Genomic DNA, 55,768 nt, shown 5'->3' on the forward strand with positions numbered 1-55,768 from the left:
AGCTTCGGTGCTCGTCATGGACCGGGAGAAAGCGGAGAAAGAAGGACTGCAGCCGCTCGCCAAGTTCCACTCGTTCGCAGTGGCCGGCGTGGAACCGGAAATTATGGGAGTAGGACCGATTGAAGCGGTGCCGAAAGCTTTGAAAATGGCTGGCCTTTCCCTCGAAGACATCGGTCTGTTCGAACTGAACGAAGCCTTCGCTTCCCAGTCACTGCGTGTCATCCGTGAGCTCGGGCTTGATGAGGAGAAGGTGAACGTGAACGGAGGAGCGATCGCTCTTGGACATCCGCTCGGCTGTACAGGAACGAAGCTGACGCTGTCACTTATTCACGAGATGAAACGCCGCAACGAAAAATACGGCGTTGTGACGATGTGTATCGGTGGCGGAATGGGTGCTGCCGGAGTATTCGAACTATTATCCTGAGGAGGAATAAATATGAGCGAGGTTAAAAACATGATTAAAGGCGGAAGTTTTATTGTGGAGGATGTGGAAGCGGAAGATATCATCACTCCGGAGGATTTCACCGAAGAACATAAGATGATTGCCAAAACGACGGAAGACTTCATCACGGGAGACGTTCTTCCGAAAGTGGATAAAATCGAGAACCACGAATTCGAGCATTCCCTCGAGCTCATGAAGAAAGCGGGAGAACTTGGACTGCTCGGTGCGGACGTACCGGAGGAGTATGGCGGGGTACAGCTGGACAAGATCAGCTCTTCCCTTATTACGGAGAAATTTGCACGCGCCGGCGGTTTTTCTCTCACTCACGGAGCACACGTCGGAATCGGTTCTTTGCCGATCGTTTTCTTCGGAAACAGTGACCAGAAGAAGAAATATCTGCCGAAACTGGCAACGGGTGAACTGCTGGCTGCGTATGCCCTGACTGAACCGGGGTCGGGTTCGGATGCCCGCGGCGCCAAAACGACGGCCAAACTGAACGAAGCTGGTACTCACTACGTACTGAACGGGGAGAAACAGTGGATCACGAACTCCGCTTTCGCTGACGTATTCGTCGTTTACGCAAAAATCGACGGAGAGAAATTCACGGCTTTCATCGTGGAGAGGGAATACCCGGGCGTTTCCACCGGTCCGGAGGAGAAGAAGATGGGGATCAAAGGATCTTCTACCCGTACCCTTATCCTTGAAGATGCTGAAGTGCCTGTAGAGAACGTGCTCGGAGAAATCGGCAGAGGACACATTATCGCTTTCAATATCCTGAACGTCGGCCGTTACAAACTGGCAATCGGCAGTGTCGGAAGTGCGAAGAGAGCAATCGAACTGTCGGTCAACTACGCCCAGGAGCGGAAGCAGTTCGATACTCCGATTATGAGCTTCCCGCTTATCAAGGAAAAAGTGGCGTCTGTCGCAGCGAACACGTATGCGAACGAAAGTGCCGTCTACCGTACAGTCGGCCTGTTTGAACAGAGCATGGGACGACTTTCCGAGGAGGAGCTGAACGACGGCAAAGCTGTCGCCAATGTCATTGCCGAGTACGCGATCGAATGTTCCCTGACGAAAGTATTCGGAACGGAACTGCTCGATTTCGCAGTGGACGAAGCGGTACAGATCCACGGCGGGTACGGTTTCATGCAGGAATATGAAGTGGAGCGCATGTACCGTGATTCCCGTATCAACCGTATTTTCGAAGGAACGAACGAAATCAACCGTATGATCGTACCCGGTACCCTCGTCAAAAAAGCGATGAAAGGCGAACTGCCGATCTTCGAAAAAGCGAAGAAGCTTCAGGAAGAAATCATGACGATGATGCCTGAAGAACCGGGTGATGCTCCGCTTGAACAGGAATTCTACCTGCTGAAAAATGCTAAGAAGATCGCTCTGCTGGCTTCCGGACTTGCAGCTCAGAAATACGGGGAGAAACTGGATCAGGAACAGGAAGTGCTTGTGAACCTGGCAGACATTACGGGTGAAATTTTCAATATGGAATCCGCTATTCTCCGTACGAAGAAAGCCGTCGACAAAGACGGAGCCGAAAAACACAGCCAGAAACTTCTATATACGGAAGTGTACGTCCAGGAAGCGTTCAATCGTATCGAAGCGCACGCGAAAGAAACACTTATCGCAGCGGAAGAGGGCGACGATCTCCGCATGATGCTCGGAGCTCTCCGGAAACTGACGCGTCACAACCCGGTGAACGTTATCAAGAAAAAACGCGAAATTTCCGTCGGTCTCGAAAAAGCCGAAAAATACTTCGTATAATTACGGAAAGGCTGTCCTCTGCCGGGGGACAGCCTTTTGTTTTTCAACAAAGGGCGGTTGTGGTAGGATAAATGTGATATTGTTTTGTTAAGAATGGGGGAGAAGTCATGCTTACCTTTTACTGGTATCCGAAGTGTGGCACGTGCCGCAACGCGAAAAGATGGCTTGATGAGAACGATGTGGAGTATAAAGCTGTGAATCTCGTGGAAACCCCGCCTTCGAAGGAAGCGCTGATGCACATGATGAAACACAGCGATCTTCCTTCGAAACGTTTCTTCAATTCCAGCGGGAAGAAGTACCGTGAGCTTGGACTGAAAGACAAAGTAGGGGACATGACGCTTGAAGAACAGGCGGAGATACTGGCTTCCGACGGCATGCTGATCAAGCGGCCGCTCGCTACGGATGGAAGTCGCGTGACCGCCGGTTTCAAGGAAGCGGAGTACGAAGCCAACTGGCTGTAATTTTTGAAGGAGGGGTCAATAATGGAACTGCCAAAAGAATTTCGTTATTCAAAAGAACATGAATGGGTAAAAGAAGAAGGGGACAACCTTCGCATCGGTATTACCGAGTTCGCCCAGTCCGAACTCGGTGACGTCGTATTCGCCGAGCTTCCGGAAGTCGGTGATGAAGTGGAAGTGGATGAACCGTTCGGAAGCGTGGAATCAGTGAAGACGGTATCCGAACTTTACGCTCCTGTCAGCGGGAAAGTCGTTGAAGTGAACGATGAACTCGAGGACAGCCCGGAACTTGTGAACGAATCTCCTTACGACAAAGCGTGGATGATCGTAGTCGAGCCTTCCGGCAAGTCCGGACTGGATGACCTGATGAGTGCGGAAGAGTACGAAGCTATGATTTCTGAAGATGAATAGAATTTATTAACTTCGACAGACCATGGATTCGCATGGTCTGTTTCTGTATAAAGGGGTAAGCGGGATGAATGAACCTATTTTAATCGTTGAGGGGATTACGGACAAAAAGCATATTAAAAAGATGCTGGCGCAGCCTCTTGAAATCATCTGCACGTATGGAACACTCGGTCTGGAGCGTCTGGATGAGCTGATTTATGAGTACGATCTGGACCACCGCAACGTTTATATACTCGTCGATGAAGACTACTCGGGCTACAGACTCCGGGAACAGTTCAGAGAAGAGCTTCCTCACGCTGTACATCTGTACACAAGCAAAGCGTACCGGGAAGTAGCAGCCACGCCGGAACCGGAACTCGCACGGATGCTTGCGGGGTACAGGTTCCGGATCAAACCTGTCTACATGATGTAAGGAGGCAACAATGAAAGAAGTGAATGCAAGGGAAACACTGCCGGAAGTAGGAAGAGGATACGTATTCATTTACAGTCCCTTTTGCGGAACGTGCCACCTGGCAAGGGAGATGCTTGATATCATCGAAAAGATGAAAGAAGAAGATGTCTTCTATGAAATGAACGCGAGCCTTTTCCCGGACTTCATGCAGGAGAAACAGGTATCAAGCGTACCCTGCCTGCTCGTATGGAAAGACGGAAAAGTGGAAGAGAAAGTGTATGCGTTCGAATCGGTGACGAAAATTTTCAATCTGATGAAAGAAAAAGAGAAAATATAGCGAAGCACCAGCTCACGGGATGACGAGCTGGTGTTTTTGTGAACGCAGATGGGAGAATCGTTACTTTCGGAAGCGCTTGGAGGGCCTGAAGGGAACGATTTACGCAGAATCGTTCCCTTCAGAGAGGAGAGGATGTGCTGAAGGGAAGGAAACAGAGAAAAACGTGACCTTCGGGACCGGATATGGCGTCCGAAGGTCACGCAAAAGCATTTTCCACTATTCCACCGTTTCTCCGATGGCTTTCATAATGTCCATAAAGGAAGCGTCGTCGCCGAACTGGTGAACGATTTCCCCTTCGGATGAGATGATGACGGTCGTAGGAACGCCGGTGCAGCCATAGAGGTCATACACTTCCGTTCCATTATCCTCAAGCGTCGGCTGTGTCAGAAATTTCTCTTTATATTTTACGGCATCTTCCCGGGTGCCTTCACGTCCGGCGACGTTGATCGTGATCATCTCCACGTCGTCCGTATGGAGCGAATCGAAAAGCTGCTCTTTTTTCGGCATATCGGCGCCGGAATCCGGACACCAGGACGCCCAGAAGGTAAGGATGGTCACTTTCCCCGGAGTTTCCGGAAGTGTATAACTGCCTTCTCCGGTGAGGTATGGTAAGGTGAATACGGGAGCTTTCATGAGCATCGGATCCTTTCTGCAATAACGAGTTTGCAAAAATCGTAACATACACACGCTTTTTGTTGAAGTTTATTGACATCAGTCCGGTACAGTGCTAAAATCTTTCGTATCGCTCAATAAATTGAATAAACGAAATTCTCTTATCAAGAGAGGTGGAGGGACTGGCCCTATGAAGCCCGGCAACCGTTAAACATTCCGTTTAAAATGGTGCCAAATCCTACAGAACAATCGGTTCTGATAGATGAGAGAACAGAATTGATTTATTAAATACCAACCTTTCTGTTCTTTCAGGCAGAGGGGTTTTTTTATTTGCTAAAACCGTAAGAGACAGCGACTCTTACAGACGCAGGAGGAAAAACAATGATTTCGATTAAAGGTCTGTCAAAAGTGTTCCGAACGAAGGATCAGGACGTACACGCGGTCAGCGACCTCGAGGCGACGATCGACTCCGGTGAAATTTTCGGGGTCATCGGATACAGCGGCGCCGGTAAAAGTACATTTATCCGCCTGCTGAACCGCCTCGAAGACCCGAGTGGCGGAACGATCAACATAGACGACAGGGAGATTTCCTCTCTGTCAAAAGGGGATCTCCGTCTGGCCCGTCAGGACATGGGAATGATCTTCCAGCACTTTAACCTGCTGTGGTCCCGTACAGTGGAAGATAATATCGCTTTCCCCTTAGAAATTGCGGGAGTACCGAAGGAGGAAAGGAAGCACCGTGTGGACGAACTGGTGGAACTCGTCGGTCTCGGCGGCCGCGGGGCCTCTTACCCTTCCCAGTTGAGCGGTGGCCAGAAGCAGCGTGTCGGTATCGCCAGAGCGCTCGCCAATCGCCCGAAAGTGCTGTTGTGCGACGAGGCGACATCCGCTCTCGATCCGGAGACGACCGATTCCATTCTTGATCTGCTCGTCGATATCAATGCGAAACTCGGCCTTACCATCGTGCTCATTACCCACGAAATGCACGTCATCCGTAAAATCTGTCACCGTGTGGCTGTAATGGAAGACGGAAAAATTGTGGAAGAAGGCGACGTACTGGACGTATTTTTAAGACCGAAACAGAAAGTGACGAAACGTTTCGTCGACCAGGTGATGGGAGACCCCGACCGGGAATCTTCCCTTTCCCTTATTAAAGAAGAGTACCCTCTCGGGGAAGTGGCCCAGTTCCACTTCGTCGGGGAACGTACTCACCAGGCCCTGATCAGTGAAGTTTCCCGGAAGTTCCAGGTGGACGTGAACGTGCTCCACGGGAAGATCACCCAGACCCAGAAAGGGGCTTATGGTACGTTGATTGTGCACCTCGAAGGAGAAAAAGAAGAAATTGAACGGGCGCTGACATATGTGAGAGAAACGTCTGTAGAAGTGGAGGTGGCCTTTGATGTTTGAACAACTGTTTCCTAACGTTCAGATTGACGACATGATAACCGCGACGAACGAGACGCTGTTTATGACGTTCTTCTCCGTGCTCGGAACGTTCATATTCGGCCTGCTTCTCGGTCTGCTGCTTTATTTAACGGGACCGGGAGGCATCTGGCAGAATAAAGTAGCCAACTGGATCACTGCAGCTTTCGTCAACGTGTTCCGGGCCATCCCGTTCATTATTCTCATCCTGCTTCTGTTCCCGTTCACCGATTTTCTCGTCGGGACGATACGGGGACCTTCAGCGGCGCTGCCGGCGCTCATAATAGGGGGCGCACCTTTCTACGCCCGGCTTGTTGAAATAGCACTCAAAGAAGTGGACAAAGGTGTGATCGAGGCGGCCAAAGCGATGGGAGCCAAATACCGTACAATCATTTTCAAAGTTCTTCTGCCGGAATCGACACCGGCTCTGATATCCGGACTGACCGTGACGGCCATCGCCCTGATCAGCTATACAGCTGTAGCGGGAGTAATCGGTGCCGGAGGTCTCGGTGATTTCGCTTACTTTTACGGATTCCAGAGAAACAGTTTTGATGTCGTATTCGTATGTACCGTGCTTATCGTCATTATCGTGTTCATTTTCCAGTTCATCGGAGACTTCGCTTCCAGAAAACTGGACAAAAGATAAAACTACGTTTCAAAAAAAGGAGAGAGTATCATGAAAAAATTTCTATTTACATTAACCTTTATCGCCCTCGTGTCCCTGCTTGCAGCATGCGGATCGGGGAACTCGGACTCCGGAGAGTCGGGAAGTTCCGACTCGGGTGACTCAGGGAATTCGAGTGAAGAAACATCTGAAATATCTGTCGGCGCCACAAGTGTTCCGCACGCAGAAGTGCTGAAAGAAGCACAGCCGCTTATGGAAGAAAAGGGCATTACGCTGAATATCGAAGAATATCAGGACTACGTCCTCCCGAACCGCGATCTGGCTGAAGGGGAAATCGACGCAAACTATTTTCAGCATATTCCCTACCTGAATACTCAAATGGAAGAGAACGGTTATGATTTCGCCAACCTCGGAGGTATCCACATCGAGCCGATGGGCATCTATTCCAAAGGAATCGAAAGTATTGAAGATGTGGAGGAGGGAACGACGGTACTTATGAGCCGTTCCGTCGCAGACCATGGGCGTGTCCTTTCCCTTCTTGAAAAAGAAGGCCTTGTGAAAATCGACCCGGACGTGGATCCGGTGAACGCTAAGCTGGAAGACGTCGTCGAGAATCCTAAAAATCTCGAGTTCGACGCAGGGATCGATGCAGCCCTCCTTCCTGAAAACTACGAAAGAGAAGAAAATGCGCTTGTTGCCATCAACACGAACTATGCGATTCAGGCCGATCTTAACCCGAGTGAAGACGCCCTTCTTCTCGAAGGTTCCGAATCTCCTTACGTAAACGTAATCGCAGCGAAAAGCGAAGACAAGGACAGCGAAGCATTGAATACCCTGGTGGAAGTGCTTCGCTCCGATGAAATCCAGTCCTTTATGAAAGAGCAGTATGATGGTGCGGTCGTACCGGTAGACGGCAGCAACAGCGAAAAATAAAGAAGAAGCACTTCTCCTGACTGAGGGGGAGTGCTTCTTCTTTTATTTCAGGTATTGTCCGTTTTCAGTTTATCAACATAGCGTTTTCCTTCGATGAGAGAAAGTCCGAAAGTCTCCCGCGCTTTTTTGACAGCTTTTATTTCCTCTCCCTGCCGGAGTAATTCCAGCAGTTCCTCATCGACCGGGTAGCCGGAAACGTTCGTCTGCGCTCTGATTGCATCAAGTTTATAATGAAGTCCTTCCACCCGATTTTCTAAATTACCGATTTTAATTGAGAAATAGATGATGACCAGTATGATGATTCCGGAGAAGCAGAATACCATGTCGTTCCCTCCCGTTGTAAATTGCGTATAACGCATATACGGGAGAGGAAGGCGGGAAGTTTCAAGATTTCCGTATACCCATGCGAGAATCCGGAACGTGAGAAGGATATTCAAAAAAATGTGTTTAATTTTCCGAGTGCGGGGAATTACCCCCATATAACAACAAAAGAGTATAAAGAAGAGAAAAGGACGAATTTTAGGTATGATTTCCCTGATTTATCCTCACAGAGTATATATATACGAAAACGCTGAATAATCATAACATTTGCGCTTTTGTCTGATTTCTTCTTTGTGCTATTCTTATAGTTGTAAAAATTCTGAAAGGATTGATTAATTATCAGCGATTGTTTGGGTTTAACTTACACGAGTGAAATGGAAAAAGGAATGTTCCAGGCACACGATATTTGCTTTGCGGAATACGGCAGAAAGTTGGAAACCCAGATTCATGTAGAGAAGAAACGGAGCCGGGAGTATGAAGAAAGCAAGAAAATACACTCGGAAATGGAAAGACAACTGCACAGATAATGTATAAGTATAAAGGAACCGTCCGGAGAGAAGCTTCAGTCTTCTGCCCGGGCGGTTTTTTCCTGCGGGCATGCATGGCACTTTCAACCCTTCACTTTCGCAGATACCTCTGCTTCCAAATTGGATTGGTGTAGTAGATAACTTTAGCTATTCCGCAAGTTTTTGTTATAATAGGAGATGGTGCAAACGGGGAATGGAAAGGATGAAAAAAGTTGATATCAGCTTTGAAATGATTTAAGATTATAATGAGAATAAATTGAGAATGGTTTTAAATCAACCGACCATACACCCAATAATTGATTACAATACACAGGAGGTATTATACATGGCAGGCTCAACACTCGAAATCAAAGATCTTCATGTTGAAATTGAAGGTTTGGAAATTCTGAAAGGTCTAAACTTAACTCTTAAAGGTGGAGAATTCCACGCGGTAATGGGACCAAACGGAACCGGTAAATCTACACTGGCTTCAGCAGTGATGGGTCACCCTAAATACGAAGTTACCCAAGGTGAAATTCTGCTCGACGGGGAAAACGTTCTCGAGATGGAAGTGGACGAACGTGCCCAGGCGGGTCTGTTCCTTGCTATGCAGTACCCAAGTGAAATCAGCGGTGTGACGAACTCCGACTTCCTTCGTTCGGCGATCAACTCCCGCCGTGAAGAAGGCGACGAGATTTCCCTGATGAAATTCATCAAACAGATGGACGCGAAGATGGATACACTCGACATCGATAAGAATATGGCGCAGCGTTACCTTAACGAAGGTTTCTCCGGCGGAGAGAAGAAACGTAACGAAATCCTTCAACTTATGAACATCGAGCCGTCCATCGCCATTCTGGATGAAATCGACTCCGGTCTCGATATCGATGCTCTTAAAGTCGTAGCAAAAGGCATCAACGAGATGCGCGACGACTCCTTCGGCTGCCTGATCATCACGCACTATCAGCGTCTTCTTAACTACATCACTCCTGATAAAGTGCACGTAATGATGCAGGGACGCATCGTGAAAACCGGCGGACCTGAACTTGCTCAGCGTCTCGAGGAAGAAGGGTACGACTGGATCAAAGAAGAACTTGGAATCGAAGACGAAACAATCGGCTCTAAATAATCGAAGGTTAGGAGGGATCTCATGGCTGTAGAAGTATCAATGCCATACGACAAGCAATACGTCACAGAATATTCGAACAAGCATAACGAACCGGCATGGATGAAAGAGCTTCGTCTGGCGGCTCTTGAAAAATCGGAAAATCTTCCGATGCCAAAGCCCGATAAAACCAATATAGAGAAGTGGGACTTCACCGATTTCTCTCATGACGTGGAAGGAACGAACATCGATTCGCTCGAAAATCTTCCACCGGAAATCCAGAATTTCCTGGATCAGGAGAAAGAGACAGAAAACCTTCTCATTCAGCGCAACCACACGGCTGCGTACTCTTCTCTCAGCCAGGAACTGCAGGATAAAGGCGTGATTTTCACGGACATTTTCACTGCACTTCGCGACCATTCCGAACTCGTGAAAGAGTATTACATGACAGACGCGGTAGCTGTAGATGAACACCGACTCAGTGCTCTGCATGCAGCTCTTATGAACAGCGGTATCTTCCTCTATGTTCCAAAAAACGTGAACATCGAAGAGCCGCTTCAGGCGATCTTCTGGCAGGAGGATGAGCGTGCATCTCTCATCAACCACATCCTCGTGGTAGCTGAAGAGAACAGTTCCGTCACTTACGTGGAAAACTACATTTCCAATAACACGGAAGCTCAGACGTCAGCGAATATCATTACGGAAGTCTTCGCAAAAGACAATGCGAAAGTTTCTTTCGGTGCTGTCGACAACTTCGCAGCAGGTACGACCGTCTACTCGAACCGCCGCGGTATTGCAGGCAGAGATGCCCGTATCGAATGGGCGATCGGTCAGATGAACGAAGGGAACACCGCAGCCGAGAATATCACACATCTCGTCGGTGATAACTCGGAAGGCGATGCGAAGATGGTCGTCGTCGGACGCGGGGATCAGAAGCAGAACTTCACGACGAATATCCGTCACTTCGGTAAAGAATCGGACGGCTTCATTCTTCAGCACGGAGTTATGAAGGACAAATCCTCTGCTATTTTCAACGGCATCGGCAAAATCGACCACGGTGCAACGAAATCGAACGCAGAACAGGAGTCCCGTGTTCTTATGCTCAGTAAGGATGCCCGCGGGGATGCAAACCCGATTCTTCTTATCGATGAAGACGATGTAACAGCAGGTCACGCAGCTTCTGTCGGACGTGTGGACCCGGTTCAGCTTTACTACATGATGAGCCGTGGTATTCCGAAGAGAGAAGCGGAGCGCCTGATCATTCACGGATTCCTGGCACCGGTCGTTAATCAGCTTCCGGTAGAGGCTGTGAAAAATCAGCTCCGTCAGGTAATCGAAAGGAAAGTGAATTAATGGATGTATTGGCGGTACGTGAGGCATTTCCGATTCTTCATCAGGAGGTAAACGGTCATCCTCTTGTATACCTCGATTCGTCGGCGACGTCCCAGACTCCGAAGTCTGTCATTGATAAAATCGATGACTATTACAAGCGGTACAACTCGAACGTTCACCGCGGAGTGCATACACTGGGGGCTGTCGCTACGGATGAATATGAAGGAGCACGCGAGAAAGTACGCTCTTTCATAAATGCATCCAATACGAAAGAAATTGTTTTTAATCGTGGTACGACAACGGGGATCAATACGGTAGCCCAGAGCTACGGTATGGATAATGTGGCTCCTGGTGATGAGATTGTCATTACGGAAATGGAACACCACAGTAACCTGATACCATGGCAGCAGCTTGCGAAGCGCAAAAATGCAACACTTAAATATATTCCGATGCAGGAGGACGGCACGCTTTCCATGAGCGATGTGAGAGACACGATCAGCGACAGGACTAAAATCGTCGCAGTCTCCCACGTGTCAAACGTCCTCGGTACCATCAACCCGGTCAAAGAAATCGCAGCGGCAGCTCACGAGAAGGGTGCCGTAATAGTCGTGGACGGTGCGCAGAGTGCCCCTCACATCAAAATCGATGTGCAGGATCTCGACTGTGATTTCTACGCCTTCTCGGCCCACAAGATGTGTGGACCGACGGGAATAGGGGTATTGTATGGTAAGAAAGATTTGCTCGATAACATGGAACCGGTAGAATTCGGCGGAGAAATGATCGATTTCGTCAGCCTGTACGATTCCACGTGGAAAGAACTTCCGTGGAAGTTCGAAGGAGGTACGCCGATCATAGCCGGAGCGATTGGACTCGGTGCTGCCATCGATTATCTTGAAAGTGTCGGTATGGAAGAAATCGAGAAGCACGAAGAGGAGCTCATCAGCTATGCGCTTCAAAAGATGGACGACATGGACGGAGTGACTGTCTATGGTCCGAGAGAACGGGCAGGACTTGTCACTTTCAACGTCGACGGCGTCCACCCGCACGATTTGGCTACCGTTCTGGATACGGAAGGGATAGCCGTAAGGGCCGGACACCATTGTGCCCAGCCGCTTATGAAGTGGCTCGGTGTAAATGCAACAGCCAGAGCCAGTTTCTATTTGTATAACACGACGGATGAGATTGACCGCTTTGTGGAAGGACTTCAGAAAACAAAGGAGTATTTTGGCGATGTCATTTAATAACTTAGACACACTTTATCGCCAGGTTATCATGGATCACTACAAAAATCCCCGCAATAAAGGGTCTATCGAAGGCGAGCACATGGCCATCGATATGAACAATCCTACATGCGGAGACAGAATCCAGCTTCAGCTTCAGCTTGAAGATGGAGTGGTGAACGAAGCCAAATTCGACGGAGAAGGCTGTTCCATCAGCCTTTCCTCCGCCTCCATGATGACAGAGGCAGTAAAAGGAAAAACAGTCGAAGAAGCTCTTGAAATGTCGAAGCTTTTCTCCGCTATGATGCAGGGAGAAGACGTCGACCCGGAACAGTTCGCACTGGAAGATATCGAGGCGCTTCAGGGAGTTTCCCAGTTTCCGGCCCGTATCAAATGTGCCACCCTCTCCTGGAAAGCGATGGAGCAGGGGGTAGAGGAGTCCGAAGAAGCTTAGACGGATGAATCAATATATAAGGAGGTAATATCATGGCTAAGAAAGCTCCAGAAATGGAAGACTATAAATATGGCTTTCACGATAAAGACGTATCTGTTTACAGAACCGAAAGAGGTCTGACAGAACAGGTCGTAAGAGATATTTCCGCACGTAAGGAAGAGCCGGAGTGGATGCTTAACTATCGCCTGAAGTCTCTTGAACAGTTCTACAAGAAACCGATGCCTCAGTGGGGCGGCGACTTGTCAGAGCTTGACTTCGACGATATCACGTATTACGTAAAACCTTCCGAAAACACGGAGCGTTCCTGGGATGAAGTACCGCAGGAAATCAAAGACACCTTTGATCGTCTCGGTATTCCGGAAGCTGAACAGAAATATCTTGCCGGTGTATCTGCGCAGTATGAATCCGAAGTTGTGTATCACAACATGCAGGAGGATCTTGAGAACCTCGGCGTTATTTTCAAAGATACGGACACAGCGCTTAAAGAGAACGAAGATCTATTCCGGCAGTATTTCGCAAAAGCGATTCCGAACTCCGACAACAAGTTCGCAGCGCTGAACTCAGCCGTATGGTCCGGAGGTTCCTTTATCTACGTACCGAAGAATACGAAAGTGGATACGCCGCTTCAGGCCTATTTCCGTATCAACTCGGAAAACATGGGTCAGTTCGAACGTACGCTGATCATCGCAGATGAAGGCGCATCCGTGCACTACGTTGAAGGCTGTACAGCACCGACATACTCTTCAAGTTCCCTGCACAGTGCAGTCGTGGAAATCTTCGTTAAGAAAGATGCCTACTGCCGTTATACGACAATCCAGAACTGGGCGAACAACGTCTATAACCTGGTTACAAAACGTGCTGTAGCGGAAGAGAACGCTTCGATGGAATGGGTGGATGGCAACCTCGGTTCCAAACTTACAATGAAATATCCATCTGTTCTTCTTACAGGTGAAGGAGCACGCGGTAACACGCTTTCCATCGCTCTTGCCGGCGCAGGTCAGCACCAGGATGCCGGTGCGAAGATGCACCACCTGGCACCGAACACATCCTCAAGTATCGTTTCCAAATCCATCTCCAAAAACGGTGGTAAGGTAACGTACCGCGGAATCGTCCAATTCGGTAAAAAAGCGGAAGGCGCCCGCTCGAACATTGAGTGCGACACGCTTATCATGGATAATGAATCCACGTCCGATACGATTCCTTATAACGAAATCATGAACGAAAACATCTCTCTCGAGCACGAAGCGAAAGTTTCCAAAGTCTCCGAAGAGCAGTTGTTCTACCTCATGAGCCGTGGTCTTTCCGAAGAGGAAGCGACAGAAATGATCGTAATGGGCTTCATCGAGCCGTTTACGAAAGAACTTCCAATGGAATATGCGGTAGAAATGAACCGTCTCATCAAATTCGAGATGGAAGGTTCTATCGGTTAATAGCTGTAAGACCCCTGTCACGATTCAATTCGTGCAGGGGTTTTTTGTTTCATGATTTTAGTTAAATGTAAATTAGTGTAAGATGAAAGGAAGAGTAACTTACCTGAAGAAGGAGGGAGAAGATGAAGAAGTTGCTCACTGACACGTTCAAGGATTTTGCCGAAAAAGAATGCATTGGTTCCAGTCCGCTTTACCGGGAGCTGAGCCTTAAAATTGCAGAAGACGAAGACATACTGGACCTGTGTACCGAGGTAGAGAAAAGTCAGCCGATACCGAATCTGCTGTTCGGGGCTGTACACTATCTGCTGCTTAAAGGCACGGAACACGAACTGAAAGACTACTACCCCAGTCTCGTGGATTTCCCGAAAAGAGACTGTTATCTGTACCGGATATTCAAAGACTTCTGTTTGGAAAATAAGGAAGAAATAAAAGTAATTTTGAAAAATAACATCGTACAGACAAATGAAGTGAGACGCTGTGCCTACCTGTTTCCTGTCTTCTCTTACATATATGCCCAAACACAGAAACCGCTGTCGCTCATAGAGATAGGAACGAGTGCAGGGCTGCAATTACTGTGGGACCAGTATGCTTACAGCTATGGCACTGAGGAAACGTATGGAAAAAAAGATTCTGCTGTACATTTGGAGTCGAAAGTACGGGAGGGGAGAATATCGGAACACTTGCTGAACGATGTTCCTCCAGTTGCAGAACGGATAGGGGTGGATTTGAATATCGTGGATGTGACCGTAACAGAAGAGAAATTATGGCTGGAGGCACTTATCTGGCCCGAACACGCCGACAGACGACGCAACTTTTTACGTGCCGCCGGGAAACTGCAGCAGCATCCGCTCTCTCTTCTGGAAGGAGACGGGGTCTCTCTTCTCCCTGAAATTGCGGCTACCATGCCTGAGGACTCCACTCTCTGCATTTTTCACACTCATGTAGCCAACCAGCTCCCTGAAGAGAAAAAGAGTAGACTGGAAGAGTACGTAAAAGATATCAGTGAACGGAGACAGGTTTTCCACATTTATAACAATATGAATGATCGCCGTTTACACGTCGATCACGTTCTCAAAGGAAAAGCGACGACACATACGCTGGGCGATACGGACGTACACGGTCGATGGTTTGACTGGAAAATCGATTTGAAGGAAACACCGCCGACTGAATAATGAAGTCCATTTCAAATTTTGCATCTGCTTTGAACCGACGCTTATTTCTTGTAAAGATAAGCGTCGATTTTTATATTTTATGTAACATATATATTGAATTATGTAATGTATATGTTACTATATTGAGTGAAGGGGGTCTTACATAAGTGAAAAATAACGTAAAAATAGCCCGCGTGCAAATGGATATGACCCAGGCCCAATTAGCCGAACAGACAGGCGTTACCCGTCAAACGATCAGTTTAATAGAAAAAGGAAAATACAACCCTACGTTGAAACTGTGCCTTGCCATTTGCGACGCCGTGCACAAGTCTCTGGATGAATTGTTCTGGATAGATAAGGAGGAGCGGACCGATGATACAAAAAATAAATGACGAGCGGTTGAAACGGAAAAACCTGGAGAACACGCGAATTTTATTTATCGTTCAGACCGCTGGAATAATAGGCATATTAGGATATGAGCTGGTTACGAAAGGTATGGATGAAATGACCGGTAATCCACTTTGGTTTCTGCTTATTCTTACAGGTATTGTCTCTGCATATTTATCTATGAGTATAAGCGTGGATCATGAGTCAGATGAAAAATCCCCTAAGAAGGGATTACTTATTTCGCTAGCGGCAAGTAGTGTGATTGCCATAGGATTCGGCGCAGCAGTTACTCTTACTGCGGATTTGAATACGGGGATCCTCGTAGGAGCCATCGTGTTCATATGTTTCATAGTACCTTACTTTTATCTTTATTATTTACGGAGGAAACAGGAAGATTGAATCATTGGAACGCTTACAAAAGTATTTTGACAAATCACCGGGTTTTGTCTAACATAAATTGGAAAGAACATTATTTTCAATGAGGTGATCATTTTGGAATTAGTCAGTTTCGGAATCATTGTATTCGCAGGCTTAGTTATTTTCTTCACTTCCGGATGGTTTACCGGTACAGATGAATTCGGCGGGGTCAATACGAAAGATAGTGAACGCTTGAAAATTATTAAACAGAAAGCTATTGTAAGCAGTTGGATTTTGCTCGTAATGGTTTTTTTCTTAAGTTCCGTATTCGAATTCCTGCAATTGAACAACCGGGGGTGGAGCTTATTCGGGAGCGTTAAACCTGAATTGCTTTATTTGCTGGTCGCTGTTGTCAGCTATTTTGTCTATTACTGGATGTATAAACGTCGGATAACTAATAGTGAGAGATAACATTGCAGTGAATGACGGCAAGGTAACGCAGACAGGAGTTGATTTGCTATGGATGTTTTAGTTTTTATTGTCATTTGTTTAGTCATTCTTGCTCTTCCCGTTGCGGTGATATATTGGGGACTAAAACAAATGGCCGGTGCGCTGAAACCAAAAATAGATGAGTTTTCGGAACAAAAAGACCGAATGGAGTCTCTGGAAAAACGGATCGATGTACTCGAAAGGAAATTGGACGAAAAATAAATAAGACATTTCCAGGATTTGCGACATAGAAAAAATTCTTGAAAGAAAATCTGTCAGCAGTCTCAGGAGGAATTTTATGAAATTGAAAATTCTGACCGGTATTTTGATGGGTTTCACAATCGGGTTCCTGCTAGTAAGCTTTTGGAAAAACGACATAGACTGGAGTTTGTGGGGAGGGCTTATGATCGGAGGAATAGTCGCCCACTTTATCATGATAAATGTGAATGAACGTAAGAAGAACAAGCGATTATATTGATAAAAAACTTCTATCCCTATTCATTGTATTTCTCATCAGAGGAGTGAATCTCTTCTCCCGCAGTCGTACGTATGGTCAGCGGTTCCTCAATTTCATCGACTCCGATGTAGATGAAGGGAGACTTATCGGATGCGCCTTGCCCCTTTACCATATGTAAAACAACTTCCGTACCGTCCTTTTGATTGATCCCCTCAACTTCTATTTTCTGACCTGCATAGGTTTCCCCAAGTCTTATGAAAATTTCTCTATTCCCTTCTGAAATCGTGGAGACGCGGTAGTGGTTTTCCGTATTATTCTGAATGGTCATCTCTCCCTGTTCAATAATCCAGTAGTCTTTTCCGTTTAAAACAGGAATGAGTACGATGGTGAAGAAGATGACCGGCAGTACAATCAGACCAACTTTGTCGCCACGCGTGAATCTCATCAGTCTCGCCGATGTAGTCAGGGAAGGTATTGCTATCGCACCGAGTATACTGACCACCAGAATCCCCATAGCCAAAAATACATACCCCATTCCTTCAAATCCTCTTACAAAGAAATAACTGTAGAGAATAATAGTAATAGCTGTGAGGAATGTCATCAGTGGGGCCAGGTAGTACCGGTTATTACATTTCGCAATGATAAAGAAGAAACTGAAAATCAGCAGACCTAAAAATAACCCGACAGCCAGTATTGAATACACATGCTCACCTCCCGGAAGTCTTTAACGGAATGCAGCCTTTTTCTTGTTCCTTTCATTTTAACATGGAATATAAATCACCCTGATAGTGTACGCTATCAGAGTGTAGAATTTACTGCCTTATTAACTTTTGTTCCTCTCTGCATAAATGCTCATAGCTTGGGACATGAATGCAGCCAAACCTTCTCCGAACTGGTCTATATTTTCAGTGAAGCGCTCATCGTTTACGTACATATGGCCGAGCCCTTCGAAAGCCTGTGGAGAATAATTCCCCACCTCATTTAAATAGTGATACCATATACCAATTTTGTCCTGAGCTGTATCGGATTCAGGTGATACACCACGGATACGGGCCAATTCACGAAAGATTTCGTTGAATTTCTCCTGATCATACCCGTTCATATTCTTGACTTTTTCTTCGGATTCATCGACTGCTTCATCTCCCCATCTTTCTCTCGCTTCTTCCTCGTAGGGGTTATGACTGAAATCAAAACCTGTGAATTTATCACGGTTTGGCATTTTTCTCTCTCCTTTCGACTCCTGTATCGTTTTTTCAATGGTTCTGATTACTTCATTAAGCTGACTTCTTTTTCTGTAAAGCATGTCGCGTTGCCTGATCAGAGCCTGCTGACGATCGAACGATGGATTGTGCATAATCTCTTTGATTTTTTCCAATGGGAAGCCGAGCTCTTTAAAAAACAGAATCTGCTGGAGAGTATCGAGATTTTTGTCGGAATAAATCCGGTATCCGGCTTCCGTAACTTCGTCCGGGACCAGTAATCCTATTTCATCGTAATGATGCAACGTACGTACACTAACACCTGCTAACTCTGCTATTTCTTTTACTTTCATCGTCAGCACCCTCCTTTCACTATTAACTGTAAAGTATCCCGTAGCGGAAGGGTCAACAACAATTACCTGTAAAAAGTCTATCATCTCTGTTAAAATAGTTACAAAATTTAGAATTTTATCGATATATATGAAATTAAGGCAACGAAACGGGAATTCATAGGGATTTTAGCGAATGGACGGGCAGGTGAGTTTTTTGGCGTGGAAGTCATATCTGATGCATGAATGCATCAAACCATTGTTTTTAATAGTGGGCGTATTGCTGATAAGTGTTTCTCCTCTATTCATGTCGGTGGAGGGGTTCGTCTGGCCCGGACTTGAAAAAATCGCCGGTATTTTCGGGCAATTGATGAGCCCTGAATCGCTCGTCTACATTCACCCTGAATCCGGTGAGGAAAGAAGTCTGTTTCCTGTTATATTCAAAGCTTTTGCAAGTTCTGTAACCGTACTCGGAACAGCTCTCGTCGTTTCTTTATCTCTTGCTCTTCTCGGAACGCTTATGTTGTGGCGCGCTCCGAAGAGAATTTATCAGCTGAGCTTATCTTTTACTTCCATCCTGCAAAGCATTCCGGACGTCGTATTCGTCGTTGCTTCGCAGATGTTTCTCGTATGGCTGTATGTGGAGACAGGGACTACTTTCATAAAACTTGCGGGCGCGGGGGAAGGAGAAGCCGTGCTGGCACCGGCTCTGGTCCTGTCGATCCTTCCGACCATTTACTTTTTCCAGTCGATGCTCAGTCTTGTAGAGGAAGAGAAAGAGAAGCCATACTATGAAATGGCTGTAAGTAAAGGGTTACCGAAAACGTTCATACTGCTCACCCATATTATGAGGAATATGCTGGTGCGTCTGTCTTATCAGGCGAAGTTCCTGATCAGTATTATGGTCAGCAATCTGCTCATCGTTGAATATCTTTTCGAGAATTTCGGGATGGCGTCTTTCCTGCTCACTTATTCGCAGCCTCCCGTGTTTTTCGTTACAGCTCTATTGTTCTTTGGACCTGTTTATCTGGTTTTGAAAATCGTTGAATTGACCCTGTATTTCTTCACCAGACAGGAGGTCTCCCTATGATGAAAAGGTTGGGCAGACAGCCGTTATTCCTATGGGGATTCGGATTTATAGTAATGATGCTGGCAGGAAGCCTGATCCACGCTATTTTTTTCGATTCGTATGTACGCCACACGCCGTTTCTCACAAATGGACAGGGGGAAATGGTAGGACCGCCTTTTGCTCCCTTCGAACACTCGATTCTGGGCACGGATATGAACGGCAATCATATCGTTTATTACATCCTGAAAGGAGCTAAGTATACGATTCTGGGCGTGTTTTCTATAGGGACGCTCAGTTTCGCGCTTGCTTTCCTGGTCGGCATCCCTCTTGGATTCAAACAGAAAGGGAAGTCTAAAATTCTTGAAAACACGCTTTCCGCTTTATATTTCATCCCGGCTTCCGTCATTGCCTACAACTTTCTCAGACCGTTATTGCTGGAACCCATGTCCGGGTTCCCGACGACGCTCGGCTTCCGGTTAGGCACAGAGGTGCTGGTCATCGGTATTTTGTTGACACCTCCTGCAGCCATTTACATAGCGAATGAGACAAGCGTCCTTTTGAAGAAGGAGTACATCACGACGAGCAGGTCACTCGGAGCAGGATCGTTTCATCTATTTCGTTCCCACCTGCTTCCCCATCTGAAAGAAAGACTGGTCACACTTTTCATGAGACAGAACATCCAGGCTGTTCTCGTTATGAGCCACCTCGGTGTATTTGAACTCTTTTTCGGCGGGACGAAAGCAGAATTCGGGCTGGGGGCCGGGCGTCCGGTACCCGTCACTTATGAGTGGGCTTCCATGGTAGGTATGTACTTTCGTACGCTGCAAACGAACGTATACTGGCTGGTAGGTCTGCCGCTCATTTTTTTAGTCTTATTCGTTCTTGCTTTAACGGGTATGAGTCGTGCGCTCAGGAACGTTCTCACTGAAGAAGCGAGGGTTTACACGAGTGAAGTAGAAAGTGATCTGCAGCCGGATGAAGGACGGGATGATTTCGCGATGGTGAAAAAAACTTCGGAATAGCAATGGGGACACTTCTACGTAATTTAAAACAGAATTCTTCCGACTTTTCTTCCATTTGAAACTTTTCCGTGCTCAAACCGTAGAATATAGAAAGAAAGCGGGGAGAACTCATGAAAAAAATCATAGTGGCGCTGAGCTTACTGATGCTTATTTTTCCTCTGCATGCGTTTGCGGTCGAATACGACATTGAGAAAACTGCCATTACGGCAGAACTGCAGAAAGATGGAACCGTTCACGTCGAAGAGCGGCATACGTATCAATTCGAGGGAGAGTTCAATGGGATTTCGAGAACGCTCATACATAAAGACAATGCAGCTATCGAGGATGTGAAGGCTTCTGAACAGGGAAAAGAGCTTGAAGTGGAACAGGAAGATGAACTGTACAAGATCCATCGTCCCGGTGAAGATGAAACGGTATCGATCAACCTTACTTACGTTATCGAGGGCGGGGTGGACGTGTATTCCGACGTCGCCCAGTTCTACTGGCCTTTTTTCGACGGTAGCAACGAATCGGATTATGAAAATATGACGATTACGGTTGTACCACCGGAACCCTCCGAAGCAAAAGCGGCTTATGGTTATGATGCCGCTTATCATACCGCGGACAGCGGTTCCGACGGCACAGTGGTTTTCGATATGGGAAGCGTTCCGGAGGGGAAGAACGGGGACATACGCGTCGCTTATGACGCCGCCCTTTTTCCGCAGGCGGAGCCGACCAGTGACGAAGCCATGCTGAAGGAAATCCTTAATGAGGAAGCGGAATTGAATGAGAAGATGATTGCAAGGCAGGAACGTCACGAATTGTGGAGCGGGCTTGGTCCTTATATAACGGGGGCTTTTTTCCTTCTGGCGTTCGTACTGTTCCTCACCGGTTTCCGGAGAAGGAAGGAAACGTTGCGGGAAGCAGAACGGGCGAGAAGCGGTACCGGAAGATTTCCGGAGACTTCGATGAGCCTGCCCGCCATGCTTATGTTCAGCAACTATGGTCAGGTGACGATTCCTATGATGACCCCTGCCCTGCTTGAGCTCGTGAGGAAAGGGAACGTCGAGGAAGGACCGGAGGAGGAATTCCGGGTAGTGAACCGGGAAACCGATTACTCCCATGAAACGCTTCTTTTGAACTGGCTATTCGATGAAGTAGGAGAGAACGGGACGTTCAGAGTGGAAGATCTTGAGGAATATCTGGAGGATGAGGGTCACATTGAATCCTATCAGGAAAATTTCCGTCTGTGGAGCGAAGCAGTGAAGCAGGAAGTGAAGCAGTACCATCTGTATGAGGAGAACATGAAAGCCCGCTGGACGGCGGGAGTGGCGGGTCTTGCCATATTGCCTTTTGCGTTTCTGTTTCCTGTCTATGAAGTATTCATCTGGATGGCGGTCGCAATTGCTTTATTCTTTTACTTTCTCCTTTTCGCTATACTCTATCGCCCCCTTACGTTTGAAGGGCAGCGGATCAAGCAGGAACTCGAACCGCTTAAAACGGGTGAAGAATGGCAGCAGTGGGAAGAGAAAGATCAGATATCCGCCTATCTGTACCAGGTGGGCGCAGGGAAAAGAAAATCGGACATCGATCTGCCAACCAGCGCTGTAACTGCGAACGACCTCGCAATGTTTATGATACTTGCAGGGACGCTTGATCAGAGTTTCCGACAGGCCGATCAGACTGCCTCCGTTTCGGCTGCGACGACAGGCGCCGGAGCCGGCGGTGGTGGTGCCGGAGTAGGCGGGGGCGGTGGTGGTTCAGGTGCTTTCTGATACGCCGATCCTCAACACGTACACTTATAAACCGGTAAGTTTTCCATTTATGCACGAGTCTCTCCGGGGCCCGTGCTTTTTTCCATTCAGTGAAAACCTGTGTTATCATCGTTCTAATAAGGGTATAGTTGAATATAAAAGATAAAGAGGGTACATATTTATGATTTTTGTAATTATTTCACTGATTATCGGGTTCCTCACCGCTTTCATCGGAAGTATAGCAGGTCTTGGCGGCGGAGTGATCCTAATACCGTCCCTGCTGTTCCTGTCCGATTTCTTCGAAGCTTTTTCCTGGGTCACCCCGCAGAAGATCGTTGCGATATCTCTCATTGTCATGATTTTCACCGGGATGTCTTCCGCCCTTTCCTATATTCGGCATAAGAGGGTCGATTTTAAACTCGGGAGTCTGTTTCTTATCGGAAGTATCCCGGGCGGCATATTCGGGGCGTACATTAACGGCTTTCTCAATGCGGATGTATTTTCCCTTATTTTTGGAGGGGTTATGATTTTCGTATCCCTTCTTTTCTTCCTGCCGAGGCGCCAGGGCTCCACGCCTCTCTTCAAAAAGGGGATGAAGGGGGTCCGGATGGTAGCGGGGGAGGAGTATCACTATACAGTGCCGATTACTCTCGGTCTTGTCCTGGCTTTCACGGTCGGGACGTTATCCGGACTGCTCGGTATCGGAGGCGGGTCGCTCATGGTGCCGGCGATGATTCTGCTGTTCCAGCTGCCACCGCATATCGCTACAGCCACCTCGATGTTCATGATATTTTTTGCCGTAATCCCGAGTTCCGTGACGCACATCGGTCTCGGTCACGTGGACTGGTACCGGACGCTGTTCTTCATTCCGGGAGCGTATCTCGGCGGCACGGTCGGGGCGTACGTGAATCGTAAAATGAATGCGAAAAGTATAGAATGGGTGCTGCGCATTCTTCTGATTGTCGTAGGTGTCCGTCTGATTTCTCAGGGATTATGATAAGGAGAAGAGATTATGATAGAGAAAATATTTATTTACTATACGAGCGATCTGCACAGTTATTTCGAAAAATGGCCGAAACTCGCCGGTTATATCGAAGAGAAGCGACGGGAGCATAGAAACAGAGGAGAAGCTTCTTTCGTATTCGACAACGGGGACCACGTGGACCGCTTCCACCCCGTGGCAGAAGGACTGAAAGGCAAGGGGAACGTGGAATTACTGAATGCAAGCGAGTATGATGTAGTGAACTTCGGCAACAACGAAGGCATCACCCTTGCGGAACAGGAACTTTACCATCTGTACGACGAAGCGGACTTTCCGGTAGCCTGCGCGAATGCTTTCCCTATGTCAAAAGAAGACCCGGACTGGCTGAAGCCTTACGTCATCAGGGAGACTGCGAGCGGGGTGAAACTCGGCATCATCGGGCTCACCGCTCCCTTCCGCGTGTTCTATCAGCTGCTCGGGTGGAAAGTGGAGGCACCGGAGAGAATGATGGACAGGTATATGGAGGAAGTGAAGGCACAGAGTGATATCGTCGTTCTCCTTTCACACCTCGGGTACCACACGGACCGGCAGATGGCTGCCGATTATCCTGGACTGGACGTAATCATCGGAGGCCATACTCACCACCTTCTGCCGGAAGGGGAGAAGCACAATGGCGTGCTGCTTACGGCTGCTGGAAAGCACGGAACACATCTCGGTGAAATTTTTATAGACTGGGATCATTCGAAGCGGAAACTGGTGAATAAGGAAGCGTACACGGTCGCCTCCGATACGCTTGAAGAAAGTGCGGAAGTGAGAGAAAGGCTCGAGAATTTAAAGGAAAAAGCGCATCGGCGTCTTTATTCGACCGTGGCGGAACTGAAAACTCCTCTGACCGCGGACTGGTTCCATGAGACACCACTGATGAGAGAATTGACGAAGGAACTGCGCAGCTGGACAGAGGCGGATATAGCTATGCTGAATGCCGGTGTCATTCTTGAAGGACTGGATAAGGGGGCGGTGACGTACGCGGATCTGCACCGGATCTGTCCCCACCCGATGAACCCCTGTAAGGTCCATTTGAGCGGTAAGGAGATCGTTGAAGTCGTCCGCTCCGCCTACACGAAACAGGTGACGGAGTTTCCGCTGAAAGGGCTCGGGTTCCGCGGAGAAGTGATCGGTAAAATGATTTTTGAAGGTATTGAAATCGAAACGGCCACTTCTCCGGGCGGAGGCGAACACGTGCGAAAAGTATGGTTCGACGGTCAGCCGATCGAACGGGACCGCTGGTACAGCCTGGCTACAGCGGATACGTTCAGTTTCGGAAAGTTTTTTCCGGAAATCAGTCACAGTGCGACGAAAACGTATTACCTGCCGGAAATGCTCCGCGACCTGCTGCTTAAAGTCGTGCAGTCCGGAGAGTATTCTTAACGGTAACGGTATTCATGGCATGTATGTCTGTTTTTTCATAATAGACCGTACGAAAAGAATTGCTGGAGACGGCAATTCTTTTTTGGAGCTTAAGTCCCCTTGCAATAGGTAAGGGAAGCTGATAAAATTTAATCCGAATTGAATACGCGTGACCTTATCGCCACGATGAGGTAGAGGTGCAGGAAATATCAGTATCAGGAACGAGCGTGACAGCGAAGAGCTCCTGGGAAAGGATTCCCTGCCGAAGTATGGATGGACCGTCACACCTTCCATGCTGGTACATGTTTGAACAAAAGATGTACTGTCATGCATGTTACATGCATGGTGCGCTACTGATCGCATGGAGGATAATCATATTGCTGAAGCAATGATGGATTATTTTCTGTCATTGTTTTTTTATATGCAAAAAAACTTCGATTACTCCTATGTTCATGTAGTCGATCCATGCCAAAAAACTTTTGGAGGTACGACTTTATGGAAGGAACAATCTATTCTCTTATACCGGCCGTTCTTATGCTTATTCTCGTCATAGCGACCCGGCAGGTTCTGCTGTCTCTCGGTCTCGGAATTCTTATCGGAGCGTTTATGCTTACCGGATTCGACGTAACGGGGACTCTCAGTCTTCTGTGGCAGGAATTCTATACGATTTTCTATACGGAAGGGGCATTGAATATCGGGAACCTGTACCTGCTCTCTTTTCTGCTGCTGCTCGGCGTCATGACCGCGTTCATGACTGCCTCGGGCGGAAGCAGGGCTTTCGGGAAGTGGGCGATTTCCCGCGTGAAGACGAAGCGGAGTGCTTCTTTAGTGCCGGCAGTGCTCGGTATCATCATTTTCATTGATGATTATTTCAACGCTCTTGCCGTCGGTCAGGTAGCACGTCCGGTTACCGACAGACAGAAAGTGTCGAGAGCAAAACTCGCTTATTATATCGATTCCACTTCGGCTCCGGTGACGGTGATTTCTCCGATTTCGAGCTGGGGTGCCTATATCATCGGTACAATCGGTACGATTCTCGCTGCGAATGAAATAACGGATATCGGGGCGTTCGAAGCATTTATCCAGATGATTCCTTATAACTTCTACGTCTTTGCCGCGCTGCTTCTCGTCTTTCTCACTATCATGCTGAAGCTGGACCTCGGTTCCATGAAAAAGCACGAACGAAGAGCGGAGGAGACGGGGGAACTGACCGATCCGAAGCATACGGATATCCCCGGGGATCTTAATGAAGAATTTCACCCCCACGATAATGGTCATATCAGACACCTTCTCGTGCCGATTGCCGTACTCGTTGTTATGACAGTAGGTCTGATGATATTCACCGGTGTCCGCGCCAGTGAAGGTTCGGCGGATATTTTGAGTACGTTCGCCAACACGAACGTCAATTTCTCCCTGTTTTACGGAGGACTGACAGCGGCTGTCGTTTCGATTCTGATGTACACCGGTCTCCCTTCCGGCAAGTCTCCGCTCCGGAAAGTGCTTCTGGAAGGGGTCAAAGCGATGCTTCCGGCCATCTACATTCTTGTACTGGCATGGATGATCGGTTCAGTGATCGATCAGCTCAGTACGGGTGAGTATCTCGCCGGACTCGTGCAGGCGTCGAACCTGAACGTCGCCTATCTTCCCCTGCTTATCTTCTTTACGGCAGGGTTCATGGCTCTCGCAACAGGAACGTCCTGGGGCACGTTCGGAATCATGCTCCCGATTGCAGGGGAAATCGCTGCAGTCACGGATCCGTCCTTCATCGTACCGGCATTGTCCGCGGTCCTGGCAGGTTCCGTATTCGGGGACCACTGTTCCCCGATTTCCGATACGACGATTCTTTCGTCAACAGGAGCCGGGTCCCACCACATCGATCACGTGCTGACCCAGCTTCCTTATGCCATTATTGCAGCGGTCGCCGCTTCGACGGGATATTTCCTTTTTGCGCTGCTCGGAAGTGTGCTTGTACCGCTGCTTGTTACTCTTTTAGTAGTTGTTGCAGCCGGTTTCCTGTTCAGACCCAGAACGAATAGCTGAATGCCCCTAAAGACCGACGTGTGTCGGTCTTTTTGTTTATGTCGGATTGTCTAAAGTTTCTTTTGACATAGTTGAAATTTCCCATTATACTTTATACAAGATTACAGAATAATCTCATTTGTCCGAATTTTTAAATGTTTCAGTTCAGGGGGACAGGTGAAGTCTAAAGGGAGGTCTTTTCTATGGAAAATCGCTCACAATGGGGCACCCGGGTAGGGTTCCTGCTTGCAGCGATGGGGTCGGCTATCGGCCTTGGTAACATCTGGCGTTTCCCGGCTACAGCTTATGAAAGTGGTGGCGGTGCATTCATCGTTCCTTATCTATTCGCGCTACTCACTGCCGGGATTCCGCTGCTTATTATGGAGTACACTATCGGTCACAGGTACAGAGGATCTGCTCCGAAATCCTTTGCGACCATCAACAAAAAAATGGAATGGATCGGCTGGTGGCAGGTACTCGTCGCGTTTGTCATTTCGACGTACTATGCAGTCATCATCGCCTGGGCACTTATGTATGCTTATTATTCAATCGGCCTGACGTGGGGTAGTGATCCTACTGCTTTCTTCGTGGGAGATTTCCTTAAACTTGCGGACCCCGGGCAGCTTGGCGGTCTCGTACCTAAAGTTCTGATTCCTCTCGTTATCGTATGGGCAGTAGTGCTCGGCACGCTTTCCCGTGGGGTCAAGAAGGGGATTGAAGTTGCCAATAAGATATTCATCCCTTCTCTCGTCGTCCTGTTTCTTATCATTGTCGTTCGGGCTGTAACGCTTCCGGGCGCGATGAACGGTCTGAACAGCTTTTTCGAACCGGACTGGAGCAGGATAATGGATGCGGAAGTGTGGATCGCCGCTTACGGTCAGATTTTCTTCAGTTTATCCATCGCATTTGCAATTATGGTAACGTATGCTTCCTATCTTCCGAGAAAGTCCGATATTACGAACAACGCATTCATTACCGGTTTTGCGAACTCATCTTTTGAAATTTTAGCGGGTATCGGAGTATTCTCCGCTGTCGGCTTCATGGCGTTCCAGTACGATACGACTGTTGCAGGTCTGGCAGCTGAAAAAGGGGTCGGAGGAATAGGGCTCGCTTTCATGGTGTTTCCTGAAATCATCAGTCAGATTCCGGGGATACCGGGGCTTTTCGGTCTCCTGTTCTTCGCCTCTCTCGTTCTGGCAGGGTTCTCCTCTCTGATTTCGATTTCAGAGACGTATGTCGCTGCAGTATCCGAGAAATTCAATATTTCCCGTCAGAAATCAGTTGTGTTCGGCGGAGGGGTTGCAGCTATCCTTTCCCTTCTTTATGCAACAAGAGGCGGGCTGAACATACTCGATACCGTCGACCACTTCATCAACAGTTACGGCGTAGCTCTCGCGGGTCTTGTCGAGGTAGTGGCCGTTGCATGGTTCGCAAAAGAACTGAAGGCACTTCAGCAACATGCGAACTCAAGTTCCGACGTTATGCTTGCCGGCTGGTGGCGTTTCTGTCTCGGTGTCATTACACCGATCGTACTCGGTTTTCAGATGGTCCAGAACCTCACGAGTGAACTTGCGGAGCCATATGAAGGGTACCCGGCAGATTTCCTTATCTACTTCGGTTGGGTAGTGGCGCTGGCGGCAATCCTTATCGGGTTTGCGTTCTCCATGAAGAAATGGCCTCAGGGAACGGCATTTGAAGATCCGACGAAGCCTAACCACAAGGAGGGGTCACTCTGATGGCTATAGTTATGTTCATTCTTACCATCACGATCATTTGGGGCGGACTTGCTCTAAGTATTACGAATGCTGTACGAAAATCCAAAAAATCATAAGATACAGGCAGTCTGCACCCGGTGCAGGCTGCTTTTTTTAGATCAGGAAGACGGTCGTTTCCTTTTTCTTAGGAGTGCGGAAATGTGGTATACTGGCAGCAGTGTAAGAGGTGATAATATGTTGGAATTGTTAGGTAAACAATATGAAATTTTAGAGGATTACCGCAATGCGGTGGAAAAAGAATCTATTGAACAAAGAGCAAGCGAGATACTCGGGAAATACGATTTCATCGTAGGGGACTGGGGATATGGTCAGCTCAGGCTGAAAGGCTTTTATGATGATCAGAACCAGAAAGCGACGTTCGATACGAAGATAAGTACGCTCGAAGATTATTTGTACGAGTACTGTAATTTCGGCTGTGCCTATTTTGTGCTGAAACGGATTGATAAGTAAACAGAAACGGGGGAGGGGAATACGTGCTCCTCTTATTTCTTATGAAAAACCGGGAAAGGTGTGAACTGGAATGTATTTTGTGAATCGTGAAGAGATTGATAATCTCCTCATCTACGTGGAAGAACTGATTCCTGTACTGCAGCAGGCAGGGATGGAGACGACTACGGAACGGCTTGCACTGGAAAGAGCTACTCACATGAGTGTGGAAGTGATGATTGATGTGGGGAACAAAATGATCGACGGCTTCATCATGCGCGATCCGGGCAGCTATCATGATATTATTGATATCCTTATGGACGAAAAAGTTCTCCCTTATGAAGAGGAGAACCAGTACAAGAGGATCATCGATATGAGAAAAGCGGTCGTGCGCGAGTATACGACCGTATCCCATGAACATCTGTTGAGCGAGTGGAACGAATGCCTCGGGTCTTTAAGGCAGTTCCCGGAGCGCATCCGTCACTATTTGAATGCCGAACTGGGAAGCGTCTCAGCGTTTACGAAGGAGTGAGCAGTAATGAAAAAGTACAAAGGTCTGCTGCTTGACCTGGACGGTACGATGTATCGGGGGAACGAAGTGATACAGGAAGCGCCTTTCTTCGTCGAAGAGTGCCGAAAGCGGGGGATCCCTTACGTATTTCTTACCAATAACTCCTCAAAACAGCCTGTTCAGGTAGCAGATAAACTGAACGGGATGGGTATTCATGCACTGCCGGAGCAGGTATACACGTCCAGCATGGCGGCGGCCGCATACATACAGCGCAAGTTTTCTGAACCGAACGTCTTCATGATCGGGGAAGAAGGGCTCGAATCAGCCCTGCTTGCCGGCGGTGCGACACTTACCGAGGAGAACGCTGACGTGGTGGTCGTCGGTATCGACCGTGAGTTGTCGTACGATAAACTGAGGAAGGCAGCGCTGAATATCCAGAACGGAGCGGCGTTTGTAAGTACGAATAAAGACAGGGCGATTCCTACGGAAGAGGGGATGCTTCCCGGAAACGGAGCGGTGACGGAAGCGATCGCTCTCACTGCCGGAATCAGCCCCGTGTACGTCGGGAAACCGGAAGCGCTTATTGTGGAAGAGGCACTGGAAGTGCTCGGGGTGAGTAAAGAAGAGGCACTGCTTGTTGGGGATAACTATGAAACGGATATATCAGCCGGCATCTATGCGGGAGTGGACACACTGATGGTGGAAACAGGAGCGACCTCGTTCGAAGACTTGAACGAGGTCGAGAGTCAGCCCACTTATAAAGTGAAGAAACTGGATGAGTGGACGTTTTCCTGACGTCTTTTATTCATCGGTATCGCCTGCAGCACTGTGGGCCAGCCTGCTGGAAGCGGCTGCTGCGATAGCTCCTACGATGTCATCGAGGAAAGTGTGGCACTTGCCGGACGATTTATCGTCCAGGTCTTTCAAAATGCCGGGCTTTTGTTTGTCGATGTAACCGTAGTTGGTAAACCCGATGGAACCGTAGACGTTCACAATGGAAAAAGCGATGATTTCATCGATGCCGTACAGGCTTTCGTCGGTTTCGATTGTACTCTGAAGCGGTTCTTCGAGCTTATTCTCTTCCGCGAGCTTGTCCATCTGAATACCGGTGATGATGGCGTTCTGCACTTCTCTTTTGTGAAGGACTTTCTGGACGTTTTCGCGGCAGTCTTCCATCGTCAGACCTTCGTGATATTTCGCCTGAAGATAGTAGACGAGATCCGCAATGTCATCGATTGATACACCACGGTCTTTCAGCCACGCCCGTGCCGTCTGTTCCAGTTTGGTAATTTTATCACTCATTATAACTTCCTCCTAACGACTCAGTACGATTTTCTCTTTCCCTAGTTTATGTAGCCACAAACCCGTGAATAAAGTATAACAAAGAGACAGACCGGGTGTCTGTACCAAAGAATGGGGGATTCATACATGCGAAAGCCGAAAGTATTGATTACGAGACCGTTGCCGGAAGAAGTCGTCGCTCCTTATCGTGACCGGCTCGACATTGATATGTACGACATCGACCAGCCGATTCCGGAGGAGGAGCTGAAAGCGAAAAGAGGAAATATTGATGCCCTTATTCCGATGCTGAGTGAGAAATTGGATGATGACTTTTTCCGGAACACGTCCGCCAAAATCGTAGCTAACCTGGCCGTCGGTTTTGACAACATCGATGTGGCATCAGCGCGGAAACACGGGGTGACCGTGACGAATACGCCGGACGTTTTGACCGAAACGACAGCCGATCTTACGTTTGCTCTTCTGATGAACACCGCAAGAAGAATCAGTGAAGCTCAAAATTACATAAAAAAAGACAGGTGGAAGCAGTGGTCTCCACTGCAGCTGGCCGGCACGGATATCCACCATAAAACCGTCGGTATCGTCGGAATGGGACGTATCGGAGAGGCAGTGGCCAGAAGAGCCGTGGGTTTTTCGATGGAGGTGCTCTATCACAACCGTTCCCGTAAGACCGAAGCGGAAGAACGGACGGGAGCCCGGTACGTTTCTCTCGAGGAACTTCTTCAGACATCCGACTACGTCGTCTGCATGACTCCGTACACCGAAGAAACGCATCATATGTTCAGCGATGAAGCGTTCCGTACCATGAAAGATACCGCTTATTTCATCAATACCTCCCGCGGGAAAACGGTGGATGAAAAAGCTCTGCAGCATGCTCTTGAGAACGGGGAAATCAGCGGATGCGGTCTTGATGTGTTCGAAGAGGAGCCGATTTCTGCGGATCACCCGCTTCTCGGGTTGAAAAACGTGACGGCTACTCCTCACGTCGGTTCGTCAACCACGGAGACGAGATATCGCATGATGCAGCTCTGTCTCGACAACGTCGCGCGTGTCACTGCAGGAGAGAGTCCTCTCACACCGGTTACGTGAACATAAAAAAGAGAAGGGGGCGTCCCCTTCTCTTTTTACGTAATGTATGATCAGAATACCTGCTCGACTTCGTAGATGCCCGGAACTTCCTGGCTGAGAGCCCGTTCGATTCCGGCTTTCAATGTAATCGTTGAACTTGGGCAGTTACCACACGCTCCCATAAGGCGCAGGCGGACGATGCCGTCTTCTACGTCTACAAGTTCCACGTCCCCTCCGTCACGTAACAGAAATGGGCGCAGTTTATTCAGGACTTCCTGGACTTGTTCGTTCATATCCACTTGTTGTTGCATATCGACTTTCCCCTTTCGTGATGATGTTATCTATACTATATCACAAATGTAGCATCCATAGCTTTGGAAGATGAGAACTATTATCATTTTATCTTTTCTCAATAGTTTTGTAAAATGAAAGTAACCGATAAGGAGGAGATGCCGGTGAGTAAAGAAAATGTAACCGTCACTGTGTACGGGGCGGATCAGCGCTGTGCGAGCTGTGTGAATGCGCCGGGGTCGAAAGAGACATATGAGTGGCTCCAGGCAGCCATCGGTCGCAAGTACGGAAATGAAGAAATCACTTACCGATATATCGATATATTCAATACAGAAGAAGACGAGTACATCGAAAAGATTATGGAAGACGAGCTTTTTTATCCTCTGGTGCTGGTTGAAGGAGAAATAGCCGGGGAAGGGGACCCGCGCCTCAAATCCGTCTATCAGCATCTGGAAAAGCACGGTCTTACGGCACAGGAGGGATAGATTGAATCCTCTCATAGAATTTTGTGTAACGAACCTCGCTGACGGAACGCAGGAAGTGAAGGAGAAACTCGAAAAGGATCCGGACCTGGATGTACAGGAATGGGGATGTCTGAATCACTGCGGAATGTGTGCCATCAAACATTACGCTCTTGTGGAAGGGCAGCGGGTATTCGCGAATTCTCCGGATGAGCTGCTTGAGAAGATTTACGAATACCTGGAAGAAGAAGAGCTGATATGAATGGATTGAACATTTACTGATCAGCCTATATACTGATAGTAGAAAGGAGAGGTTCCGAATGGTTCTCAATCTTACGGAAGCTGCAATTTACAGAGTAAAAGAAATGCTGCAGGAAGAAGACTCTCAAGATAAATACTTACGCTTTGGCGTGCAGGGCGGAGGATGCAGTGGTCTTTCCTATAAGCTCGGTTTTGAAGATACAATGAATGAAGATCTTGATATAAAAGAAGAACATGACGGCCTTCAGGTCATCATCAACAACCAGGATGCTGCAATCATTGAAGGGACGGAAATCGATTTCAAACAGAACATGATGGGTGGCGGTTTCACTATCGATAATCCGAACGCCATCGTATCGTGCGGCTGTGGATCATCCTTTAAGACAGCGACAAATGCCGGGACACCGGACCCGAACTGCTGATTGCCGATTTCAAAATTCGTTTAAGGGAAACGACCCTTTCTCGTTACTTCACATAATATGCCTTCTTAGCGAAAGTGATTTTCGCCAGGAAGGCGTATTTTTTTGCATGTACATCTGAGTATTGCAAATGGACACAGGTATTGAAGTGATAAAAGTTTCAGTGAAAACAAATTAATTTTTTAAATTATTTGAAAACATTTTCGAGGAATGATACTCTAGTTCTGTTACATATATTTGTATAATTTGGAAAAGATGGAGAGCTCTGCAATTCACTGTTATTAGATGTCATAAAAGGTCTGCCTTTAAATTGTGAAATGGAAGGTAAAAGCTCATTGAGTATAAGAGAGGTAAAATACACTATAAGGAAGCGGGACTGCAAATGAATAAATCGATTTTGTTTTTCCTATTATTTTTATTGACAGTGTTTACCCTCGGGTGTAGTTCATCCTCAGGTGATAAGGGAAAAGAAAAAGCTGGTGCATCAGAAGAAACGGATTCCCAAAAAAACAAAGGCCTTGAATTCGAACATAACGACCAGACTTTTACTGTCATCCCTCTTTTTTCTCAGACGTTGAACTATACAGAGAAAGTCGGGGGCGATTCTTCAAAAGATAGGGAAAGGTTATATCAGGAATATGTGATTTCCTCTTTTGAAGATATAGCTGAAGAGAAAGACCTGGAAATATCGGAATTTTACGAGGATTATTTTGAATATAATACTAATATTGAAGAACTGGAGAACAGTACAAAAGAACTTATGAAACAGAAAGATGTGATTATGAAAAGTGTCCAAAGCGCTTTGAAGGAGTCCTCGAGTAAACTCTCCGGTACCGATAAGACTATCTTCGTCATGCCTCTGAACCCTACAAACCATTTTCCGATTTACAATCTTGGCGGTGTGACGGGAGTAACCCTTAGTGAAGATACAGTGATCATGAAATTGGATCCTTCCTATGAGGAAGAACAGTTGAAATATGCCGTAGCACATGAGTACGGTCATTTGATTGAAGGTGAAGGGAATGGTGGGAATTGGGGCAGTATTAATGAACTCGTAATCAGTGAAGGAAAAGCCGACACGTTTGCCAGAAAAGTATATCCTTCCGTAGAAACAAGTTGGAACACTCCGTTGGAAAAAAATGAGAAAAATGAAGTGCTCAGCGTTCTTGAAGAAGAGGGGAACGGATACAATGCAGATGCTTACTACACATTGGAACGGGGGAACTCCAATAGAAATATTCCCATAGCGTCCAATTATAAGATAGGAGCTGTAATCGTAGAAGATTATATAGAGAATAACAACCCTTCCTCTGTGAAGGAATGGATTGATTTATCACCCCAACAACTAATTGAAAAAACAAGTTATGAAGAGCTTCTTCAGTAAGATGAATCATAGGAATACTGACCCTCAATTGCATAGAAGCTCTCAAGGTTTCTTATATACTTATCGTTCAATATTATGAAACCGGCAGAATGGCGAGGAGTGAAAAGGTGAGGAATAAAGATGAAAACAATTTCAGAGATGATAAAGATCTCAGTAAAATCGAAATGGCTTCAGAAGGGGCTACAGGTTGCGGATTGGGGTGTTTAGGAGTAGCTTTCGTATTTATTAACTTTCCTGTTTTCTTTTACATATTGTAATGGTACCTTATTTCACACAGAGAGAAGGTGTTGAACCGGAGAACGGATAAACTATAGTGAAGTGAATGATACCTCGAAGGGGAAACTTAATTATGAATGAAAATAGTACATTGAAAAATCAAAATGATACAATTGCCGGTATAATTGCGATGTTTTTAATAATAGTTATGGCATTTACCGATGTGCCATTCCATTTGAGCGTGATTGTAGTTATAAGTATTTTTTTGATTAATTTTATATGGAGTATCTCGAAAAGAGAAAATAGGAAAAGTGGGGCTTATAAAGAATCATTCAAGATTTTATTAATAATGCTCCTGGTGTCAGTTGCTATTGGTCTATGGAGAACTATATTTAGTTCATTTTATTGAGAATACTTCATGTCTTTTCAATAATTTCTGAGTGATCCTGGGAAAGAAAAAGGATTAGGGAACTGTGCTGAAGAAATAATTAAAGAAGTGTAAAAGGTCCGGGTGGAGCTTATGTACTGTCACCAAGTAGAACTTTATAGGGGTACTAACTTATAATAGCAAGGACGGGGGACCATATGAACTGGCCATTAATAAAAGACAGAAGATGGGTATTATTGCAGTCAGCCTCGATTTTATTGGCAGTCATTACACTAATATTGGCAGTGAACAATAATAATTACTGGGTGTTATTTTCTGCTCTTTCTATGCTAATGATGATCATAAGTGCGAGTAGAGCAGCAAAAATAACACATGAGAAAACTGAAGCTGCAGAAGATAAACTTCCTTGTAGAAGACAGTAAGAAAACTTTAACATTATATAAAAATAAAATGTTCCGTGATTTCTTTAGAATCATTTTGAAATACCTGATGTATACTTTTGTAGATAAGGTTTGTCAAAAGAACATCCATCACCTAAATTATGTGAGAAAATTCAAAAAGTATTGAAAGCGCTTTATAGAAATGGTACTATTTTAATAAACACCGATTGAATCTGCATTTTGTAACGGCGGTTCGCTTTTATCCGGGCGGGCTATCCTTGCAAAAGATGCCGGAGATTCGGAGGAAACTTAATGTATGAATCACAGACTTGTTACATAGTGGGTGAATCCAAATCACCCGGGAACAATGCCATTACGAAAAAATATGATTCCTTTTTTGTCGGATTTGTCGTGGATATGAACAGTAATGAAATCGTCGATGTCGAATGTACGGCCATGCTGGACATCACCGTCCATTTTGTCCACAGTCTGTTCATCGGGAAAAAGATGACGGACGGGGAAACAGTCGAACAGGCGATTACGACGCGGTATTTCGGCTCCTCTAAAAAAGCACTGATCGTTGCTTTTAAACAGGCACAGCTGAAGTACTATGACATTATGAATATATGATACCGATTGCTTTATCTCACTGATCGTGGATAAAATCCAGTCGACAAGAAGCGTATTCTTGCCGGCTGGTTTTTTGTTTTTATACATAATATCAATCAAGGGGGAGAATCATTATGATCGAAAGTGGATTTCTTTATCTGGGAGTCATCATAGGTCTGGCCGGACTGGTCGCTTTTCTCGAATCGTCGAAAAGTAAATTTTTCAAATACGTGCCGGGTATCGTGCTCATTTACTTTGGAGGTGCGATTCTGAAGACGACAGGGATCATCGGCTCCACGGAAACGATTGACAGTACGTATGGAAATGTACGGGACATCCTGCTTCCGATGCTCATATTCCTGATGCTTATCAACTGTGACTTACGAAAACTGAAGAAACTGGGTCCGAAGATGCTGATCGGTTATTTTGCGGCTGCTTTCAGTATTATGCTCGGATTCGTCGTCACATACCTGCTGTTCCAGGGGTTATATGCTGAAAATACGTGGCAGGCCCTGGGAGCTCTTGCCGGAAGCTGGACGGGCGGCTCCGCCAACATGGTCATCATTCAGGGGATCCTCGAGGTGCCGGAGAATATTTTTGGTTACGCCCTTATTATGGATACTGTCAACTATTCCTCCTGGGTCATGATCATGTTCTGGCTCGTTCCATTCGCGGCCCTTTTCAACAAATGGGCTAAGTCCAATACCGAACATCTCGATGAAATCACCGCTGACCTAGTGGAGGAGGATAAAGAGAAGGATGCGAAGAACATAACCTTCGTCCATATGCTTGGTCTTTTATCCGTAGCCATATTCGTCTCCTCGATAGCTGCCGAGATCGGCGGAGTGCTTCCTTCTTTCGGTACTGTCGTTAACGCAACGACGTGGACGATCCTCATCGTTTCTATTCTCGGTGTACTTCTCGCTATGACGAAGCTTGCGAAAGTTCCGGGTTCGATGGATATCGCGAACGTCTTCCTTTATATCGTTATCGCCCTGATCGCTTCCCGTGCCGATTTCTCCCAACTGGGACAGGCGCCGGTGTATATTATTTCCGGTTTCGTGATTCTCGCTGTACACGCAATCATCATGCTGCTTGTCGCGAAACTTTTCAAACTGGATCTGTTCACTCTGGGTGTTTCGAGTCTTGCGAATATCGGCGGGATGGCGTCTGCCCCACTGCTTGCAGGAGCTTACCACAGATCGCTTATACCGGTCGGCGTGCTGATGGCTCTCGGAGGATCGTTCCTCGGAACGTACGGCGGACTGCTGGTTGCCGAAGTGCTTTCGATGTTGTAGGGGAGGAGCTATATGAAAATAACCGATATCGTATGCGAAAACAGAACAGTTTCTTTGAAACGTCCATTCAAAACCGCTGTCCGTACCGTGGAAAACATTGAAGTGATGGATGTATATGTGAAAACGGATGGAGAGATCGAAGGGTACGGGTCGGCGACGGCTTCCCTTCAGGTTACGGGGGATTCCCTGAAAGGGATGAGAGCAGCCGTGGAGGGTCCTGTCCGGGATGCTCTTCTGAACGAAGATGTACAGAAACTGAACCATCAGCTCATTAAATTGGAAAAAAGCTGCATCCATAACTCGAGCGCGAAAGCGGCTGTGGATATAGCTCTCCATGATGCTTACGGAAAGCATAACAATCTCCCCATATATAAAATGCTGGGCGGGGAGAGAGGGGTACTTGAGACGGATATGACCGTCAGTGTAGATGACCCGGACCTTATGAAACAGGAAGCGGTCGCAAGAGTCCGGGAAGGGTTCGACGTCCTTAAATTGAAAGTGGGCATGGACGAAAATGAGGATTTCGATCGCCTGCTTCAAGTAAAAGAAGCGGTAGGGGAAAATGTGCGCCTGCGTCTCGATGCCAATCAAGGGTGGACGGGGAAACAGGCCGTTCATTTTCTGAAAAAGATAGAACAGGAAAATATCAATGTGGAACTCGTCGAACAGCCTGTTCCGGCTCATGACCTGAAAGCTCTGAAATACGTGCGTGAACATGCTCACGTGCCGATTATGGCCGATGAGAGCGCTTTTTCCCCGCGGGAAGTCCTTCGGCTCCTGGAAATGGATTGTACCGACTACGTGAACATCAAACTGATGAAGGCAGGGGGATTGAGAAGAGCAAGGCAGATCGCTGATATCTGCGAGAGTGCGGGTGTTCCCTGCATGATCGGAAGTATGATGGAATCGACTGTTTCAGGCACGGCGGCTGTCCACCTTGCTATGGCCCACCCGAACATTACGATGTACGATCTCGACGCCCCGGCCTGGATGGATGATGAAGGTCTGAAAGGGGGGATGAGCTACGAAGGAAGAGAAGTGACGTTGAACGAACGCCCCGGGCTCGGTTTTTATTAATCTTTGGAGGTGGTTATTGATGAAAAATAGACTTTTATGGATAACGGCTGTACTGCTGTTCAGTTTTGTTTTCACTTCTGCTGTCCAGGCAGAGAATAAAGAGATGTACGTAGATGTGTCTGTAGCTACATTGTGGAGTGAACCTGCTGATACGAGGGATGTCGATGCTCCGGCGATCAGTAACCCGGTAGATATGTGGGAGTGGACGGAAAACATGACATACGAACAGAAACTGGGACTCGTCGGTAAACTGCAGACGCAGGCTCTTTATGGACAGAAAGTCACCATCCTTGAAGAAAAAGGGGACTGGGTGAAAGTCGCCGTCCACGGTCAGCCGACACCGAAAAATGAACTCGGCTACCCGGCCTGGATGCCGAAAGAACAGCTGGCGGATGAGAAAAGGTACAGCACTTTAAAAGATAAGAAGCCGTTCGCACTGGTCACATCGCCTACGGCTCATCTGTATGACGATAAAAACAGAAAAAAGGAATTCAAAGAAATCAGCTTCAATACGAAACTTCCTGTTGTAACTCAGGCTGGAGATTCCATGCTGGTGGTTACTCCGAGTGATGGAATGAAGTGGATCAACGAAGAGGATGCTTCCGTTTACGAGAGCGAGGACGAAATCCCTGAAGCGGACGGTGAGGACCTGGTGGAAACGGGGAAACAGTTTCTGGGACTGCCGTACTTGTGGGCAGGTGCTTCCGGTTTCGGGTTTGACTGTTCAGGCTTCACACACACCATCTTCAAATCACATGGAATAACAATACCGCGGGATTCTTCCGTACAGGCGGAGAACGGGACTCCCGTAGCAAAAGAGGATCTGCAGGAAGGGGATCTGCTGTTTTTCGCTTATGACGAAGGAGAAGGATATGTCCACCACGTCGGTATGTATATCGGGGATGGGGAGATGATCCATTCCCCTAATTCGGCAAGTACGGTAGAAATCATCGACGTGTTCGAATCGGATTATGCCGTTGAATTTGCAGGGGCGAGAAGATATTTGGATTAATGTAACGTAACTCTCCGGCACTTTTGTGGGAATAAATTTTGCGTTGCTTACGTTGATTCAAAATGTTAAAACTCCAGAGGAGCCTTGAGGGAATGTTTTCCTTCAGGCTTCTTTTTATGAGAACAGCTTTATTCACATTAAAAATGCGTGCCATGATTCAGGAAACTGTCATAATGGAATATGTAAAGAGAGGTTGAGGACATAACGTCGTCGGCTGCATAATAGAAAGAACCATAGCAATTACGTGAGGGGATGGACGTCAATTGATATCGAGTGAAATTGCGCAGATGATCGTAGACAGAACCATGGCTATTCTTTCTTATAATATCAATGTCATGGACGAAAATGGCATAATTTTAGGGGCTGGCGATACGAAAAGAAGAGGGACCATACATGAAGCCGTGAAGTATAGAAAAAATCCGGCAGACCATTTGGAGATTCATCCGAAGGAAGTGGAAAAATGGAACGGTGTCGACCAGTGAATCAATTTACCTATTTATTATGAAAACCGCACCATCGGAACTATCGGGATAACCGGGCCGCCCGGGGAAGTGAGGAAATACGGAGAACTCGTAAAAATGACAGCGGAAATGATTATAGAACAGAGATACCTTCTTGACCATGTTCAATACGACGAACGGATTCGCAGGGAATTTCTGTATCAGTGGCTGGAAGACACCTATGCCAATGACCGGGAATTTACACGGAAAGCGGATATGCTGGGGATCGACCTTGAGATTCCGCGGATAGTCATCTGTGTTTTTCCGCCCCCTGACAGAAACAGCAGGGATTACCTGGATCAGCTGGAAAGAAAAATCAAGACACATCTAAGGCCGCAGGAACTGGTCACTGTGCTGGAGGATCGAATTGTAATCATAAAAACGATTGTTCTGTCAGAAGAGTACGAGACGAAGTTAAAAGAATGGATCCGCTTTTTACATCTGCCGTCCAGTTATGTAGGGACTCCGGCTTCTGACGCATCGGAAGTCGCCCGTTCCTATAAAAGAAGCCTGATGACGAGGAAGACTGCTGCAGCAACGTCCATAAAAGATGATGTGGTGTTTTACGGAAAGCTGTCCGTGGAGGTGCTGCTTTATGACTTGTATCAAAAAGACGGGTTTTCGGTACATCAAACCGATGGACAGCTCCCGGAAGTACTGATTGCAACTTTAAAGACGTATGTGGAATGTAACGGAAAATCCGCAAAAACGGCTGACAAATTATACATACATCGAAATACACTCCAGTATCGTTTTGCGAACATCCAACATATCACCGGCAGGGATCCACGGAATGTGAGGGATTTATTTTATTTACACGCAACCTATGTTCTTTTCACCAGCTTCAAAGAACAGGAAGACCTAATAAAGTGAAATGATAGCGGTTTAATTTGTGCAAATGACTGATGACTTCTTTTCGGAAGGCGCTTACAATGGAAGGAGAATTTTTAAACGAGGAGTGTTAAAAGTGCCTGTAACAACTGTAGGAGCCATCGGTGGTTTGATTTTAGCCATCGTACTGATTTTAAGAAAAGTACCGCCCGTATACGCGCTTATCACCGGAGCTCTGGTCGGAGGAATTGTCGGCGGGGCCGGTCTTACGCAGACAGTGGAGCTGATGGTGGAAGGAGCGGAAGGAATCATCCCTGCCGTGCTGCGGATCCTTGCAGCCGGGGTTCTGGCCGGTGTTCTGATCGAATCGGGAGCGGCGAATTCCATCGCGAATGCTGTTGTGGAGAAACTCGGTGAGAAGAAAGCTCTCCTCTCCCTTATTTTAGCGACGATGGCGCTGACCGCCGCGGGTGTGTTCGTGGATATAGCGGTAATCACGGTGGCGTCGATTGCGTTGGCGATCGCCTACAAAGCGGGTTTGTCCAAAACGGCTATATTACTTGCTATGGTGGGCGGGGGAAAGGCAGGGAATATTATGTCCCCTAACCCGAATACGATTGCCGTTTCCGAAGCTTTCCAGGTTCCGTTGACTTCTGTAATGGCTGCAGGAATCGTGCCTGCGGTCTTCGGGATTTTCGTTACATATATTATGGCGAAGCGCCTCGTACATAAAGGTAGTTTCGTCGGTGAGAGGGGCCTGGAAGAAGGAGAGGGTAAAAAGCTCCCTCCGGTCACGCTCGCGCTTACCGCGCCAATAATAGCGATTTCTTTACTCGTTCTGCGTCCTGTCGCCGGTATTGAAGTCGATCCTATGATCGCGCTTCCCGCAGGAGGTCTGGTCGGGGCGATCGTTATGGGTAAATGGAGATCGATCAATTCATTTATCATTACCGGCCTCGGCAAAATGTCAGCAGTCGCCGTACTCCTTCTAGGTACCGGAGCCATCGCGGGGATTATTTCGAATTCCACGCTGCAGTACCTGCTGATAGATACCATTGAATATTTAGGGCTGCCGAGCTACGCATTAGCTCCTGTTTCCGGCATCTTTATGGGGGGAGCGACCGCTTCAACGACGGCCGGGTCTATCGTTGCCGCAGAAGTTTTCAGCGGAACGCTGCTTGAAATGGGTGTCAGCGGTCTGGCAGGTGCAGCCATGATCCACGCCGGGGCAACGGTGATCGACCATATGCCTCACGGAAGCTTTTTCCACGCCACGGCCGGTAGTGTACTGATGAGTATCCAGGAACGCGTGAAGCTGATACCTTATGAGACGGTCGTAGGTTTGACGCTCGCTGTCGTATCTACACTGATTTTCGGGGTGTTTCAATTATTTTAACGGGCACAGCTACAACAGCAACTATAAGGAGGATGAAAGATGAAGATCGTTATCGCTTCTGATTCTTATAAAGAGACCCTTACCTCGCAGCAGGTGGGGGAGGCTGCCAAGGAGGGACTGGCACGCGTGCTCGATGCGGAAATTATTGTGTGCCCCATGGCGGACGGGGGAGAAGGGACGATGCGGGCGCTGATGGATGCTTCCGGAGGAAAAGTGGTCACCGCCAACGTGTCCGATCCTTTCGGAAACCCCGTGGAAGCTCCCTATGGTATTTCGGGAGATGGCAGCACGGCAGTGATTGAAATGGCGGCAGCTTCCGGTATTCAGCACACGACTGCCGAGACGAAAGACCCGAAGATAACTTCCACATTCGGCACAGGTCAGTTAATCAGCCACGCCTTCCGGCAGGGGGCACGATCATTTATTATCGGACTCGGCGGAAGTGCGACGAATGACGCAGGTGCTGGAATGCTTCAGGCGTTGGGCGCTTCCTTTACAGATGAAAACGGGGAGGAATTGGCGCCGGGCGGAGCTTCTCTGCTTCATCTGGCACATATTGATACGAGCGGTCTCGACCCGAGAATCGAACAATCCCATTTCCGGATCGCCTGTGATGTCGATAATCCTTTAACAGGGGAATACGGGGCATCAGCGATATACGGTCCACAAAAAGGAGCGTCCCGGGAGGACGTTGCTCTGCTCGACCGTGCCCTTGCAAATTTTGCAGCTGTGGCCGGGGAACAGGTGGAGTGCGACATCGTTCACACCCCAGGCGCCGGCGCAGCTGGTGGGATGGGCGCTGCCTTTCTTGGATATTTTCCCTGTGCGCTTGAGAAAGGAGCCGAAATTGTTGCCGATGTGACTCAGCTGAAAAAGCATATGCAGGACGCTGACTTTGTCATCACGGGAGAAGGCGGTATCAATCATCAGACGGTATTTGGAAAAACGCCCGTGTACGTAGCGAAAATGGCGAAGGAAAATACTCCTCCGTTACCTGTAATCGCCTTATGCGGCAGTGTCGAAGAAGGATACGAAACAGTGTTTGACGCAGGAATCGACTCCGTGTTCAGCACAGTTGCCGGACCCGCCAGTCTGGAAGAGTTGAAGAGGGTCTCCTTCCGGAACGTGGCGCAAACCGCAGAAAATGTGGCCAGACTGATGAAACTGTAGCGATAGCATTATTATTAGGTTGCCGTACAGGGGGAGTGTTAAGTTAGCTTAACTCCCCTCTTAAAATGGGGGGATTAAGTTTATGATTTTCTGTTCGCGGACTGTTGTGCACTGATTCCTGAACGCTTGTGTATGTCTCATAAAGGGAGTGTTTCAACTGGAAGTGGCAAAATATCACCCCTGTTTGCCACTTGAAATGATCTCTGAAAGTGATGAGTTACATGCATCAGTGACCCTAGCTGGTACCATGCCTTTATATGCTATCGTCAGCCAGGAGATTCAACAGTTTTCCGGTTATTTTTATTTTCAGGAAAGGTGATTCAGCATGAAAAAAGTATTATTTGCTTTTGCAGTCTTACTTCCTTTATGTATCGTAAGTGCATGTTCAGAATCTGAAATTAGTAACAATGGGGAATTTTCAATTGAAAATATTTCTGCAAGCTCTCTTTCTTCAGGGGAAAAATATTTTTTTGTGGTACCAATCAAATGGTCTGGAAATGAAACAGCAAAAATAGTTTCCGTAGAAATGATTAACGGCGAAGAACCTGTCCATTCTGACGATGGGATTAATTATAAATTTTATGGAGGAAAACCGGATAAGAAAACAGGAGTATACGAAAGAGATAGTATAGGGGAAAAAGAAGAAATAGAAGGTTTTGAGATTAATGATAAAGCCTCTTTAATCTTAGAAACTTCTTTAAACAATGTTGAAATGAACAAGAACAGAAAAATTCAAATTACTTATGACGTAAATGGACAAGAAAGAGACCAGATTATTTCATCATCTACATTTGAAAATTTAAGTACAGAAAAATAATAAGCGTGGTAATCTGACGTACAATAACAGAGTTAATCATATAAAGAAGGAACTCAAGAAAGAAATTGAAATGAAATCATTTAAATCTGTATTTCGCAAGTTTTTTTAACTTTTATATTAATTTCAAGGTGTAGCAATACAAAAGTAAGCGTTAACAAATTATTGCTTACCTTGTAAAAACATTGGGGGATTTCACCTAATTGAACGATTATCATGGTAAAGTTTAAGGAAAGAAGGCATTGTTCAGTAGACCTTATTGCTCCTCTGAACCTACAGATTATAAATCTGATCAGTACAGATGAGCGCCCTGGAAAAACTCTGCAAAGGTTAGCGCCAGTCCATGGAAATGAATCTAAAAACGGGAGGGAGTACCATGGCACGCAGTAAAACAAAAAAACCAGTCTACAAACGATTCTGGTTCTGGACAATTTTGATTTTAGCCATGTTAGTCATCGGGAACCTTGGGGACGAAGGGAGCACCGAACAGACGGAAAGCACCTCAAACAGCGAACAGGTGGCCAGTGAAGAAAGCGAAAGTAAGGAAGAAGTGGAAGCCAGTACGAAAGAGAAGGATAAAAAGGAAAATAGTGAAACGGGAAGCGAGAAAGCCTCAAAGGAAAAGAAAGAGGAAAATAATAAAATAACAACTTCTCAGAAAAATGCGGTGCAGGAGGCTGAGGATTACTTAGAGTTTTCTGCCTTTTCCAGAGAAGGTCTCCTTAACCAACTGTCTTCTGAAGCAGGGAGCGGTTATCCCCGGGAGGATGCCGAATACGCTGTGAACCAGCTGAAGGTGGATTGGAATGAGCAGGCGGTGAAAAGCGCGGAAAATTATATGGACGTCAGCGCCTTTTCTGAACAGGAGTTGAAACAGCAGCTCACTTCGGATGCCGGGGAAGGTTTTACCGAGGAGCAGGCGCAATATGCCATCGATCAAATCGATTTCAGTAAAGAGGAGACAGTCAGCGAAGAATCCTCTGAAGAGTCCTCCGCAGATAGTAGTGAATCGGAAAGTGATATGACTACTTCCCAAAAGAACGCCCTTCAGGAAGCGGAGAGTTATTTGGAATACGCAGCTTTTTCCAAACTGGGTCTTATCGATCAGCTGTCCTCCGACTATGGTAGTGGCTATCCCCAGGAGGACGCTGAGTTTGCAGTGAATCAATTGGATGTAAACTGGAACGAGCAGGCAGTGAAAAGTGCAGAAAATTATTTAGAGTACAGCTCTTTTTCAGAAAGCGGGTTGAAACAACAGCTCACTTCGGACGCCGGGGAAAAATTCACGGAAGAACAGGCCCAATATGCGGTCGAACAGATGAATTTCGGAGGAAACGAAAGTTCTTCGAATGAGTCCTCTGATGATGACGGCAGTTCGGATGGTTCTATGACGAAATCTAAGCAGAACGCGGTGGCACAGGCAGAGAGCTATCTGGAATTCAGTGCTTTTTCCAAAAAAGGTCTGATACGACAGTTATCTTCGGACGCGGGAAGCGGGTATCCGCGGGAAGACGCTGAGTTTGCGGTGAATCAGCTGGACGTGGACTGGAACGAGCAGGCGGTGAAAAGTGCGGAAAGCTATCTGGATACGATGTCCTTCTCGAGAGATGGACTGATCCAACAGCTATCGTCGGATGCAGGAAACGGATTCACCAGAGAACAGGCGGAATACGCAGCTGATCAGGTCGGTCTGTAGCTGCGGAGGTAACTGGAGAGAATTGAAACAGGAGAATATGAAAAAAATGCTTTCCATTGTTGATATGGAAAGCATTTTTTAAAATCAAGATTAATGGTCGTGATCTTCCATTCCTTCGGCTCTCGTCTTGTGTACAGTTCCGTGGTCGTGTTCCGGAGGTGCATAAATAGAATAGATTTTGAGCGGCTTGTCGCCTTTGTTCGTTACGTTGTGCCATTTTCCTGCCGGAACGAGCACTATGTCATCGTCGCCTACTTTCTTTTCGAAATCCAGGTTGTTTTCACTGTCTCCCATCTGTGCAAGACCTTCTCCTTCTTCCACCCGGAGAAACTGGTCCAGTTCGTGATGGACTTCAAGACCGATATCTTCACCTACATCTATGCTCATCAAAGTGACCTGAAGATTTTTTCCGGTCCATAAAGCTGTACGATAGTTCGTGTTCTCTTTAGTGGCTTCTTCAATGTTCGTTACGAATGGGGCAGAGCCGTAATCTTTCAATTCCATCGTTATCCCTCCTGAAGTAATAATCTGATCTTCCTATTCTGTACCTGTTTCTGTCTGAAACTAAACGTTGCATGTCGTTCATAACAGCCTCCGTATCAAAAAACAGAGTCCCCGGGAGGCTTTCCCTGGAACTCTGTTATAAAACCTTGCTGAAGGTTATGCTTTTACCAGAGCTTCTTTACCATAGTAAGAAGCTTTGAATAGTTCTTTCATCTGTTCGAAAGATGTTTCGCGTGGGTTAGTGCCTGTGCACGGATCTTCGAGAGCGTTCTCGGCCATCGTGTCCAGATGCTTGTTGAAGTCTTCTTCGGATACGCCGAAGTCCTGAAGCGTCGTTGCAAGACCGAGGTCTTTATTGAGCTGATAAATGTATTCTACAAGAGAATCTGTCAATTCAGCATCGTTGTTCCCTTTCAGGTTAAGACGACGGGCAACTTCGGCGAAACGATCTTCCACCACTTCACGGTTGAACTGGATGACGTAAGGAAGATAAATCGCGTTGGCATAGCCGTGCGGAATGCCGAATGTCGGACCACTCTTGTGGGCCAGGCTGTGCACGTTACCGAGTACGGCGTTCGCAAAAGCCATTCCTGCCATCGCCTGAATGGTGTGCATCTGTTTTGCAGCTTCCTGATCCCCTTTGTAGGAAGCGAGCAGGTTATCTTTGATCACTTCAGCTCCCCCGAGGGAAAGGATGTCTGTATACAGCGTGCGTGGTTTCGCTACGTACGCTTCAATCGTATGGGTGAAGGCATCCATGCCTGTATAAGCGGCGATGTGCTTAGGAAGTTCCTCAACCATGACAGGGTCGATGATAGCGACATCCGGTGTCAGTTCAAAGTCCGCCAGCGGATATTTCACGTTCGTCGTTTCATCGGCGACGACAGACAGGTTGGATACTTCGGAACCACTTCCGCTTGTCGTCGGAATGCCGGCGAATTTCGCTTTCTGGCGAAGACGTGGCAGTTCGAACGGTTTCACAGCATCTTCAAAAGAGAGATCCGGATATTCGTGGAAAAGCCAGATCGCTTTAGCGGAGTCCATTGCAGATCCGCCGCCGATACCGATAATCCAGTCCGGCTGGAACTTATCAAGGTCTTTTGCACCTTTTTTCACCGCTTCGAATGTCGGTTCTGTATCGTAGCCTTCAAATACTTCTGTTTCTATATTCGCAGCTGCCAGGTGTTCCTGGATCTTTGTAAGGTTTCCGTTTTGTTTTACGGAACCGCCGCCGATGACGAGTGCAGCTTTCTTCCCTTCAAAGGACTCCAGTACTTCCAGTGCGTTCTCTTCAAAATAAATATCACGTGGAATCGTAAAACGACTCATAAATAATAGCCTCCTTCAGTTGGCTTCGTTGATTAGTCTCTTCTTGATGACAGTTGCCGTATTAATGAAACGGCAACGCTTGAGCAGTGTTCCCTCTTTGAATTTCATTAAACAAAAAATTCTAGTTATGGTGATTTAAGGGAACGATCACTGTCGCTTGGGGAGTGTTCCCCGTGTTCACTGTATTAAACACAAATATCATAAAAGGATTATCGGGATTTTAGACGAATGACATATGTAGAAGGTAAATTAAGGAGATTACGCATAAGCAGGAGGAGGGGAGACCGGAGATGAATAAAAACGAATCGAACCGTCGTCTCGCGGAGCGTCTGGATAAGCTGGAAAGAGAAATGGAAGAAATAAAATCTATGCTGAAAGACAGAGAGACGGAACCGGAAGAGAAGAAGGGGACAAAACAACCGTTTTTTTCTCAACCGGAAAGGCGTGATTCCTATTCGTCCGAAGAAACGAAAAAGGATGAGGGAAAAACGAAGCCTACAGGGAGAGACTGGGAAGCGTGGATCGGCCAAGTGTGGCTGCCGCGTGTCTTCATCGTTGTCCTGTTGATCGGTGTGGTGTGGGCATTTCAGTCCGCCGTCGAGAACAACTGGATTACGGAACCGATCCGTGTTCTTATCGGGTTTGTAGCTTCCGTAGTCCTCGCCATCACCGGGGTGTACCAGACGAAGAGAGAGCGGAGAGGACTCGGGGTCAGTCTGATCGGCGGGGGAGCGGGCGTATGGATATTCTCCACCTTTGCAGGTACCGTTCTGTACGGACTGATTCAGACGCCGAGCGCTTTTATTCTGTACGTCATCGGCATCTTTACAGGATTGTACCTGTCGCACGTATATAAATCCCAGGCTCTCGCCGTCTTTTTGACTATAGCAGGATTCTTCGTACCATTTCTCGTTGGAGGAGAAGGGGGGGACTTTTTCGTATTCTTTTTCTACGAGATGCTGCTCGTGGTGGCTCTTGGCGTCTATGCGTGGAGACGGGAATATATAGTTTTACTGTATGCGACAACGCTGCTTCCTTCCGTTACGTTTTTCGTTTATGTAATAGCCTCTGCGCTGACAGACACACTAGGGAACAACACCGGACCTGTCGACCAGTATGATATATTCGCCTACACCGTCGTAGCGATACACATAGCCCTCTCTATTCTTCTGTTCTATTCGGAAGCCCTGTCCAGGGCAAAGGGGACGCTCCTTTCGCTTACGTTTACAGCTGCAGTGATCTGGCTGTTTGTAACTCCTCTTTCTCCTGCTTCTATATATGAATACGGGTGGGTGACTCTGATTGTTTCCGTACTCGATGCTTTTCTCGTTGCAGGCGCTCTTCTTTACGGAGGAATCGCTTACCGGATCCGACACAGCGGGGACATGCTGTTTCATTTATATACACTGTTCGCAGTGGTGCTTGGAACGTTCGAGATATTCCGTATCTTCGATTACGAAGGATCCGCGATTCTGTATCTTGTGGAAGCAATCGCTCTTTATCGACTCGGCTTCGGCATCAACAGCCGGGTGCAAACCGTTCTCGCATCCATCTTTTTCATCATCGGTGCTTCCTTAACACTCAGCAATCTCGAGTATATTGAATCCGCAGTGGACGTACCAATATTTGAAGGGGTCACCGCAGCTATCGTATCAGGCCTTGTTTATCTGCTTTTCCGTTCCTATACGGGTAATAAAGTGATGACGGACATCGTCCGGCGTACGTGCGTTTACGTATTTGCCGGAGCGGGCATCGGTTTCGCACTTCTTACCCTGACGCAGGTAGCCTTCCAGATTGGAGAGGAGAACTTTTATGACTACCGGGATATAGCGGTATCAATAAGCTGGATCCTATTCGCAGTGGCTGCACTGACAGCGGGGATCCTGAAAGATAAGAGACCGCTCCGTATTTTCGCGATAGTATGGATTTTCATTACGCTTGGAAAAGCTTTCCTTGTTGATATTTCCTATATTGATGCTATCGTACGTGGGCTGCTGTTCATCGGACTTGGTGTAGTGGGAGTGCTGGTGTCGAGGTTTTTCTATCGGGCGAATAAGCAGAATGACAACTAATAAAATGTTGAAATAAGTAAGACAGGTGGGTTTTTAATAAATCCAGCTTCTTTAAAATATAATTGACCTTGCTGCCGTTTTTGTAAGTGAATGGGTGGGAGTGGCTCATTTTTCCTTTATACAGTAATTACTGTTTCAGGAATGAGTCCACCTGTCTAATTTATTTTACCTTTATATGTTCGCCCTTCTTTTTTAACATGTAATCAAACTTGTTAGGAGGTTGTAGGTTGAATAAGAAGTTAACTTTTAATAGCTACGGTTCTTTTATTAGTAGTCTCCTTACCATGCCTTTCTTTTATTTACTTATATATGATTTTATCCCGATAAATTTCCGTTTGGGTATTGTAGTAGTTGGAGTCATGATTCTGGCTACGTTCATATTAGGTATAATGGCTTGTTTTAAAGATGAAGAAAAAAATTATTTAGCGGTTGTTTCATTTATTATAGGAGCGGTCAATGCCTTCGTTTTTGGTACTGGGTTATTGATGTCTCAAATGGCTTTGGCTTGATTTGAAAAGAACGCTGGTGATTCACTGAACTACAACCTGAAAAGCGGGGCACTTTTCATAAGCGCCCCGCTACTCCGGTATATAGTTCAAGCTGAACTCTAGTACCTGGACTTCATTAATATCTATGCTAAAATCTTCCCGTCTTCCATATGAACGACCCGGTCTGCGAAAGAAAGCATCTCCGTTTCGTGAGTGACGAGGAGGGTAGCCATGCCAAGCTCTTTCGTCATGTCTTCGAGAAGCTGCATCACTTCTTCCGATTTTTTCGAATCGAGACTTGCTGTCGGTTCGTCGGCGAACAAAACGGAAGGGCGGTGGATAACGGAACGGGCGATGGCGGCCCGCTGTTTTTCTCCTCCGGACAGGGAAGAAGGGTAGGCCTTCCTGCGATGGGAAAGCCCCACCTTGTTCAAGATAGCTGTCACTTCATCTTCCTCTTTCTTTTTCCCGGCAACCTCAAGCATCATGAAGAGCTGTTCCTCAACGGTCAGGAACGGGACGAGATGGGAGGACTGGAAAATGAAGCCGAATTCTTCGGCCCGCACCTTACGTAACTTTTCCTCTTTTACATCAGCCAGGTTCTTCCCTTTAAATCTGATTTCACCCTCGGAAGTTTCCTGCAGCCCTGCGGCTATGGTGAGCAGCGTACTTTTCCCTGAACCGGAAGCCCCGGTCAGAGCGGTGATCTCTCCCGGGCGGAGGGAGAGGTTCACACCTTTCAACACTTCTTCTTCGACTTCTCCGTTTTTGAATGTTTTTCTGATATTCGTTAATTGAAATGTTTCCATAGTTACCCCTCTCCCTGCTGGATCGCTTCCAGCGGTTTAATTTGACGTATGCGTAATCCGGAAAACGTGGAACCGACGAAACCGACGACGAGAAATACGGCTGCAAGAGCCAGGGTCGTCGAAACCGGAAGATCATAAGGCATCGCTTCCGGCAGGAGAACTCCTGCTGTCTGACCTGCGAGGCCGGAGAGCAGTACAGCCAGACTGGTGATCGTCAGCATCTGGACCCACATCATATAAAACAGGCGTCTCGTACGAACACCGATCGCTTTCAGAATGCCGAACATCCCCGTTTTCTGTACGTTCATCATGTAGAAAAAGATCGCAAACAGCATGCCGCTGATCAGGACGAGGAACCAGAGAATCATCGACAGAGTCATCTGTTCCGCCTGATAGCTCGGGATGGAGGACAGGAATTCGCTCTTCGAAAACGTCTCCAGTCCGCTTATATCTTTTGCATTCTCTGTATAAAGAACCTGGAAATCTTCGATGCGGAACATGGAAGAAAACTCTTCCTGATTTACGAAAGCGGCCGGGGAGTGGCTGAATCGTTCATTATCCGCGAACCCGGTCACTTCCAGTTCTTCACCCGTCTGCGGGTGTGTAAGCGTATCACCGACAGAGACTCCTTCTTCTTTAACAGACGAATCGAGTACAACCTCTCCTTTATCCGGCTGCGGGAATGGGGAGGTTGAGGTGGAAGTGAAGAAAGCGAGCGAATACTTGCGTTCTGATTTCTCAAGGCCTCCCATCTGCACGGAAAAAGCGTAATTGTTCTGACCGGTGGCACTCTGTACAGTGGCTTCATCCAGATTGGAACGGGTGTAGGAACCTTCTGCATCCTCCGTCAAATGAAAATTCCCCTCGGGCAGATTACGGATGGACGCCATATTATCCTCCGAAAGACCGTTCGCGAGTCCGGATAATAGAAAAGTCAGCAGGCTGATCAGAAAAACGACCGCGCCTATGATCAGGAACCTCGTTTTATTTTTTTTCATTTCTTTTAATGCCATATTCATCTGTTCTTCAACCCTTTCTGTATAATAAAAACCTTTCGTTCCTTCTACTGACTATGGTAAACCAGCAAGGTGAACGAAAGGTTAACGGGGTGTTACAGATGAGGAAGGGTGATCGTGAAGACTGTGCCTTCTCCAGGAATGCTCGAGACGCTCGCCGTTCCTCCGTGAATGTCGGTGACTTCTTTGACTATGGAAAGGCCGAGTCCGGTGCCGTCTGTCGTGCGTGACCGTGCTTCATCCGCCCGGTAGAAGCGGTCGAACGCCCGGCTCATTTCCGCTTCACTCATCCCTATCCCTTCATCCCGGACGGAAACTGTGATTTCTTTATCCATATTCTGTAAGGAAACGTGGATGGAAGAATCGGGTTTTGAGTATTTGATGGCGTTGGTGATGAGGTTGTCCCATACCGCCTGAAGGAGTTCCGCATTCCCGCTGTATGTTGCTTCATCGAAAGTGTACGTCAACGCCAGTCCTTCCGAGCTGATTCTCCAGTGATAGCGCCGGAGCGTCTCTTCCAGCTGACGTTTGATATCGAAACTTTGCCGTTCGATAAGATTTCCGCTGTCTTCGATGGACGAAAGAAGAAGGAGCTGCCTCGATAATGTGGACAGTCGCTCTGTTTCATCCTGAATAATCTTGATGTATTCTGTTTTCTCTTCTTCGGATAGCTCGGGGCTTTCCAGAAGGTGACTGTAGCCGCGTATGTTCAGCAGGGGCGTCTGAAAATCGTGACTGACGTTTGATACGAAGTTACGACGGAGCCGATCGACTTCCCCTAGCCGGTCGATCATGGAAGAGAAGTTTCGTGCAAGCGTTCCGATTTCATCTTTCCGGTGAATGTCGGGATGCACGGTGAAGTCACCTTTTTTGATGACGTTGGTCGTCCGGGAAAGTTTGCGGATCGGGTGAACGAGAATCCCGGAAAAAAGAAGCATCGCCAGAAGACTCAAAATGACGATGACTACTGCCATCTGACCGAAGAGAATGTGAACTTCGTTAAAAAGAAGTTTGATATCCGGACGCAGGAACAGCGCATGAGGCTCACCTTCTATCGTTACAGGCACCCCGACGGAATTCCGCAGTTCGTTCGCGAAAAATCCGGTGACGAAAATCCCTGCCGAAAAATCCCTCATACCGTGATACGTTTCTCCGTCTATGACGCGCTGCACGTCCTCTTCCGGTAGATCCTTTCCGTCAAAAGGATTTCCGAAAAAACTGGACTTCTCCGGCCCCTTCAGGAACAGCTGATAACCGGTTGAGGCCGTAGTGGACAGGTAGTCCTCCGGATTGTCGGACGACTCGGCGTAGGAAGCTATCTGTTTTGCGATTTGCATGTTCTTTCGGTCGGTTTCGGGCTTCAGGTTGTTCTGATAGTAAGCATTCGCCAAAAGAAAACCGATGAGAAAGCTCGCACTCATAATGATAAGGGTGTACAGCAGAAATTTTGTGTAGAGGGACCTCATTACCCGTTCACCTCTAATCTGTACCCGACGCCGCGCACCGTCTGTATGGTGACACTGTGAGTAAGTGGTGCGAGACGCTCTCTCAGTCTTTTTATGTGGACGTTCAGCGTACGCTCGTCTCCTTCGAATTCAAGACCCCACACCTGTTCAATCAGGTGGTCTCTGCTGAGCACACGGTTGGGGGTGGAAGCGAGGAGAGCGAGAAGGTCGAATTCCTTCAGCGGAAGCATGAGGTGGCTGGTACCGATCCGGACGTCGTAATTATTCCGGTCGATTACGAGTTCCCCCGCTGCTAATGACTGGACATTCGGCTTGTCATATCTTCTGAGCACGGCTTCGATCCGGAACAGCAGTTCTTTAGGTTCGAACGGCTTCACGATGTAATCGTCCGTCCCGGCCCGGTATCCCTGTTCTTTGTCGTGCAATTCGCCTTTAGCCGTAAGAAGTATGACGGGAAGTCCATAATCTTCCGTGACTATTTTCGTTAAAGTGTATCCGTCCGTTCCGGGCATCATGACATCGACGACAGCCAGATCGATTCCTGACTTATCCAGCACGGATATAGCTTCATCTGCATTGGAAGCTCTGTATGTCTCGTATCCCGATGATTCAAGCGTCCGGGAGACGAGCTTTCTGATATAAGGATCATCGTCTGTAATCAGTATGGAAGTCATGCGTTTCATCCTTTCCTGTACATTCCTTCTTTTAGGATAACAAAAGAAGGTGAACGGAAGGTGAACAAAAATCTTAGTACAGGGAGAACAGGCGCTGAATTTGAATAAATTCCAGGCAGATGATATATTTACAAAGTAACTTAAATAGTAATGATTACGATTTAGGTTATGTTATTTGCTACTATTTCATTAAATATAAATTTATATTTACAGGGAGGTTCATATAGAATGGCTAAAAAGTCGAAAATCGCGAAAGAACAGAAGCGTCAGCGGATGGTCATGCAGTACGCCGACTTGCGTAAAGAACTGAAAGAAAAAGGGGATTACGAAGCTCTTCGGAAGCTTCCGCGCGATTCATCTCCGACCCGTCTCACCGGCAGATGTGAAGTGACGGGACGTCCGCGGGGGTATATGAGGAAATTTAAAATGTCGAGGATCGCTTTCAGGGATTATGCACACAAAGGACAGATTCCGGGTGTAAGCAAAGCCAGCTGGTAAAAATTTGTGATATTGCTCTAAATTTAAAAGCCGCAATAACCAACCGGATCCGGTGTTGTTGCGGCTTTTTGGTTAGTTTCTTCATTAACGTCAACGAGTACAACGTTCGCTTTCTCTTTGGCGACACCGAAGCCGATACCTCCGGATCCGCCCGTGATGACAGCTGTTTTTCCGTTAAGTTTACCCAGAAGTCATTTCTCCTTATACACGCCCCTTTTATCACTGGAAACAGAGGCAGGAAACGAAAGTGGTCCAAGGTACCCCTCTATCCGGCCTATATAAAAAAAGCCCGTTCATTTTTAATGAACAGGCTGGGGTGGACTCAGCCGAACATACTTGTGGAATGTTTCGGCTGTACCCGGGCACTCGGGTCGATGAAATTCTTGGCGTTGTTGACGGCTGTCGGCCCTTCGCCGAAGCCTGAAGCGATCAGTTTCACTTTGCCTGGATACGTACAGATATCTCCGGCTGCGTAGATACCTTCGATGTTCGTTTCCATCTTCTGATTGACGACGATACTGTTCTTATCGATATCCAGTTCCCATTCCTTAATAGGACCGAGAGAACTGATGAAGCCGTAGTTGACGATAAGATCGTCGATGTTGATGGATTCTTCTTTCTCGCCCTTCACTTCTTTCAGTACGACCTGGTCGATCGTTTCGTCCCCGACAAGCTTTTCGGGCGTGAAGGGGGTGAGCGTGCGGACGCTTGAATTCTCCAGCTGTTCCACGCTGTGCTCGTGAGCGCGGAAGTTGGCTCTGCGGTGTACGAGTGTCACTTCGTTGGCAATCGGCTCCAGCATGAGAGACCAGTCTACAGCCGAATCGCCGCCGCCGCAGATCATGACGTTGTGGTCGCGGAAACGTTCCATATTATTGACGTGGTAGTGAAGGTTCGTTTCTTCGAAGCGCTCCGTATCCTTGATTTTCAGTTTGCGGGGTTCAAAAGCTCCGTTCCCTGCAGTGATGATAATCGTCTTCGTGTAATGGACATCTTTGTTCGTAGTAAGTTTGAAAGATCCGTCTTCCTGACGCTCTACCGTCTGCACCGCTTCTTCCAGTGTAACGTCGGGATCGAACGCCATCGCCTGTTCGGTGAGGCTGTCCACGAGTTCCTGTGCTCTTACTTTCGGGAATCCGGCGACATCGTAGATGAATTTCTCCGGATAAAGGGCGGTAAGCTGACCGCCGAGATGGGGCAGGCTTTCGATTATGTTGACGGATGCCTGACGCATACCTCCGTAAAAAGCAGTAAACA

Annotated in this window: 64 protein-coding genes, 1 pseudogene and 2 riboswitches (2 of these 67 only partly in view); of the genes and pseudogenes, 52 read left to right on the plus strand and 13 right to left on the minus strand. The window is 47.3% G+C overall.

Translation table 11 applies throughout. The features are described from left to right. From CKW00_RS04315 to CKW00_RS04340, 6 genes are all read left to right on the plus strand, one after another. Window positions 1–424, plus strand: partial view of an acetyl-CoA C-acetyltransferase gene (locus CKW00_RS04315; RefSeq protein ID WP_095821549.1) — the 3' end only. It extends 755 nt beyond the left edge of the window; the window shows 424 of its 1,179 coding nt (coding positions 756–1,179); its start codon lies beyond the left edge, outside the window; its stop codon occupies window positions 422–424. A gap of 12 nt (window positions 425–436) precedes the next feature. Next, on the plus strand, window positions 437–2,218 hold the full coding sequence (locus CKW00_RS04320) for an acyl-CoA dehydrogenase family protein (protein WP_095821550.1): 1,782 nt from the start codon (window positions 437–439) through the stop codon (window positions 2,216–2,218). Between the two features lie 107 nt (window positions 2,219–2,325). Next, window positions 2,326–2,679: an arsenate reductase family protein gene (locus CKW00_RS04325; RefSeq protein WP_095821551.1), complete on the plus strand. Its 354-nt coding sequence runs from the start codon at window positions 2,326–2,328 to the stop codon at window positions 2,677–2,679. Between the two features lie 21 nt (window positions 2,680–2,700). After that, window positions 2,701–3,087: a glycine cleavage system protein GcvH gene (gene gcvH, locus CKW00_RS04330; protein WP_095821552.1), complete on the plus strand. Its 387-nt coding sequence runs from the start codon at window positions 2,701–2,703 to the stop codon at window positions 3,085–3,087. Between the two features lie 64 nt (window positions 3,088–3,151). Continuing rightward, window positions 3,152–3,496: a toprim domain-containing protein gene (locus tag CKW00_RS04335; RefSeq protein ID WP_095821553.1), complete on the plus strand. Its 345-nt coding sequence runs from the start codon at window positions 3,152–3,154 to the stop codon at window positions 3,494–3,496. A 10-nt stretch (window positions 3,497–3,506) separates the two neighbouring features. Continuing rightward, window positions 3,507–3,812, plus strand: a complete 306-nt coding sequence (locus tag CKW00_RS04340; RefSeq protein ID WP_095821554.1) for a thioredoxin family protein — start codon at window positions 3,507–3,509, stop codon at window positions 3,810–3,812. Between the two features lie 216 nt (window positions 3,813–4,028). Here the strand turns inward: CKW00_RS04340 and CKW00_RS04345 are convergent, their stop codons facing one another. Next, window positions 4,029–4,451 (minus strand): TlpA family protein disulfide reductase, encoded by a 423-nt coding sequence (locus CKW00_RS04345; RefSeq protein WP_233129711.1) that lies wholly within the window; start codon window positions 4,449–4,451, stop codon window positions 4,029–4,031. Between the two features lie 131 nt (window positions 4,452–4,582). Then, a riboswitch (SAM riboswitch) is annotated at window positions 4,583–4,693 on the plus strand. A gap of 112 nt (window positions 4,694–4,805) precedes the next feature. On the opposite strand from CKW00_RS04345, the gene CKW00_RS04350 reads away from it, so the two are divergent. The 3 genes from CKW00_RS04350 to CKW00_RS04360 are packed head-to-tail and all read left to right on the plus strand — an operon-like array spanning window position 4,806 to window position 7,404. Continuing rightward, a complete protein-coding gene (locus tag CKW00_RS04350; protein ID WP_095821555.1) occupies window positions 4,806–5,831 on the plus strand; it encodes a methionine ABC transporter ATP-binding protein in 1,026 nt (341 codons plus the stop codon). Beyond that, window positions 5,824–6,492, plus strand: a complete 669-nt coding sequence (locus tag CKW00_RS04355; protein ID WP_095821556.1) for a methionine ABC transporter permease — start codon at window positions 5,824–5,826, stop codon at window positions 6,490–6,492. Before CKW00_RS04350 ends, CKW00_RS04355 begins: the two co-directional genes overlap by 8 nt. A gap of 30 nt (window positions 6,493–6,522) precedes the next feature. Next, window positions 6,523–7,404, plus strand: a complete 882-nt coding sequence (locus CKW00_RS04360; protein WP_095821557.1) for a MetQ/NlpA family ABC transporter substrate-binding protein — start codon at window positions 6,523–6,525, stop codon at window positions 7,402–7,404. A 47-nt stretch (window positions 7,405–7,451) separates the two neighbouring features. Here CKW00_RS04360 and CKW00_RS04365 read toward each other — a convergent pair whose 3' ends face one another. After that, window positions 7,452–7,727, minus strand: a complete 276-nt coding sequence (locus tag CKW00_RS04365; RefSeq protein ID WP_095821558.1) for a hypothetical protein — start codon at window positions 7,725–7,727, stop codon at window positions 7,452–7,454. Between the two features lie 850 nt (window positions 7,728–8,577). On the opposite strand from CKW00_RS04365, the gene sufC reads away from it, so the two are divergent. The 11 genes from sufC (at window position 8,578) to CKW00_RS04420 (ending at window position 16,634) form a co-directional block, all read left to right on the plus strand. Further along, complete coding sequence (sufC, locus tag CKW00_RS04370) at window positions 8,578–9,360, plus strand: Fe-S cluster assembly ATPase SufC (protein ID WP_008587212.1); 783 nt, start codon at window positions 8,578–8,580, stop codon at window positions 9,358–9,360. Between the two features lie 21 nt (window positions 9,361–9,381). Next, window positions 9,382–10,689 carry a Fe-S cluster assembly protein SufD gene (gene sufD / locus CKW00_RS04375; protein WP_095821559.1) on the plus strand — a complete coding sequence of 436 codons (1,308 nt, stop codon included), beginning with the start codon at window positions 9,382–9,384 and terminating at the stop codon, window positions 10,687–10,689. Continuing rightward, entirely contained in the window at window positions 10,689–11,909 is a 1,221-nt protein-coding gene (locus CKW00_RS04380; protein WP_095821560.1) for a cysteine desulfurase, read from the plus strand. The genes sufD and CKW00_RS04380 overlap by 1 nt, the downstream gene beginning before the upstream one ends. Beyond that, window positions 11,899–12,342 (plus strand): Fe-S cluster assembly sulfur transfer protein SufU, encoded by a 444-nt coding sequence (gene sufU, locus CKW00_RS04385; RefSeq protein WP_008587219.1) that lies wholly within the window; start codon window positions 11,899–11,901, stop codon window positions 12,340–12,342. The genes CKW00_RS04380 and sufU overlap by 11 nt, the downstream gene beginning before the upstream one ends. Window positions 12,343–12,374: 32 nt before the next feature. After that, window positions 12,375–13,772, plus strand: coding sequence for a Fe-S cluster assembly protein SufB (sufB, locus tag CKW00_RS04390; RefSeq protein ID WP_095821561.1), 1,398 nt, complete (start codon window positions 12,375–12,377; stop codon window positions 13,770–13,772). A 122-nt stretch (window positions 13,773–13,894) separates the two neighbouring features. Continuing rightward, window positions 13,895–14,944, plus strand: a complete 1,050-nt coding sequence (locus tag CKW00_RS04395) for a DUF2332 domain-containing protein (RefSeq protein WP_095821562.1) — start codon at window positions 13,895–13,897, stop codon at window positions 14,942–14,944. A gap of 146 nt (window positions 14,945–15,090) precedes the next feature. After that, entirely contained in the window at window positions 15,091–15,315 is a 225-nt protein-coding gene (locus CKW00_RS04400; protein ID WP_076570963.1) for a helix-turn-helix transcriptional regulator, read from the plus strand. Beyond that, window positions 15,296–15,709 (plus strand): hypothetical protein, encoded by a 414-nt coding sequence (locus CKW00_RS04405; RefSeq protein WP_095821563.1) that lies wholly within the window; start codon window positions 15,296–15,298, stop codon window positions 15,707–15,709. Before CKW00_RS04400 ends, CKW00_RS04405 begins: the two co-directional genes overlap by 20 nt. Before the next feature lie 84 nt (window positions 15,710–15,793). Further along, window positions 15,794–16,138 (plus strand): hypothetical protein, encoded by a 345-nt coding sequence (locus CKW00_RS04410; protein ID WP_233129712.1) that lies wholly within the window; start codon window positions 15,794–15,796, stop codon window positions 16,136–16,138. Between the two features lie 48 nt (window positions 16,139–16,186). Further along, window positions 16,187–16,378: a hypothetical protein gene (locus tag CKW00_RS04415; RefSeq protein ID WP_095821565.1), complete on the plus strand. Its 192-nt coding sequence runs from the start codon at window positions 16,187–16,189 to the stop codon at window positions 16,376–16,378. Window positions 16,379–16,454: 76 nt separating this feature from the next. After that, window positions 16,455–16,634 (plus strand): hypothetical protein, encoded by a 180-nt coding sequence (locus CKW00_RS04420; RefSeq protein WP_095821566.1) that lies wholly within the window; start codon window positions 16,455–16,457, stop codon window positions 16,632–16,634. A gap of 16 nt (window positions 16,635–16,650) precedes the next feature. Here the strand turns inward: CKW00_RS04420 and CKW00_RS04425 are convergent, their stop codons facing one another. Beyond that, window positions 16,651–17,316, minus strand: coding sequence for a YesK family protein (locus CKW00_RS04425; protein ID WP_095821567.1), 666 nt, complete (start codon window positions 17,314–17,316; stop codon window positions 16,651–16,653). A 120-nt stretch (window positions 17,317–17,436) separates the two neighbouring features. Continuing rightward, window positions 17,437–18,171, minus strand: coding sequence for a MerR family transcriptional regulator (locus tag CKW00_RS04430; protein WP_095821628.1), 735 nt, complete (start codon window positions 18,169–18,171; stop codon window positions 17,437–17,439). 187 nt (window positions 18,172–18,358) lie between these two features. On the opposite strand from CKW00_RS04430, the gene CKW00_RS04435 reads away from it, so the two are divergent. The 11 genes from CKW00_RS04435 to CKW00_RS04480 all read left to right on the plus strand — a co-directional run bounded on the left by CKW00_RS04435 (window position 18,359) and on the right by CKW00_RS04480 (window position 29,880). Further along, window positions 18,359–19,231 (plus strand): ABC transporter permease subunit, encoded by an 873-nt coding sequence (locus tag CKW00_RS04435; RefSeq protein ID WP_158221273.1) that lies wholly within the window; start codon window positions 18,359–18,361, stop codon window positions 19,229–19,231. Then, window positions 19,228–20,232: an ABC transporter permease subunit gene (locus CKW00_RS04440; RefSeq protein WP_095821569.1), complete on the plus strand. Its 1,005-nt coding sequence runs from the start codon at window positions 19,228–19,230 to the stop codon at window positions 20,230–20,232. The genes CKW00_RS04435 and CKW00_RS04440 overlap by 4 nt, the downstream gene beginning before the upstream one ends. 110 nt (window positions 20,233–20,342) lie before the next feature. Then, window positions 20,343–21,986: a DUF2207 domain-containing protein gene (locus tag CKW00_RS04445; RefSeq protein WP_095821570.1), complete on the plus strand. Its 1,644-nt coding sequence runs from the start codon at window positions 20,343–20,345 to the stop codon at window positions 21,984–21,986. Window positions 21,987–22,146: 160 nt separating this feature from the next. After that, window positions 22,147–22,962 (plus strand): sulfite exporter TauE/SafE family protein, encoded by an 816-nt coding sequence (locus CKW00_RS04450; protein ID WP_095821571.1) that lies wholly within the window; start codon window positions 22,147–22,149, stop codon window positions 22,960–22,962. A 15-nt stretch (window positions 22,963–22,977) separates the two neighbouring features. Further along, window positions 22,978–24,375 carry a bifunctional metallophosphatase/5'-nucleotidase gene (locus CKW00_RS04455; RefSeq protein ID WP_095821572.1) on the plus strand — a complete coding sequence of 466 codons (1,398 nt, stop codon included), beginning with the start codon at window positions 22,978–22,980 and terminating at the stop codon, window positions 24,373–24,375. Window positions 24,376–24,538: 163 nt separating this feature from the next. Then, window positions 24,539–24,715: riboswitch (Lysine riboswitch) on the plus strand. Window positions 24,716–24,849: 134 nt separating this feature from the next. Further along, window positions 24,850–26,394 carry a Na+/H+ antiporter NhaC family protein gene (locus CKW00_RS04460; protein WP_095821573.1) on the plus strand — a complete coding sequence of 515 codons (1,545 nt, stop codon included), beginning with the start codon at window positions 24,850–24,852 and terminating at the stop codon, window positions 26,392–26,394. Between the two features lie 182 nt (window positions 26,395–26,576). Beyond that, window positions 26,577–28,109: a sodium-dependent transporter gene (locus CKW00_RS04465; protein WP_095821574.1), complete on the plus strand. Its 1,533-nt coding sequence runs from the start codon at window positions 26,577–26,579 to the stop codon at window positions 28,107–28,109. Further along, window positions 28,109–28,204, plus strand: coding sequence for a methionine/alanine import family NSS transporter small subunit (locus tag CKW00_RS13565; protein ID WP_143544225.1), 96 nt, complete (start codon window positions 28,109–28,111; stop codon window positions 28,202–28,204). The genes CKW00_RS04465 and CKW00_RS13565 overlap by 1 nt, the downstream gene beginning before the upstream one ends. Window positions 28,205–28,322: 118 nt before the next feature. After that, window positions 28,323–28,598 carry a YutD family protein gene (locus CKW00_RS04470; protein WP_095821629.1) on the plus strand — a complete coding sequence of 92 codons (276 nt, stop codon included), beginning with the start codon at window positions 28,323–28,325 and terminating at the stop codon, window positions 28,596–28,598. 70 nt (window positions 28,599–28,668) lie between these two features. Beyond that, window positions 28,669–29,106: a DUF86 domain-containing protein gene (locus tag CKW00_RS04475; RefSeq protein ID WP_095821575.1), complete on the plus strand. Its 438-nt coding sequence runs from the start codon at window positions 28,669–28,671 to the stop codon at window positions 29,104–29,106. Window positions 29,107–29,112: 6 nt separating this feature from the next. Next, a complete protein-coding gene (locus tag CKW00_RS04480) occupies window positions 29,113–29,880 on the plus strand; it encodes a TIGR01457 family HAD-type hydrolase (protein WP_095821576.1) in 768 nt (255 codons plus the stop codon). A gap of 6 nt (window positions 29,881–29,886) precedes the next feature. On the opposite strand, the gene CKW00_RS04485 is transcribed toward CKW00_RS04480, so the two are convergent. Continuing rightward, window positions 29,887–30,387: a phosphatidylglycerophosphatase A family protein gene (locus tag CKW00_RS04485; RefSeq protein ID WP_095821577.1), complete on the minus strand. Its 501-nt coding sequence runs from the start codon at window positions 30,385–30,387 to the stop codon at window positions 29,887–29,889. A gap of 126 nt (window positions 30,388–30,513) precedes the next feature. Here CKW00_RS04485 and CKW00_RS04490 point away from each other — a divergent pair, with 126 nt between their 5' ends. Next, window positions 30,514–31,473 (plus strand): 2-hydroxyacid dehydrogenase, encoded by a 960-nt coding sequence (locus CKW00_RS04490; protein ID WP_095821578.1) that lies wholly within the window; start codon window positions 30,514–30,516, stop codon window positions 31,471–31,473. Window positions 31,474–31,523: 50 nt separating this feature from the next. Here CKW00_RS04490 and CKW00_RS04495 read toward each other — a convergent pair whose 3' ends face one another. Continuing rightward, entirely contained in the window at window positions 31,524–31,763 is a 240-nt protein-coding gene (locus tag CKW00_RS04495; RefSeq protein ID WP_040608998.1) for a NifU family protein, read from the minus strand. Window positions 31,764–31,907: 144 nt separating this feature from the next. On the opposite strand from CKW00_RS04495, the gene CKW00_RS04500 reads away from it, so the two are divergent. The 17 genes and pseudogenes from CKW00_RS04500 to CKW00_RS04575 all read left to right on the plus strand — a co-directional run bounded on the left by CKW00_RS04500 (window position 31,908) and on the right by CKW00_RS04575 (window position 45,655). After that, window positions 31,908–32,228, plus strand: coding sequence for a YuzD family protein (locus CKW00_RS04500; RefSeq protein WP_095821579.1), 321 nt, complete (start codon window positions 31,908–31,910; stop codon window positions 32,226–32,228). A 1-nt stretch (window position 32,229) separates the two neighbouring features. Next, window positions 32,230–32,466 (plus strand): YuzB family protein, encoded by a 237-nt coding sequence (locus CKW00_RS04505; protein ID WP_095821580.1) that lies wholly within the window; start codon window positions 32,230–32,232, stop codon window positions 32,464–32,466. A 58-nt stretch (window positions 32,467–32,524) separates the two neighbouring features. Then, entirely contained in the window at window positions 32,525–32,887 is a 363-nt protein-coding gene (locus CKW00_RS04510; protein WP_095821581.1) for a HesB/IscA family protein, read from the plus strand. A gap of 379 nt (window positions 32,888–33,266) precedes the next feature. Further along, window positions 33,267–34,268: a DUF2268 domain-containing protein gene (locus tag CKW00_RS04515; protein ID WP_095821582.1), complete on the plus strand. Its 1,002-nt coding sequence runs from the start codon at window positions 33,267–33,269 to the stop codon at window positions 34,266–34,268. A gap of 107 nt (window positions 34,269–34,375) precedes the next feature. Then, window positions 34,376–34,525: a hypothetical protein gene (locus tag CKW00_RS13665; RefSeq protein WP_158221274.1), complete on the plus strand. Its 150-nt coding sequence runs from the start codon at window positions 34,376–34,378 to the stop codon at window positions 34,523–34,525. A 92-nt stretch (window positions 34,526–34,617) separates the two neighbouring features. Then, the gene (locus CKW00_RS04520; protein WP_095821583.1) at window positions 34,618–34,893 is read left to right on the plus strand and encodes a hypothetical protein; all 276 of its coding nucleotides are present in this window, start codon (window positions 34,618–34,620) and stop codon (window positions 34,891–34,893) included. Between the two features lie 176 nt (window positions 34,894–35,069). Then, a complete protein-coding gene (locus CKW00_RS13570) occupies window positions 35,070–35,294 on the plus strand; it encodes a hypothetical protein (RefSeq protein ID WP_143544226.1) in 225 nt (74 codons plus the stop codon). Window positions 35,295–35,564: 270 nt separating this feature from the next. Beyond that, window positions 35,565–35,882: a DUF3870 domain-containing protein gene (locus tag CKW00_RS04530; protein ID WP_008587290.1), complete on the plus strand. Its 318-nt coding sequence runs from the start codon at window positions 35,565–35,567 to the stop codon at window positions 35,880–35,882. A gap of 113 nt (window positions 35,883–35,995) precedes the next feature. Next, window positions 35,996–37,159, plus strand: coding sequence for a DUF819 family protein (locus CKW00_RS04535; RefSeq protein WP_095821585.1), 1,164 nt, complete (start codon window positions 35,996–35,998; stop codon window positions 37,157–37,159). Window positions 37,160–37,171: 12 nt separating this feature from the next. Continuing rightward, on the plus strand, window positions 37,172–38,236 hold the full coding sequence (locus tag CKW00_RS04540) for a dipeptide epimerase (RefSeq protein WP_095821586.1): 1,065 nt from the start codon (window positions 37,172–37,174) through the stop codon (window positions 38,234–38,236). A 19-nt stretch (window positions 38,237–38,255) separates the two neighbouring features. Continuing rightward, a complete protein-coding gene (locus CKW00_RS04545; RefSeq protein ID WP_095821587.1) occupies window positions 38,256–39,248 on the plus strand; it encodes a C40 family peptidase in 993 nt (330 codons plus the stop codon). A gap of 263 nt (window positions 39,249–39,511) precedes the next feature. Beyond that, a pseudogene (locus tag CKW00_RS13805) lies at window positions 39,512–40,249 on the plus strand (CdaR family transcriptional regulator); the annotation flags it as partial. 12 nt (window positions 40,250–40,261) lie between these two features. Then, window positions 40,262–40,621 carry a PucR family transcriptional regulator gene (locus tag CKW00_RS13810; RefSeq protein WP_233129716.1) on the plus strand — a complete coding sequence of 120 codons (360 nt, stop codon included), beginning with the start codon at window positions 40,262–40,264 and terminating at the stop codon, window positions 40,619–40,621. A 94-nt stretch (window positions 40,622–40,715) separates the two neighbouring features. Next, window positions 40,716–41,975: a GntP family permease gene (locus CKW00_RS04560; protein ID WP_198951620.1), complete on the plus strand. Its 1,260-nt coding sequence runs from the start codon at window positions 40,716–40,718 to the stop codon at window positions 41,973–41,975. A 39-nt stretch (window positions 41,976–42,014) separates the two neighbouring features. Further along, window positions 42,015–43,145 carry a glycerate kinase gene (locus CKW00_RS04565; protein WP_095821590.1) on the plus strand — a complete coding sequence of 377 codons (1,131 nt, stop codon included), beginning with the start codon at window positions 42,015–42,017 and terminating at the stop codon, window positions 43,143–43,145. A 325-nt stretch (window positions 43,146–43,470) separates the two neighbouring features. Continuing rightward, complete coding sequence (locus CKW00_RS04570; protein WP_095821591.1) at window positions 43,471–43,962, plus strand: hypothetical protein; 492 nt, start codon at window positions 43,471–43,473, stop codon at window positions 43,960–43,962. A gap of 373 nt (window positions 43,963–44,335) precedes the next feature. After that, a complete protein-coding gene (locus CKW00_RS04575) occupies window positions 44,336–45,655 on the plus strand; it encodes an Ltp family lipoprotein (protein ID WP_158221276.1) in 1,320 nt (439 codons plus the stop codon). Between the two features lie 90 nt (window positions 45,656–45,745). Here CKW00_RS04575 and CKW00_RS04580 read toward each other — a convergent pair whose 3' ends face one another. Then, window positions 45,746–46,159, minus strand: a complete 414-nt coding sequence (locus tag CKW00_RS04580; protein WP_095821593.1) for a cupin domain-containing protein — start codon at window positions 46,157–46,159, stop codon at window positions 45,746–45,748. A gap of 156 nt (window positions 46,160–46,315) precedes the next feature. After that, a complete protein-coding gene (locus CKW00_RS04585; RefSeq protein ID WP_095821594.1) occupies window positions 46,316–47,488 on the minus strand; it encodes an iron-containing alcohol dehydrogenase in 1,173 nt (390 codons plus the stop codon). Between the two features lie 290 nt (window positions 47,489–47,778). Here CKW00_RS04585 and CKW00_RS04590 point away from each other — a divergent pair, with 290 nt between their 5' ends. Then, window positions 47,779–49,560 (plus strand): DUF2339 domain-containing protein, encoded by a 1,782-nt coding sequence (locus tag CKW00_RS04590; protein WP_095821595.1) that lies wholly within the window; start codon window positions 47,779–47,781, stop codon window positions 49,558–49,560. Between the two features lie 227 nt (window positions 49,561–49,787). After that, window positions 49,788–50,069: a hypothetical protein gene (locus CKW00_RS04595; RefSeq protein ID WP_095821596.1), complete on the plus strand. Its 282-nt coding sequence runs from the start codon at window positions 49,788–49,790 to the stop codon at window positions 50,067–50,069. 122 nt (window positions 50,070–50,191) lie between these two features. On the opposite strand, the gene CKW00_RS04600 is transcribed toward CKW00_RS04595, so the two are convergent. The 4 genes from CKW00_RS04600 to CKW00_RS04615 form a co-directional block, all read right to left on the minus strand. Then, window positions 50,192–50,857 carry an ABC transporter ATP-binding protein gene (locus tag CKW00_RS04600; protein WP_095821597.1) on the minus strand — a complete coding sequence of 222 codons (666 nt, stop codon included), beginning with the start codon at window positions 50,855–50,857 and terminating at the stop codon, window positions 50,192–50,194. 2 nt (window positions 50,858–50,859) lie between these two features. After that, on the minus strand, window positions 50,860–51,855 hold the full coding sequence (locus CKW00_RS04605; RefSeq protein ID WP_332889038.1) for an ABC transporter permease: 996 nt from the start codon (window positions 51,853–51,855) through the stop codon (window positions 50,860–50,862). 113 nt (window positions 51,856–51,968) lie between these two features. Then, window positions 51,969–53,339, minus strand: coding sequence for a sensor histidine kinase (locus tag CKW00_RS04610; protein WP_095821599.1), 1,371 nt, complete (start codon window positions 53,337–53,339; stop codon window positions 51,969–51,971). Next, window positions 53,339–54,013, minus strand: a complete 675-nt coding sequence (locus CKW00_RS04615) for a response regulator transcription factor (RefSeq protein ID WP_095821600.1) — start codon at window positions 54,011–54,013, stop codon at window positions 53,339–53,341. Before CKW00_RS04615 ends, CKW00_RS04610 begins: the two co-directional genes overlap by 1 nt. A 228-nt stretch (window positions 54,014–54,241) precedes the next feature. Between CKW00_RS04615 and rpsN the strand changes: the two genes are divergently transcribed. Then, window positions 54,242–54,511: a 30S ribosomal protein S14 gene (gene rpsN, locus CKW00_RS04620; protein ID WP_093107397.1), complete on the plus strand. Its 270-nt coding sequence runs from the start codon at window positions 54,242–54,244 to the stop codon at window positions 54,509–54,511. A 322-nt stretch (window positions 54,512–54,833) separates the two neighbouring features. Here rpsN and CKW00_RS04630 read toward each other — a convergent pair whose 3' ends face one another. Beyond that, window positions 54,834–55,768, minus strand: the 3' portion of a protein-coding gene (locus CKW00_RS04630) for an NAD(P)/FAD-dependent oxidoreductase (RefSeq protein ID WP_093107400.1). The gene runs 52 nt beyond the window's last position; only the last 935 of its 987 coding nucleotides appear in the window; the start codon falls outside the window, past its right edge; the stop codon is at window positions 54,834–54,836.

Origin of the sequence: Salimicrobium humidisoli, assembly GCF_002295105.1 — a bacterium.
Classification (GTDB): Bacteria; Bacillota; Bacilli; order Bacillales; family Halobacillaceae; genus Salimicrobium; species Salimicrobium humidisoli.

Excerpts from the sequence above, each read along its gene's own strand:
- CKW00_RS04320 (WP_095821550.1), top strand. The coding sequence starts at position 437 with ATGAGCGAGGTTAAAAACATGATTAAAGGCGGAAGTTTTATTGTGGAG.
- CKW00_RS04325 (WP_095821551.1), top strand. The coding sequence starts at position 2,326 with ATGCTTACCTTTTACTGGTATCCGAAGTGTGGCACGTGCCGCAACGCG.
- gcvH (WP_095821552.1), top strand. The coding sequence starts at position 2,701 with ATGGAACTGCCAAAAGAATTTCGTTATTCAAAAGAACATGAATGGGTA.
- CKW00_RS04335 (WP_095821553.1), top strand. The coding sequence starts at position 3,152 with ATGAATGAACCTATTTTAATCGTTGAGGGGATTACGGACAAAAAGCAT.
- CKW00_RS04340 (WP_095821554.1), top strand. The coding sequence starts at position 3,507 with ATGAAAGAAGTGAATGCAAGGGAAACACTGCCGGAAGTAGGAAGAGGA.
- CKW00_RS04345 (WP_233129711.1), bottom strand. The coding sequence starts at position 4,451 with ATGCTCATGAAAGCTCCCGTATTCACCTTACCATACCTCACCGGAGAA.
- CKW00_RS04350 (WP_095821555.1), top strand. The coding sequence starts at position 4,806 with ATGATTTCGATTAAAGGTCTGTCAAAAGTGTTCCGAACGAAGGATCAG.
- CKW00_RS04355 (WP_095821556.1), top strand. The coding sequence starts at position 5,824 with ATGTTTGAACAACTGTTTCCTAACGTTCAGATTGACGACATGATAACC.
- CKW00_RS04360 (WP_095821557.1), top strand. The coding sequence starts at position 6,523 with ATGAAAAAATTTCTATTTACATTAACCTTTATCGCCCTCGTGTCCCTG.
- CKW00_RS04365 (WP_095821558.1), bottom strand. The coding sequence starts at position 7,727 with ATGGTATTCTGCTTCTCCGGAATCATCATACTGGTCATCATCTATTTC.
- sufC (WP_008587212.1), top strand. The coding sequence starts at position 8,578 with ATGGCAGGCTCAACACTCGAAATCAAAGATCTTCATGTTGAAATTGAA.
- sufD (WP_095821559.1), top strand. The coding sequence starts at position 9,382 with ATGGCTGTAGAAGTATCAATGCCATACGACAAGCAATACGTCACAGAA.
- CKW00_RS04380 (WP_095821560.1), top strand. The coding sequence starts at position 10,689 with ATGGATGTATTGGCGGTACGTGAGGCATTTCCGATTCTTCATCAGGAG.
- sufU (WP_008587219.1), top strand. The coding sequence starts at position 11,899 with ATGTCATTTAATAACTTAGACACACTTTATCGCCAGGTTATCATGGAT.
- sufB (WP_095821561.1), top strand. The coding sequence starts at position 12,375 with ATGGCTAAGAAAGCTCCAGAAATGGAAGACTATAAATATGGCTTTCAC.
- CKW00_RS04395 (WP_095821562.1), top strand. The coding sequence starts at position 13,895 with ATGAAGAAGTTGCTCACTGACACGTTCAAGGATTTTGCCGAAAAAGAA.
- CKW00_RS04405 (WP_095821563.1), top strand. The coding sequence starts at position 15,296 with ATGATACAAAAAATAAATGACGAGCGGTTGAAACGGAAAAACCTGGAG.
- CKW00_RS04415 (WP_095821565.1), top strand. The coding sequence starts at position 16,187 with ATGGATGTTTTAGTTTTTATTGTCATTTGTTTAGTCATTCTTGCTCTT.
- CKW00_RS04420 (WP_095821566.1), top strand. The coding sequence starts at position 16,455 with ATGAAATTGAAAATTCTGACCGGTATTTTGATGGGTTTCACAATCGGG.
- CKW00_RS04440 (WP_095821569.1), top strand. The coding sequence starts at position 19,228 with ATGATGAAAAGGTTGGGCAGACAGCCGTTATTCCTATGGGGATTCGGA.
- CKW00_RS04445 (WP_095821570.1), top strand. The coding sequence starts at position 20,343 with ATGAAAAAAATCATAGTGGCGCTGAGCTTACTGATGCTTATTTTTCCT.
- CKW00_RS04450 (WP_095821571.1), top strand. The coding sequence starts at position 22,147 with ATGATTTTTGTAATTATTTCACTGATTATCGGGTTCCTCACCGCTTTC.
- CKW00_RS04455 (WP_095821572.1), top strand. The coding sequence starts at position 22,978 with ATGATAGAGAAAATATTTATTTACTATACGAGCGATCTGCACAGTTAT.
- CKW00_RS04460 (WP_095821573.1), top strand. The coding sequence starts at position 24,850 with ATGGAAGGAACAATCTATTCTCTTATACCGGCCGTTCTTATGCTTATT.
- CKW00_RS04465 (WP_095821574.1), top strand. The coding sequence starts at position 26,577 with ATGGAAAATCGCTCACAATGGGGCACCCGGGTAGGGTTCCTGCTTGCA.
- CKW00_RS13565 (WP_143544225.1), top strand. The coding sequence starts at position 28,109 with ATGGCTATAGTTATGTTCATTCTTACCATCACGATCATTTGGGGCGGA.
- CKW00_RS04470 (WP_095821629.1), top strand. The coding sequence starts at position 28,323 with ATGTTGGAATTGTTAGGTAAACAATATGAAATTTTAGAGGATTACCGC.
- CKW00_RS04475 (WP_095821575.1), top strand. The coding sequence starts at position 28,669 with ATGTATTTTGTGAATCGTGAAGAGATTGATAATCTCCTCATCTACGTG.
- CKW00_RS04480 (WP_095821576.1), top strand. The coding sequence starts at position 29,113 with ATGAAAAAGTACAAAGGTCTGCTGCTTGACCTGGACGGTACGATGTAT.
- CKW00_RS04485 (WP_095821577.1), bottom strand. The coding sequence starts at position 30,387 with ATGAGTGATAAAATTACCAAACTGGAACAGACGGCACGGGCGTGGCTG.
- CKW00_RS04490 (WP_095821578.1), top strand. The coding sequence starts at position 30,514 with ATGCGAAAGCCGAAAGTATTGATTACGAGACCGTTGCCGGAAGAAGTC.
- CKW00_RS04495 (WP_040608998.1), bottom strand. The coding sequence starts at position 31,763 with ATGCAACAACAAGTGGATATGAACGAACAAGTCCAGGAAGTCCTGAAT.
- CKW00_RS04510 (WP_095821581.1), top strand. The coding sequence starts at position 32,525 with ATGGTTCTCAATCTTACGGAAGCTGCAATTTACAGAGTAAAAGAAATG.
- CKW00_RS04515 (WP_095821582.1), top strand. The coding sequence starts at position 33,267 with ATGAATAAATCGATTTTGTTTTTCCTATTATTTTTATTGACAGTGTTT.
- CKW00_RS04520 (WP_095821583.1), top strand. The coding sequence starts at position 34,618 with ATGAATGAAAATAGTACATTGAAAAATCAAAATGATACAATTGCCGGT.
- CKW00_RS13570 (WP_143544226.1), top strand. The coding sequence starts at position 35,070 with ATGAACTGGCCATTAATAAAAGACAGAAGATGGGTATTATTGCAGTCA.
- CKW00_RS04530 (WP_008587290.1), top strand. The coding sequence starts at position 35,565 with ATGTATGAATCACAGACTTGTTACATAGTGGGTGAATCCAAATCACCC.
- CKW00_RS04535 (WP_095821585.1), top strand. The coding sequence starts at position 35,996 with ATGATCGAAAGTGGATTTCTTTATCTGGGAGTCATCATAGGTCTGGCC.
- CKW00_RS04540 (WP_095821586.1), top strand. The coding sequence starts at position 37,172 with ATGAAAATAACCGATATCGTATGCGAAAACAGAACAGTTTCTTTGAAA.
- CKW00_RS04545 (WP_095821587.1), top strand. The coding sequence starts at position 38,256 with ATGAAAAATAGACTTTTATGGATAACGGCTGTACTGCTGTTCAGTTTT.
- CKW00_RS13810 (WP_233129716.1), top strand. The coding sequence starts at position 40,262 with ATGACGAGGAAGACTGCTGCAGCAACGTCCATAAAAGATGATGTGGTG.
- CKW00_RS04565 (WP_095821590.1), top strand. The coding sequence starts at position 42,015 with ATGAAGATCGTTATCGCTTCTGATTCTTATAAAGAGACCCTTACCTCG.
- CKW00_RS04570 (WP_095821591.1), top strand. The coding sequence starts at position 43,471 with ATGAAAAAAGTATTATTTGCTTTTGCAGTCTTACTTCCTTTATGTATC.
- CKW00_RS04575 (WP_158221276.1), top strand. The coding sequence starts at position 44,336 with ATGGCACGCAGTAAAACAAAAAAACCAGTCTACAAACGATTCTGGTTC.
- CKW00_RS04580 (WP_095821593.1), bottom strand. The coding sequence starts at position 46,159 with ATGGAATTGAAAGATTACGGCTCTGCCCCATTCGTAACGAACATTGAA.
- CKW00_RS04585 (WP_095821594.1), bottom strand. The coding sequence starts at position 47,488 with ATGAGTCGTTTTACGATTCCACGTGATATTTATTTTGAAGAGAACGCA.
- CKW00_RS04590 (WP_095821595.1), top strand. The coding sequence starts at position 47,779 with ATGAATAAAAACGAATCGAACCGTCGTCTCGCGGAGCGTCTGGATAAG.
- CKW00_RS04600 (WP_095821597.1), bottom strand. The coding sequence starts at position 50,857 with ATGGAAACATTTCAATTAACGAATATCAGAAAAACATTCAAAAACGGA.
- CKW00_RS04605 (WP_332889038.1), bottom strand. The coding sequence starts at position 51,855 with ATGAAAAAAAATAAAACGAGGTTCCTGATCATAGGCGCGGTCGTTTTT.
- CKW00_RS04610 (WP_095821599.1), bottom strand. The coding sequence starts at position 53,339 with ATGAGGTCCCTCTACACAAAATTTCTGCTGTACACCCTTATCATTATG.
- CKW00_RS04615 (WP_095821600.1), bottom strand. The coding sequence starts at position 54,013 with ATGACTTCCATACTGATTACAGACGATGATCCTTATATCAGAAAGCTC.
- rpsN (WP_093107397.1), top strand. The coding sequence starts at position 54,242 with ATGGCTAAAAAGTCGAAAATCGCGAAAGAACAGAAGCGTCAGCGGATG.